Below are 42552 nucleotides of genomic sequence, written 5' to 3'. Positions count from 1 at the left end.
TTTCAGGCCAGGCCGGACTGACCTGAAACTCGCCACAGTCTATCCGGTTCGCCGCGCCGTTGATTGCGGAAACTCCAGCACTCCAGCCTCGGGTCGCCTGTGCTGCGCCTCCGTCACCGCTTCGATCAACAGATCGAGCGCTTCACAGGCCGTGCGACTCGTCTCGTCGTTGCCTTGCAGATAATGATAGGCGCGTTCGAGGTGGATGCGGGCGGCTGAAAAATCGCTGGTCAATGGTCCCTCCATGATCCCGCCCTAGAAGACCTTGCCGGAGACGAGGGAACGCCGGGTAAATATCCACAAGCGGCTTTTATTCAAATGCCGCAGAAACAGGGCGCGGCAGATGCGCTGTCAGGAGTGACGCCACCCAACTCTTTGCGGTGCCTTGCCGCGCGACTAGACTGTCGGCTCCCTTGTCCGAGGTGAGACCGATGATCGTCCAGGCCTGCATCAACGGCGCGCGTCCGCGCGATTTCCATCCCGCGCTACCGCTGACTGCCGAGGCGATGGCCGGCGATGCCGCCGCCTGCGTCGCCGCGGGTGCCTCCGAACTGCACATCCACCCGCGCGGCCTTGACGGGCGCGAAAGCCTCGCGGCCGTCGATGCCACCGTGCTGGCGGTGCGTCAGGCCTGTCCGGGCACGCTTATAGGCGTGTCGACGGGCGCCTGGATCGAGAACGATGTCGAGCGGACCCGTGCGGCGATCTCCGGCTGGCGGGAACTGCCCGACTATGCATCGGTCAATCTGTCGGAGGTGGATGCGCCTCGCGTGATGGAGCTGTTGCGCCAGCGTGGCGTCGGCATCGAGGCCGGGCTTGCCACCGTCGCCGACGCTGAGCGCTTCGTGGCGCTTCCCGACCACGACCGGGTGCTGCGCATCTTGATCGAGATCGACATCCCGGATCTGTCCGTGGCACTCGACGAGGCACACGGCATCGCCACGGTGCTCGATCGCGCAGGGGTGCGGCGGTCGATCCTGCTGCATGGCGTCGACACAACTGTCTGGCCCCTCGTCGAGCTTGCGTATCGCAAGCGCTGGTCGACACGGGTCGGCCTGGAAGACGGCAAGACGCTCGCCGATGGAACTGTGGCGAAGGATAACGCGGCGATCATCGCTGCCGCCGTGGCGATCTTTCGCGGCTAGTTTTCCAGAATGATCTGGATCGCCTTATCCACCACCGGATGCAAGCCGCTGGCCTGGAAGGACAGGCGGTTGCCGGAGCCGACATTGCTGGTCATGGCGATGGTCAGCTCTGAGATCGGGTCATGCAGCATGACGGCGACGTAGCCGGGGATACTGCCCTGGTGGCCGTAAAAGGCGCGGTTGGCGTAGTCGCTCTGGAACATGCCGGCGCCGGTCTCGCGCATGCGGGTGCCCGGAAAACTCGCTGGCACGCGGTGTTCGAACATCTCGGCGAAGAACGGCGGCGACAGCACTCTGCCGGAAAAGAGACCGCGCATGAAGCTCACCATGTCGGACGGCGTCGACACCATGTCGCCGCAGCCATAAGCGGCGCCGAACGGGAAGGAATCGGAAGAATCCTGCAAGTCGTCGGAGTAGGGCAGCACGCCGTCCATGCGCCACATCTCGCCGCCCGATGCGATATCGGCGGGCGCATTCGCCGCCGGCGGCGGCCGGTGGTAATAGCCGCGTACCATCGATTTCTCCGGAAAGGCCTCGGTTGCCGGCGACCAGGTATTCTCCAGGCCGAGCGGCTGCAGCACCGCGCTTCTGACATAGCCGCCCAGCGACTGGCCAGAGACAGCCTCGATCACCATGCCGGCCAGCACATAGCCGGTGTTGTTGTAGACGGCGGGCCCGCCTGGCGCCTTCTGCTTGTCGGAAACGAAGGCTATGTCGACCAGCTGTTGCGGCGTCCATTGCCGGCTCGGATCCATCGGAATGTAATATTCGAACTCCGGCAGGCCGCTGCGGTGGTTGATCAGCTGGCGCACCGAAATGTCTTTTGCTCCCGGGAGGTCTGGAAACCAGGAGGCGATCGGCGCGCCGAGGTCGAGCTTGCCGTCCTGAGCGAGCTTGACCAATGCGGCGGCGACGAAGGTCTTGGTGCAACTGCCGATCTTGAACAGGCGGTCGGGCGAGACGGCAACGCCATGCTCCCGGTCGGCGAGGCCGGCGGTCAGGGCGGTTGGTGCGGCGCCAGTGGAGTATGCGAGTGATGCGCCTACCGCGCCATCGGTGAGATAGGTCTTGAGGAGGGCGTTCAGGTCTTCACGCATGGATTCTGCTTTCGCCGCTAAATTGCTGGTTTCATAGATGTCGGTGCGTCCTCGGGCCGAGCCCGAGGGCAGGGTCGCCAAGCTTCACTCCGCCATATCGACAGCGGCAAAGTTCTGCCGGCCGAAGGGGTCGAGCACGTAGTTGAGCACGCTCTTGCGGATCGGGATCGCCACCACCGAATGGGCGATCGGCGCCACCGGCACCTCGACCTTCACGATCGCTTGCGCCCTGGCATAGATGTCGGCGCGCTGTTTCGGATCGGCGGCGACGCGGCCGTCCTGCAGCAGCTTCTCGAAGGCCGGATCGCACCAGCGCGAGCGGTTGGAGCCGCCCTTCACGCCGTCGCAGGACAGCAGGTAGCTCAGCATGTTGTCGGGGTCGCCATTGTCGCTGCTGCCGCCGAGCAGGTAGGCGTCCTGTTCGCCCGCCGCGGTGCGCTTGAGATATTCGCCCCATTCAAAGCTGACGATCTCGGCCTTGACGCCGACTTTCGCCCAGTCGGCCTGGATCATCTCGGCCATGCGCTTGGCATTGGGATTGTACGGCCGCGATACCGGCATCGCCCACAGGCTGATTTTCAGGTCGCTCTCGTGGCCGGCTTCCTTCAGCAGGGCCTTCGCGCCATCCGGGTCATAGTCGATGCCGGCATCGGTGACGGCGCCGATCTGCGCCGGCGGCACGACGCTGCCGGCGACCGTGCCGGCGCCGACATAGACGGCGTCGACGATCGCCTTGCGGTCGACGGCCTTGGCCAGCGCCATGCGCACGCGCACATCGCCGAGCGGCTGATGTTCGACATTGAAGCCGAGAATGCCGATGTTCTGGCCCTTGAGGTCGAGCACGGTGATGTCGGGATCGGTGCGCAAATCGGCGACGGCGCTTGGCGGGGGCGGGGCGGCGACCTGGCACTCATTGGCCTTGAGACGCTCGACGCGCGTGGTCGGTTCGGGGGTGACGGCGAAGACCAGAGTGTCGATCTTCGGCGGGCCGCGCCAATAATCCTTGTTGGCGGCGTAGCGGATCTGGCTGTCGGGGACATAGGCCTGCAGCACGAACGGGCCGGTGCCGACGGGCTCGCTATCGATCAGTTCCGGCGTGCCGGCGGCGACCATCTTTTCAGTCTGCTCCAACGACAGGATAGAGAGATAGTCGAGCGCAATGCCGGGCAGGAAGGTGACATTGGCAGCCGTCAGCGTGAAGCGCACGGTGTGGTCGTCGACCTTGTCGATCTTGTCGATCAGCGTGCCCATGCCCAGCGCGTTGAAGTACTCGTAAGCGCCGCCGCCGAGCTTGTGGTAGGGATTGCTGGCGTCGCGCTGGCGGTTGAAGGTGTACAGCACGTCGTCGGCATTAAACTCGCGCGACGGTGTAAAGTGGTCGTTCGACTGGAATTTCACGCCGTGGCGTAGGTGGAATGTGTAGATCTTGCCGTCGACTGAGGCCTCCCAGCTTTCGGCCAGCGCCGGCCCGACCTCGGTCGTGCCAGGCTTGAACTCGACCAGCCGGTTGAAGATCGTCTTGGCGGCGGCATCCATGGTGGAGTCCGCCGTGCCGATCGCCGGGTTGAAGGTCTCGGGATTGGCTTCCGAGCAATAGACCAGTGTTTTGGCGTAAGCCTGTCCGCCAAGAAGGACGGACGAGGCCAGCACGGACGAGGTAAGGACTGCGCGCAGAACGGATTTCATCGCAAACGCTCCTGATGACACTTTACGGGTTGAGGTGAAGTTCATGGCGTCGCCGCCGGGGTGATGAAACGGTCGGGCGCAAGCGCGGCGAAGGTGATACCGCGTGCCGTGAGATCGTCCGGCAGCGGCTGGCCGCGCAGCAGCACTGAGCCCAGCCGCGCCAGCGTCAGCGACACCTGGAAACCGTAGCCGCCCTGGCCGCCAAGCCAGAAGAAGCCGGGCAGGCGCGTGTCGAAACCGATGACCGGCGTGCGGTCGGGCGAAAAGGTGCGCAGGCCCGCCCAGGGCGTCGACGGACGGCCGATGCGCAGCGACGTCGCCTGTTCGATGCGGTCGACGGCGATGGCGACGTCGATGTCTTCCGGATAGGCGTCGCAGGGTTCGGAATCGGTCTCGTCGGCCAGCGAGCCGATCAGCCTGCCGGCATCGGGCTTGAAGTAGAATCGTTCATGCAAATCGACCACCAGCGGCCAGGCGCTGATGTCGGTGCCGGCGGGCGGATCGAACAGGAAGGCGGTGCGGCGCTTCGGCCGGAACCCAAGGCCAGCAAGGCCCGCCAGTCCGGCGACGACATCGACCCAGGCGCCAGCGGCGTCGACGACGATGTCGGCTTCGTATGTGCCGGCATTGGTCACGACGCGGAAGCCGTTCCCGACGCGGGAAATCTCCAGCACTTCCTCGCCGGTGCGGATCACGCCGCCGCCGGCCTTGAGCGCGGAGGCTGAAGCCGCAAGCATCTTTCCCGTGTCGACATCGAGCGCGCCGGGTTCATTCACGCCGCCGCAAGTGGTTGCCGTGGCGACGACCGGCACCAGCGCGGTGACTTCCGTGGCCGACAGGCGGCGCACGCTCGGCACCAGCGCCTGCATCTCGGCCGCCATGCGGTCGACGGCTGCGCTGTCTTCGACACCGCCGACGTGCAGCGCGCCGCGCCGGTAGGCGGCGAAGCCGCCATCGATGATCGCCTGCCGGCTGGCCAGCGACAGCGCCCGCACCAGCGCATTGCCATAGGTTTCGGAAAACAGCGCCGCGGAGCGGCCACTGGCGTGGTAGCCGAGATGCGGCTCGCGCTCGAGCACGGTGATCTCGGCCCAGGACTGCACGGCCGCCGCCAGCGAAAGGCCGGCAATGCCGCCGCCGATGACGACGATTTTTTGGAGAGACTTGGACTGCATGTCCTAGGGGTAGAAATAATTTCGTATCCAGTCAATATTTAGCGTATAAGAAAATTGTTGGTGTTGTTGATGGCGGCAGAGAGTTGGACTACCTAGGGTGGACTGGCGGCTCGATGGGCCGCGCAACGGAGCTGACGATGTCGGAGCAACCGAACCTCGGTGATTGTCTGCGCGGCTTGAGGAAAACGCATGGCTGGACCTTGCAGGAGGTCAGCACGCTGACCGGCGTCGCGGTGTCGACGCTGTCCAAAGTCGAGAACGACCAGATGTCGCTGAGCTACGACAAGCTGCTGCAGATCTGCGAGGGGCTGAACATCCATGTCACCGAGCTGCTCAGCGGCGACCGCAAGCAGCCGGCCGCGCGCACCCGGCGTTCGGTGACCTCGCAGTCCAACACGCTGCGCCAGCTGACCCGCAACTACGATTACCGCTATCTGGCCACCGATCTGGTGCGCAAGCGCATGGTGCCGATCCACGCCTATGCACGCGCCCGCACGCCGCAGGAATTCGGCCCGCTGACCAGGCATGCCGGCGAGGAATTTTTGATCGTGCTCAAGGGCGAGATCGAACTGCACACCGACCAGTACGCGCCGGTGCGGCTGAAACAGGGCGACAGCGTCTACATCGATTCCACCATGGGTCATGCCTACCTCTCGGTCGGCGAGGGCGACGCCGAGATGCTGTGCGTCTGCTCCGGCGACGAGCCTGACATGGAAGGCACATTGCTGAGTGTGCTGGAGACGGTGGAGGGGTAGGGGCTAACATTCTCGATGGCTGCGCCGCCCCTCATCTGGCTGCCGCCATCTTCTCCCCGCAAGGGCAGGGCTATCGCATATGGAATTCCTGAGATGTCTGCCCGGCACGGACCCCCACCCCTAACCCCTCCCCACAAGGGGGAGGGAGACTTCCGTTGGCGCTGACCCAGGAGAATCGCCTGTCTTTCGGCGCCAAGAAGAATTAAAGGCACGCGGCAGCGTTCCCTCCCCCTTGTGGGGAGGGTTAGGGTGGGGGTTCTTCTTCGCAAGAATCCATATGCGATAGCCCTGCTGTAAACGGGAGAAGGACGATCCTATTGACGGGCGGCGCTGGCTTCGACAATTGAGCCCCCACTACATCGCAACCACACGCCCCATTCCCCGCCGAACCGCCTCGCGATAGGCGAGATCGGCCGCCACCATGTCCTCCATAGCAACGCCCATGGCCTTGTAGACGGTGACCTGATCGGCGCTAACCCGTCCCGGCCGCCGCCCGAGCAGCATGTCGCCGAGCTCGGTTCCGGTTTGCGGATCGAGGCCAGCGAGTTCGCAGGAGCCGACCGGCGTCGGGGCAAAGGCCTCCCTGGTCTCGACGAACAGGCTGGCCCTGCCGATAAGCTCGACCGGCAGTTCGCCGCCGGGCGGGGCGACGCCGACCGATGAGATGTGAGTGCCGGGCCGCACCCAGTCGGCCGAGATCACCGGCGCATAGGAATGCGTTGCCAGGCAGACGACGTCGGACGAGCGCACCGCGGCCTCGATGTCGGCGACGGCGACGACGCCGGGATGCTGCGCGGCAAGCGCCTCGGCATCCGAAAATTCCTTCGAGACGACGCGGATCTCGGTGAAGTCGCGCACCAGCGGCAGAAGATTGAGATGCTGGCCGGCCTGCACACCGGCGCCGACCACCGTCGCGACCTTGGCCTCGCGGCGGGCGAGTTCACGCACCGAGAGCACGGCCGAGCCCGAGGTGCGCACGGCGGTGATGTAGGTGCCGTCCATGACGCAGACCGGCATGCCCGTCTGCGGGTCGAACAGATGGATGGTGGCGAGGTGGCTGGGGATGCCTTTGGCGACGTTGCCCTCGAAGACGTTGACGATCTTCACCGTCAGATGCATGCCCGCCATCCATGCCGACATCGCCAGCGAATAGCCGGCTTGCGGAATGTCGAGCTGCGGCCGTGCCGGATTGACCACCTTGCCGCCGGACAAGGCCTTGAAGCCGCCGGCGAGCATGTCGAGAAGCTGGCGCAGGTCGATGCAGGTTTTCACCTCGGCCTCGCTCAGGATGAGTACGGGCATGTCACCCTTGGCCTGGGCGCTGCGGGAGGTCGATATCGCTGATGTCATGGGATCCGCTTTCGTTGTCGGTTGCACGACAACGGTATTGCGATCCGGGAGCGTGATGAAATATACTGCTTTTTCTATTTTGGCGTGATTATCACGTTTGTTCTGCTCAAAAAGTGTGAATCCTGAAATGGACGATCTCGACCGCATCGACCGCTCGCTGCTGCGTTTGTTGCAGGAGGACGGTCGCCGCACGACGCTCGATCTGGCGCGGCGGGTCGGCCTGTCGCCCACGGGTGCGGCGCAGCGGGTCAAGCGGCTGTTCGCCGAAGGGTTCATCCGCGCGGTGCGCGCCGTGCTCGATCCGGCCAGGATCGGACAGGCGCAACTCGTCTTCATCGAGGTGCGGCTCGACCACACGGCGCCCCATGTCTTCGACCGCTTCGCCGAGGCGGTGTTGCGGGCGCCCGAGATCATCGAGTGCCACATGGTCGTCGGCGGCTTCGACTATCTGGTCAAGGCGCGCATCGCCGACATGGCGATGTTCCAGGATTTCCTGCAGCGGGTCATCCTGCCGCTGCCCGGGGTGCGGGAGACACACACCTACGCTTCGATCGCCAATGTGAAGCCCGACGCCTTGCTGCCGATCTAGAGCGGCGGCCTTTCTCCCGCATCCAGCAACCATTGCCGCACGGCTTGCGTAGGCTCTGGGTGGCGCTGTTTTCTCGGCATCACGACATAAAAATCCTGCGTGCCGCGCATTTCGCCGCTGACGGGCTGAACCAGGCGGCCCGTGGCGAGATCAGCGGCTACGAGGAAGCGGCTGGCCAGCGCTATGCCCTGGCCGGCGATGGCTGCATCGATGGCGAGGCTGGTCTGGTTGAAGCGCATGCGTTTCAGTTCGGTCGTCATCTTCAGGCCGACCGCCTTTTCCATGAATTCCGGCCACAGATTGTGCGCATCGTGCAGCAGGACGTGGTGCTGGATTTCGGTGGCCGCGATCTGGACCGTGCCGGCCGGCAGCAAGGCAGGGCTGCAGACGGCGATGATCTGCTGGGGAAACAACAGGTCGACGATCAGCCCAGCGCCGAAGGGCGGGCGGCCTTGCCTGACCGCGATGTCGACGCCATCGGCCTGGAAGCTCGACAGGCTCTCGCTGGCCAGAACGCGCAGGTCGACAAGCGGGTTGTGCGCGACGAAGTCGTGCAGCCTCGGGATCAGCCATTTGGTGGCGAAGCTCGGCGTCACGCTGATCGTCAGCCGTGCCGGTTCGGGGCGCAACAGCAGCGTCGCCTCCGAGATCAGGTCGAAGGCGCGGCGGATATTGGGGACATAGGCGCGGCCCTCATCGGTCAGCGCCAGGCCGCGCGGCAGCCGCTCGAACAGCTTTGTGCCGAGATCGGCTTCCAGCCCGCGAATGTGCTGGGCGACCGCCCCTTGCGTGACATTGAGCTCTTCGGCGGCGATGCGGAAGTTGAGATGGCGCGCCGAGGCTTCGAAGGCGCGCAGCGCATTCAATGGCGGCAGGCTGAGGAAGGTTTCGGGCATGCAGGAGTTTTTCTACAGGTTGATTTCAAGCATTCTGGTTCGAACCGGTTTGGAAAACCAGCTATATCGACGCTCAGCTCCCGAAAACACCGCTTGCGGTGCCCGCCAACCCTGAGAGGAAAATCCGATGAGTGTAGAAAAAGTAGCTGTGGTGGTGGCCGGCGGCAGCGGCATGGGTGCGGCGGCGGCCAAGCGGCTGGCGGCGGACGGCTTCAAGGTCGCCATTCTTTCGTCGTCCGGAAAGGGCGAGGCGCTGGCCCGGGAATTGGGCGGGCTCGGCGTCACCGGCTCCAACCAATCCAATGAAGATTTACAGCGCCTCGTCGACCTGACGCTGGAGCGCTTTGGCCGCATAGACGTGCTGGTCAACAGCGGCGGCCACGGGCCGCGCGCGCCGATCCTCGAAATCACCGACGAGCAATGGCACACCGGCATGGATGTCTATCTGCTGAACGTCATCCGTCCGGTGCGCATCGTGGCGCCGCAGATGGTCAAGCAGAAGGGCGGCGCCATCATCAACATCTCGACCGCCTGGGTGGTCGAGCCGAGCCCGATGTTCCCGACGTCCGCCGTGTTCCGCGCCGGGCTTGCCGCCTACACCAAGATCTTCGCCAACACCTATGCCGCTGACAATGTACGCATGAACAATGTGCTGCCCGGCTGGATCGACAGCCTGCCGGCCACCGAGGAGCGCCGCGACAGCGTGCCGATGCAGCGCTACGGCACCTCGGAAGAGATCGCCGCGACCATCGCCTTCCTGGCTTCGGAAGGCGCCGGCTATATCACCGGCCAGAACATCCGGGTCGACGGCGGCATTATCCGCGCTATTTGAGGGCGTCGATCGGGAGGGGGACTCCGGCATCTCACCCCAAGGAGCAAAGAATGCGGCTTTTGATACTCGGCACCGGCTGGATGGCGCAGGAACATGCGCGGCGCTTCATCGCCATCGACGGCGTCGACATTGTCGGCGCGGTCGATGTCGATCCGGCCCGGGTCGGCGAGTTCGCCGACAGCTTTGACATTCCCAACCGCTTTACCGCGCTGGATGAGGCGCTGGCATGGGGCGAGTTCGACGCGGTGGCCAATGTCACGCCCGACCGCATCCATCACCCGACCACCATGACGCTGATCGCCGCCGGCAAGCCGGTGTTGTGCGAGAAGCCGCTGGCCGAAAACTTCGGCAAGGCGACCGAGATGGCCGACGCCGCCGAGGCCGCCGGCATCGTCAACATGGTGAACCTGACCTATCGCAACGTCGCCGCGCTGCAGAAGGCTCGCCAGATGGTGCAGGCGGGCGAGATCGGCATGGTCAGGCATGTCGAGGCGTCCTATCTGCAAAGTTGGCTGGTGTCGAAATTCTGGGGCGACTGGCGCACCGATCCGAAATGGCTGTGGCGCCTGTCGCGCGGCCACGGCTCGAATGGCGTGCTTGGCGATGTCGGCATCCACATCCTCGATTTCGCCAGCTATGGCGCCGCGGTCGACATCGACCATGTCTTCTGCCGGCTGCGCGCCTTCGACAAGGCGCCCGGCAACCGCATCGGCGACTACGGGCTCGACGCCAATGACAGCTTCGCCATGACGCTGGACTTTTCCAACGGCGCCTTCGGCGTGGTGCATGCCAGCCGCTGGGCAACAGGCCATCTCAACGAGCTGCGTCTGCGCATCTATGGCGAGAAGGGGGGCATCGAAGTGGTGCACAATCTCGATGGTTCGACGCTCAAGGCCTGCATCGGCGAAAACGTCGAGAACGCTATATGGGAAGAGCTCGACGCCGGCACGGTGCCGACCAACTACCAGCGTTTCACTGACGCAGTGCGATCCGGCGTGCAAGCCGAACCGTCCTTCCGCCATGCCGCCGAATTGCAGCAGGTGCTGGATCTGGCAGTGGTATCGGACGAGAAGCGCGCGGAGCTGCGGGCGAGTGCGGAAACGCGGTGAGCTGGGGCGAAGCGGCGGAGAGCGCGGGCGCCAGCGGTCGAGATAGCACTGCCGCCAACTTCGGATTGGAGGCTGCGCCAGTCAGGGGCCGGTCACGAGCGAAAAAACCAGTTTCTGCAAATTGCCGCCATCGCCGAATTCGACGCGGTCGAAATCTCGGCTTGCCTGCACACGCGCCTTCGAAATCGCGTCGAGCCGCTTGACCACCTCGGCCCTTGTCTTGCTGCATTTGGGATCGTCGGCGACGGTCAGGCCGTCCGTAGCGGCTTGGATATCGTGGACCATCTGGACCATGCTGGCGCCATGCACCTTCTCATGGGCGGCGACGCCGGCGATGAAGGTTTCCCAGTTCTTCTGGACGGCGGGCGGCAGGGAGCCGGAGGGTTTTGGCAAGGTGTAGGTGACGATCAGCTTCGGCCGCCCGGCCGTCAGCACGCAGTCCTTGCCCCTGGGCCGGTAGTCCCTTAACCCCCAGGTCAGCTTGAAATTGGTGTAGGCGATGGCACGGGCAATGCCGAGCTTTGGCCCTTTCTCGCCGATCGAGCGGTAGAGTTCGGCGCCGGACCGGCCCGAGATCGCGTAGGGCTCGATCTTCTCGACCGGCTTCCACTCGGCATGAGCGGTGAGCGGCGAGGCCAGCAGGGCGGCAAAGGACAGACACAGGCGAACGCAGGCTTTCAATCCAACTCTCCGCGAAACAGGACTGGTTGCCGCAACGGGCATGCCATCGGATCGCTTTTCCTATATGCTGCCGACGGGCGCTGCAAATGCCCTGGAGGCAGTCAATTGGGGGGAGTCATGAGAGCTGGACATCTCGTCGTCGTCGGTGCGGTTGCGGTCCTGCAGGCCGCGCAGCCGGCGTTTGCCGCGTCGTGCGGTGGCTGGAGCGCCAAGATGGAGGAAGACGAGGGCGGCAGCGTGCTGACCGCCTCGGTCTGCGGCGGGCCGAAAGGCGATGCGCATCTGATGCTGACCTGTTTCGACACGCCGGTGCTGAGCTACGATCTCGGTGCCACCGGCCAGCAACTGGAGCCTGGCATCAGCGGTTCGTTCGCGTTCAAGGCCGACGGCAAGACGGTAACGAAGACGCTGCAGCTGGAGGCCATGTACAACTACTTCGTGGTCAATCTGGCGAAAGCCGATCCGCTGCTCGACCTGCTGCGAGGGAAGGGCGATGTGTCGGTCAGTTCAGCCAAATATGGCGAGATCAGCTTTCCGCTGAAGGGCTCCAGTGCGGCCATCGGCAAGGTGCTGGCGCAGTGCGGCAAGGCCGGGCCAGCGGAGGGGGATTGAGGGGCTCTACAGTTCGATGCCGGCGCACCAATGAGGCGGTTCTCGTTGGCTCACCGGGCTTGCTGCCGAACCACCCCACCCAGTCGCACCGTCGCGGCCATCAACTCCTCGTCCGAAAACCCCGAAAAACCCAGCACCAGACCTTGCCGGGGCGCCCCGCCGATGAACATTGAGGACAAGGCCCTGGCGCCGACACCCGCCGCCTTCGCCGCCTCGACGATCGCGGTGTCCGGCCCGGCGTCCTTCAGCGTCGCCATCAAATGCAGCCCCTGTTCGGGCACGGTTACTTCGAGGGCATCGCCGCAATGCGCCTCGAGGCCGGCGACCAGGACGTCGCGCGCGGCCTGGACGCGGCGGCGCACGCGCCGGAGATGCGCGGCGAAATGGCCTTCGTTCAACAGGTCGGTCAGCGCGCCTTCGGCCAGCGTCGAGGGGAAGCGGTCGGAGCGCGCCCTGACCGCCATCACGGCATCGAGCAGCGCTTCGGGCACCACGACATAGCCGATGCGCAGGCCGGGGAAGAGGATTTTCGAGAAGGTGCCGAGATAGGCGACACGGTCTGAACCGTCCATGCCCTGCAGCGAGGTCAGCGGTGGGCCGGCATAGCGGAACTCGCTGTCGTAGTCGTCCTCGATGATCCAGGCATCGTTGCGCCGCGCCCAGTCGAGCAAAGCGAGACGGCGGCGCATCGTCATCGTCACGCCGAGCGGATATTGATGCGAGGGCGTGACATAGGCCGCGCGCGCCTTGGAGCACAGGCTTTCGCCGATCTCGGGATCGAGCCCTTCCGCGTCGACCGGTACCCCAAAAACCCTGGCGCCGCTGCCGGCCAGCACGGCCTGCGCCATCGGGTAACAGGGGTTTTCGATCCAGACGGCATCGCCGGGGCTGAGCGCGGCGCGCACCAGAAGATCCAGCCCCTGCTGCGTGCCCGAAGTCAGCACGATCTGGCCGGCGTCGCAGCGCACGCCGCGTGCGGTCCTGAGATAGGTGGCAATTGCCGTGCGCAGCGGCAGGCCGCCACGGGGATCGCCATAGCGGAAATGCTCCGGCCCGGGGCGAGCGAGGTGGCGCGACAGAAGGATGCGAAACAAATCAAGCGTGCGCGGATCGGACACCGCCACGCCAAGGCCGCAGGGCAGCGAGGTGGCTGCGTCGATCTCCGGCGGACGCGCCTTGACCAGTGTTGTCGGCAGATGCGGCACGTCAGGCGCGACGAAGGTTCCGGCACCGATCCTGGCGACGGCGAAGCCTTCCGAGACCAGGATTTCAAAACAGGCAACCGCCGCCGAACGCGACAGGCCGAAGCGCTGTGCGAGATCCCGGGTGGTCGGCAATTTGGCCCCGGCGGCCAGCGCGCCGGTCTCGATCAGCCGCCTGAGCGCCGCATAAAGCTCGCGGCTGCGCGGGCCGTCGCCCGGCAGGACCGGGATCAGCGCCGACCAATCCGGCAAATTGGTCTGTTTTTTCTTCATCGGATTGGTTCTTTTATCAACCAATGTCATGGCGCATGGTTGGCAGACAACAACCAAGGATGCAAGCCGTGAACGACACGCCAGCCAGCTTTCCGACCACCAGCCGCAACCGCGTCAAGCGCCTGCACGAGCGCGGCAGCTACGACCATGCGGCAGTCTTCGCGGTGCTGGATGCCGGGCTTCTGTGCCATGTCGCCTATACGTTCGACGGCCAGCCCTATTGCACGCCGACCATCCACTGGCGCGAGGACGACATGCTCTACTGGCACGGCTCGTCGGCCAGCCGCATGCTGCGCTATCTGCGCGGCGGCACGCCGGCGTGTCTGACGGTGTCGCATCTCGACGGGCTGGTGCTGGCGCGCTCGGGCTTCAACCATTCCGCCAATTACCGCTCGGCGATGTGTTTCGGCACGGCGCGGATCATCGACGAACCTGATGAGAAACTGAAGGCGCTGGCCGGAGTCGTCGACCGCTTCTATCCCGGCCGGAGCGAGACCTTGCGGCCGATCTCGGTGCAGGAGGCCAAGGCGACGATGGTGATCGGAATGCGCATCGAGGAGGCGTCGGCCAAAGTGCGCGCCAAGGGCGTCGGCGACGACGAGGAGGATTACGGGCATCCGGTGTGGGCCGGCGTCATCCCGGTGCGGATGGTGGTCGGCGCCACCGAGCCGTGTCCGAGGCTGCTGCCCGGTGTGGAGCGGCCGCAGAATCTGGCTAGATATGCCGAGGGTGCGAGACTTGATGACGCGCTGACGCAGGCGCAGCTGGCGTATGAGGGCGAAGTTTAGCCAGCGCCTAGTGGGAGCGTATTCAAATCTTGCCGCTGCCGCCGCCTCGCGATATCTCGACACCATGATCACCTTCCGCCGTGCGCAGGCCTCCGACCTGCCTGATATCGTCGCGATGCTGGCCGACGATCCGCTTGGCGCCGGCCGCGAGGACGCTTCCTTGCCGCTGGCGCAAGGCTATGTCGATGCTTTCAACGCCATCGACGCCGATCCCAGTCAACTGCTGGCGGTGGCTGTCGAGGGCGGCGAGGTGATTGGCACCTTGCAGATTTCTTTCCTTGCCGGGCTCTCGCGCAAGGGCGCGTGGCGCGGGCAGATCGAGGCGGTTCGGGTTGCCGGCCACCGGCGCTCGGGGGGCGTCGGCAGGCTGATGATCGAATGGGCGATCGATGCGTGCCGGGTGCGCGGCTGCGGCCTCGTCCAGTTGACCACCGACAGGTCGCGCGCTGACGCGCACCGCTTCTATGAGAGCCTCGGCTTCACCGGCAGCCATCTCGGCTATAAGAGAACCTTGTAGTTTCCCGCCCCGTCCCGCCCGGACAGCGGCTGGCGCATAGCGGACGGCTTTCAGCCCTATTCAAAGCGCCGGCAAAGACTGATATAGGTCAGCCAAGTTGACCTATATTGCAGCGTCTGGGGAGGCGTGTCGTGACCCTTATGAATCTGTTGGCCTCGCGCTCATCGCGCATGAAAGCGTCCGAAATCCGCGAGCTCCTGAAGCTGCTCGACCAGCCAGACATAATCTCGTTCGCCGGCGGTATTCCCGATCCCGCGCTGTTCCCGGCCGAGGCGATCCGCGACGCCTATGCTTCGGTGCTCGGCGGCGCCGAGGCGGGTGCGGCGCTGCAGTACCAGGTCTCGGAAGGCTATCTGCCGTTGCGGCGCTGGCTCGCCGGGCAGATGGGCAAGCTCGGCGTCGCCTGTGACGAGGCCAACATCTTCATAACCTCCGGCTCGCAGCAGGCGCTGGATTATCTCGGCAAACTGTTCCTGTCGCCGGGCGATACCGCGCTGGTGACGTGGCCGACCTATCTGGGCGCGCTGCAGGCTTTCAACGCCTATGAGCCTCGCTACGATCGGCTGACCCCGGCCGGCGGCAACATGACGCCCGATGCCTATCGCGCGGCGGCGGCTGCAAATGGCGGCAAGGCCAAGTTCGCCTATCTGGTGCCGGATTTCGCCAACCCGACCGGCAACACGCTGAACCGTGAGCAGCGCGAGGCGGTGCTCGACCTTGCCGGCGAACTCGACATCGCCGTCATCGAGGATGCCGCCTATCGCGCGCTGCGCTATGACGGCGAAGGCGAGCCGCCGATCCTGGCGCTCGACTGCATCAGGTCCGGCGGTATCGACAAGGCGCGCACGCTCTATTGCGGCTCGTTCTCGAAGATCCTGTCGCCGGGCATGCGGGTCGGTTGGGTGTGCGCGCCGCGCCAAATCGTCGAGAAGCTGGTGCTGATGAAGCAGGCCTCCGACCTGCATAGCCCGTCGATCAACCAGGTGGTGATGCATCGCGTCGCCGAAGCCGTGTTCGACGGCCAGGTGGAAAAACTTATCGGCGCCTATCGTGAGCGCCGCGACGGGCTGCTCTCGGCACTGGAAGCCCACATGCCGGAAGGCGTGACCTGGAGCCATCCGGAAGGCGGCATGTTCGTCTGGGTGACGCTGCCGGAAGGGGCCGACGCCACCGAGCTTCTGGCGCGGGCGGTCAAGGAGGCGCGCGTCGCCTTCGTGCCGGGCAGCGCGTTTTATGCCGACGGCACCGGGCGCAACACGCTGCGGCTGTCCTTCACGCTCGCCGACCGGCGCGCGGTGAGCGAAGGCATTCCCAGGCTAGCCGCCATCCTGAAGGGATAGGCCGGCGCCGGAAGCCGGCTTTGCCTCCGCCGTTACAGTCACCAGCCGCTCAAGCTTTGAAAGCCTGGTGCGAGCGAGCTTGCGGACCGGCTTTTCGAAACCTTCTTCGCCGTTTTCGACGACGAAGACCAACGTCATGAAATCGAGCATGAACTCATCTATGGCTGCCGCGACCTCGCGCGACCTGCCCTTGAACCGGCGCAGCAGAGCGGTTGCTTCCTCGATATCGTCGACACCGGCGCTGTCGACAAGCGCTTCGAGCCTCTGAAAACAATCCAATCGCAATTCCTCCCACCGCGCCACCAAACCCGGTTGCGAGCGGAAAGTTCCAAACTGAGAGTGGTCTCGCGAAAGAAATCGCCTCCACCGCTCGAATTCCGCGGTTTCGACCGGGCGTTGGCATTTTTCTGTTCGGGTGGAACCTCCGCGGCCAACAAAGGTTCTTACCAGGTCTGATCCCCCTCAGACCTCTGAAGGCTAGAGATGCTTTCCAAAGGCCCGCTGGATCCCCTCCCAGCGGGCCTTTTGTTTGCTGGACGGAAGGAGTATCCGCATTGACGACGCCCTGTCCGAACCTAAATTCGAACCCACACGAGGAGGCGTTTTCATGGAAACCCAGGAATTGCATCGCGGCCGGCTCATCGACCACATCCAACTGGTGGTCAGGGACCTTGCGGCCAGCCGGCGTTTCTACGAGGCGGTCCTGCAGGCGCTCGATGCCCCGATTGGCGGCAGCGGCGCCGACTTTTTCTGGGCCGACGAGCTGTTTGTCTCCACTGCCGACAGCCGGGCCGCACAGGGAAAACTCACCGGCCGCCATCACCTGGCTTTCCAGGCAAAGGACCACGCCATGGTCGACGCCTTCTACAAGGCCGGGCTGGCGGCTGGCGGCACGGACAATGGCGCACCGGGCGAACGGCCCTATCACCCCGGCTATTACGCCGCCTTCCTGCTCGATCCCGACGGCAACAACATCGAGGCCGTCCATCACGGCCCGCATAGTCGCAGCGCCGCTTCGGTGAAGATCACCTTCTAAGCTGCCGATATTCAGCCGGCCGGGATCGCGGCCGCATGGGGCGATGCTGGAGAGAGAGGCTGCTTTGCGTTGCCAGATTGGTGGCCACGATGCTAACCGTGCAAATGGCGAGCGGGAATCGGTATCGAAGCAACGCGCGCTGCAAAATCCTCAATAAAACTCCCCTTACCCCCGTGGAGATATATTTTTTATGCAAAACCCAACAAGGGCGATCTGTGCCGCCACGCTTTTATTTGCGATCGGGGCCGTTGGCCTCACAAGTATATCACCTTTTGCTTATGTTTCATCGGCGCAGGCGCAGGAGGAATATCTTCCGACCGAGAAGGATTTTGTCGGCAAATGGAAACTGAACGGTGGGGCCATCCGGCCGCCGCGCGATATGAAGGATGCGCCGACACCGGAACAGGAAGCGGCCGCCAATGAATTCCAGCAGACGGTGACCGCGTTTTACGGGGCGTTCGACTATCTGGAGATCACGGCGGACGGCCGCTACAATTTTCATCAGCCGGGTGATCCGACGTCGGGGCCTTGCGTCTGGTGCGGAGCCTGGTCCTTCAGCAAGAGTTCGGCGTGGCTCAAGCTGGAGACCGCGCCCCGGCTGGATATCTACGCCAAGGACGGCGACATGCAGATGACCTACACTGTCGAACCCGACGAAAAATCGAAATATGCATGGCTGGTTTTCGGTTGGACGAAGGCCGAGTAGGCGGCGGCGCACGGCTCGCCAAACGGGCCTAAGCGGCTTTTCATCCATCTCGTATCCTCGTATACAAGATGGACCAGCCCCCCGAGGAGTCCGCATGAGCCCATTGCCTGAAACCGTGCCGTTTTTCAGCCAGTGGGAGACGCCCGACCTGACGCTGGACGTGCTCGCCGACGGCGCGGATGTTGCGCTCAGGCGCGATCCGCTGTGGAGGCGATCCGGGGCGGAAACCCTTGATGAGTATGCGGTCTGGGCGGCCAACATCTGCGGCATGGCGTGCCTGAAGATGATCCTGGCAAGCCGCGGCGAGATCGTGCCGACGATCGAGCTTGCCAGGCGCTGCACCTTATATGGCGGCTATGTCGTCAACGGGGGATCGATCAAGGGGCTGGTCTACGCGCCCTTCGTCAGCTTCGTGAAAGAGGTTTTTGGACTCCGGGCCGAGGTGGTGACCAATGTCGCGACGGCGGAGATTCCGGCGATCATGCAGCGGACGCGCTTCTTCATCGCGTCGGTCAGCAGTTCGATCCGCTGGCCCGAGCGCGAGCCGCCCTCGAAGGGCGGTCATCTGGTGCTGGTCACGGCGGCATCCAACCAGGGTTTCCGCTTCCACAACCCGTCCGGCCATGACCCCGCCACACAGGCAGACGCAGTGTTGGCGCCAGCCGATTTCGATCGCTTCTTCGCCAATCGCGGCATTGCCGTCGCCATTTGATTTTTTGACAGTCGAGGGATTTCGATGACCGGTAAGGCAAGAGTGGCCATCCTCTATGGCGGGCGTTCGGCCGAGCATGACGTGTCGCGCCTGTCGGCCGCCAATGTGCTGAAGGCGATCGACCGGACGCGCTACGACATCGTGCCGATCGCTATTTCGCGAAGCGGCAGATGGCTGCTGCAACAACTTGATGACGCGGCAGGGGCGCCGGCATCCGAAGACGGCCCGGAGGTTGCATTGTTGCCCGGCGGCAAGGGCCGGCTGGCTGCCGTGTCGCCGGACGGTACGCGGCCTGACCTGCCCCCCATCGACGTCGTGTTCCCGGTGCTGCACGGGCCGTTCGGCGAGGACGGCTCGGTGCAGGGCTATGCCGAGGTCGCCGATGTCGCCTATGTCGGCTGCGGCATCCTCGCCTCGGCCGCCGCCATGGACAAGGATGTCGCCAAGCGGCTGATGCGCGAGGCGGGATTGGCGGTTGCCCGCTCCGTCACCGTGCATCGAAACGGCAAGCATTCCTTCCAGGAGATTGCCGGGATGCTCGGCCTGCCGTTCTTCGCCAAGCCGGCGCGCCAGGGCTCGTCCTTCGGGGTCAGCAAGGTGAATGACAGGGACGGCTTCGAGCAGGCCATCGACACGGCTTTCCGCTACGACGGCAAAGTGTTGATCGAGGAATTCGTCGAGGGTCGCGAGATCGAGTTCTCGGTGCTGGAGCGCGCCGACGGGTCGCTGACGGTGTCGCTGCCCGGCGAGATCATTCCGGCCGGCAAGCATGGCTTCTACACCTATGAGGCCAAATATCTCGATGCCGACGGCGCGCTGGTCAAGGTGCCCGCCGATATCCCGGCCGATGTGGCCGAGAAGGCCAGGGATATGGCGCGGCGGGCATTCCAGGCGCTTGGCTGCGAAGCCATGGCGCGCGTCGATTTCTTTCTGCGCGCCGATGGCAGCCTGCTCGTCAACGAGGTCAACACCATTCCCGGATTCACCGACATCTCGATGTACGCCAAGGCGCTGGCGGCATCAGGCATCGGCTACAGCCAAACCATCGACGTGCTGATCGAGCACGCGCTGGCCAGGCATGCGGCGCGCTGATCCGAACGAGCGAGCCTGACTTCCATTCCGCGCGTTGAGAGCGGCCGACGCGGGCCGGATCATTGCCTGTTGAGTGAGGTGTATTTCACCGTTGGCTAAAGTTGCACGTCGGCTCTATATGCCCGATCATGGCATTTGGCAGGGAGGCATCACGTGGCCAATCGTCGAAACGGCACGGCGTCACCGGCTGATGGGCCGGGGGACGCCCTTTCAGCGGCCGCGCTTCATCCGCGAACCTCATTGCCAAATGTGGCGGCCATCGTCACGACAGTGGCGGCACTGTATTTCGGGCGCGAGGTTTTCCTGCCGATCGCGATCGCGCTGCTGCTGACCTTCGCCCTGGCGCCGCTTGTCTCAGCTCTTAAAAAGGTCGGTATCCCCCGAATTGCCGCCGTCATTGCCAGCGTGCTCGGCGCTTTCGCGGCCCTTGGCCTGTTCTCCTTCATCGTCGCCACGCAGGTCAGCGAACTGGCGCAGAACATCCCAGTCTACCAGACCAACATCCTGACCAAGATCCGCTCGCTCAAGGAAACCGGGGTGGGGGGCGGGATCCTTGCCAGACTGAGCAAGGTGGTCGAGCGGGTCGGCCAGGAGATCGACAGGCAGGACCCCTCGCTGCCGGCTGCCACCCCGGAAAAGCCTGCGCGCGAGCCGGTGCCTGTCGAGATCGTCGCCCGAGAAAGGCCGCTCCAGGTCCTGCAGAACATCGTTGGACCGCTGATCAGCCCGCTTGGGTCGGCCGGGCTGATCATCGTCGTCGTCATCTTCATGCTGCTCGAGCGGGAGGATTTGCGCGACCGCTTCATCCGGCTTGTCGGCTATGGCGACCTCCACCGCACCACTGAAGCGCTTCAGGATGCCGCCAAGCGGGTGGGCCGCTATCTGTTGATGCAATTGGTCGTCAACATCGTCTACGCCATACCGATCGCGATCGGGCTCTGGGCCCTCGGTATTCCCAATGCGCTGCTGTGGGGGCTGCTGGCACTGGCGCTGCGTTTCGTTCCCTATATCGGCCCCATCATAGGCATGCTGTTGCCGCTGTTCCTGGCGCTGGCCGTTGCGCCGGGCTGGTCGCTCGTGCTGTGGACGGCCGCCCTGTTCGTGGTGATGGAGCTGATCACCGGCAATGTCATCGAACCCTGGCTCTACGGTTCGCGGACAGGACTGTCGCCGCTGGCGATCATCGTCGCGGCGATTTTCTGGACGTGGCTTTGGGGGCCGCTCGGGCTGATCCTGTCGACACCGCTCACCGTCTGCCTGGTGGTGCTGGGCCGGCACGTGCCGCAGTTTGAATTCCTCGACGTGCTGTTCGGCAACGAGCCCGTGCTCGAACCCCATGCGCGCCTGTACCAGCGGCTGCTGGCCGGCGATCCGGAAGAAGCCACCGATCATGCCGAGGAGATGCTGGAGGAGAAATATCTGGTCGAATTCTATGACAAGGTTGCCATTCCGGCGCTTCTGCTGGGCGAACAGGACCGTGTGCGCGGCGTCATGGGCGATTTGCAAAGGCGGCAGGTGGCGGCCAGTGCCCTGATGCTGGTAGCCAATCTCGACGACAGCGCGCAGGAGGAGGCAGGCGAGGAGGAGGAGCCGCCCGTGGCTGCAGAGGCGAGCGACGATGGCGATCCCAACGGGGAAGACGAGACCGACCTGCCCGATGGCACGGATATGTCCGTGCTTTGCGCCGGTGGGCGTGGCGAGCTCGACGACGCCGCCGCCGCGATGCTGGCGCAGGTGCTGGAGGTTCAGGGCGCGACGGTATCGAAAGCCGGCTTTGCAGATATGGAGCCCGCCAGCATTCGCCGCCTTGAGCTCGAAACCGTCGACACCGTCGTGGTCGGATTCCTGAACCGGGATTCCGTCAAGCACGCCCGTTTCCTGGTTCGCCGGCTGAAGCGCGCGAAGGCCGCACTTCGGGTGGGAATCGTGTTCTGGTCGGAGGCCGCTGCTGAGGACAAGGAGACGGCCGACAAACTGGCCCGTGACATGAACGCGGATTTCGTGGCGCATGGCATGGTCGACGCCGTGCTGGGCGCGCTGTCAAACGAGCCGCCGGTCGCGCTCAAGCTTGTCGCCAAACGGCGCATGCGGCGACAGCGGGCCGCGTCCAAGAAGGTCACGGCGGCAGCGGCGGGTTAGGCCCTGCCTTCGCCTTCTTCGGCAGTGTCGGGGTCGACAAGCCAGGCACGAATTGCGGAAAATAGTTCAGACCGATGTCGATTTCCGGGAGGCCCATTCGTCTTCACGATAGGGAGCCGAAGAATTCACCCAATCAGGAACGATGCGATGACAATCACCATCACGGCATTTAAGCGATCGCCCGATCGCGGCAAGGGACTGGCGCGCGATACGCGCGTTCGCTGGGCGCTCGAAGAAGCAGGGCAGCCTTATGAGGTTCGGTTTGTTTCCTTCGCGGAGATGAAGGCGCCTGGCCATCTGGCACTCCAGCCCTTTGGCCAGATCCCCACCTATGAGGAGGGTTCTCTCTCACTGTTCGAGACCGGCTCGATCATCCTTCATCTTGCCGAGCAGCACGCGGGCCTGCTGCCCGGCGATCGCGATGCCCGCGCGCGTGCGATCACCTGGATGTTTGCCGCACTTAACACAGTCGAGCCGCCGATCCTCGAATTAACGACGGCAAAGATATTCGAAGCTGACAAGCCCTGGAGCGAGGAGCGTTTGCCATTGGTGAAGGATCGTGTTCGCGCCTGTCTCAACAGGCTCTCGGCTCGCCTGAGCGCCGCCGAGTGGCTCGACGATGCATTCAGCGCGGGCGATCTGTTGATGGTATCGGTGCTGCTGCGACTAAGAATGTCGGGCATTTTGGACGAATATCAAAACCTTGCTGCCTATGTGGCGCGCGGTGAAGCTCGGCCCGCTTACATCAGGGCTTTCGCTGCGCAATTTGCGGTCAACGCCCCGAGCACGCTGGACAGGCATGGCGCGCGAACGCTCTGAGATGTTCGCAAAGCCAGGGATGATGCAGCGGATTGTAATTCTTGGAAATGCCGGAAGCGGCAAATGACCCTGGCGCGGCAGATCCCAGACTTTTGCAGGCGGTGAGGAATGCTTGAAATTCGCCCAGCCCAAGAAGCCGACCAGCCGGCGATCGTGCAACTATGGCACCAGGGCTGGCATGATGCCCATGCGCATCTGATTCCGGCCGAAATCCTGGCGTACCGAACGCCCGCGCATTTTTCGCTGTGGCTGGAGCAATCCGCCGATGCATTCCATGTGGCGGCAGCCGATGAATTGCTTGGCTTCGTCTCCATCAACGGAGCGGAGCTGGTGAAACTCTATGTAAGCCCGCAAGCACGGGGAAGCGGGACCGCCCGCGATCTGCTGTTACGCGCCGAGCATCTCTTGTCCGAACAAGGCGTGGCGGAGGCCGAGCTTTTCTGCACGGCGGGAAATCTCCGCGCGCAGAGATTTTATGCCCGCGAAGGGTGGCGCTTGAGCCGCACCTTCGAAGACGCACTTTGGCTGCCGGACGATGTCGCCGGCAGGTTCACCGTGGAAACCCACTGCTATCGGAAGCATCTGGGCTTTCGGTAGCCTTGTCTATTCGGAACGACCTTGGCGAGACCGTCGCGGACGCTGGAGCAGGCACCCCTACCGATCGACCATCGCCATGCCCCGCTCGGTGTAGCGCGGGCCGGAGACTTTTCCCGGCGCAAGCGCTGCGTCGAGCGCGGCCATCTCGGCGGCATCGAGTTTGATGGCGGCGGCGGCGACGTTCTCTTCCAGGTATTTTGTGCGCTTAGTGCCGGGGATCGGCACGATGTCGATGCCAAAGCCGTCGCCCTTCGCCAGCAGCCAGGCCAGCGCGACCTGGCCGGGCTTGACGCCGCGGGCAGCGGCGATGTCGCTCACCTTGGCGGCCGCCTCAACATTGGCGTCGTAGTTTTCGCCCTGGTAGCGCGGGTCGTTGCGGCGATAATCGCCGTCGGGATAGTCTTCCGCGCGCTTGACCTGGCCGGTGAGAAAACCGCGGCCGAGCGGCGAGAACGGCACCAGGCCGATGCCGAGTTCGCCAAGCAGCGGGATGATCTCCGGCTCCAGATTGCGCTCCCACAGCGAATACTCGCTCTGCACGGCCGACACCGGATGCACGGCATGCGCCCGGCGGATGTTGGCCGCACCCGCCTCCGACAGGCCGAAGAAGCGCACCTTGCCTTGCGCGACGAGTTCGCCGACGGCGCCCGCGACATCCTCCATGGGCACCGCGGGGTCGACGCGGTGCTGGTAGAGCAGGTCGATATGGTCGGTTCCGAGGCGGCCGAGCGAGGCTTCCACGACCTCTCGAATGTGTTCGGGCCGGCTGTCGGTTCCGACCTGCTTGCCGTTTTCGATGCGAAAGCCGAATTTGGTGGCGATCGTCACCTGGTCGCGCTTGCCCTTCAGCGCCCGGCCAAGCAGGGCTTCGTTGTCGTAAGGGCCATAGACCTCGGCGGTGTCGAGGAAGGTGCAGCCGAGTTCGATGGCACGGTGCAGCGTGGCGATGGATTCGGCCTCGTCGGCCGGGCCGTAGGACTGGCTCATGCCCATGCAGCCGACGCCGATGGCCGAGACCTGCAGCCCCTGGCTGCCGAGCTTGCGTGTGTTCAGGGTCATGGTGGGGTCTCCAAGGAGGGGATGCGCGACTATAGCAGCCGCATCGACGTTGGCCGATTCAATCGACACTCTATTCGATCAGGATGTGGGCTTCACGCGCGGCCTCGACGAGCGCCGCCCTGGCGACGTCGGGGGCGACATCGCCGCTCGTCGCCCGCCGACAGGCGCGCAGCGCGGACTGATGCTTCGGGCTGCCTGCGTCACGCCAATGTGTGGTGAGCAAATCAATGGCCTGCTGTGTGTTGGACAGATGGTGGATGGAACCGGTGACGCCGACCGAAACCGCCACAGGCTTCGAGAACCATGCCGTTTGCATTGGAACCACCTCGATAGGGCTGAAGCGATAAACGCCTATGGCCGCTCAAAGGTTTCGTCGATGCCAATCAATCCGGCGTGAGAGTTGCCGATACCTCCCAATGGCATTGGGCGACCCCATCTTGTCCGCGCGGCTCACATGTTCGAGGAGACGTCGCGGGTGGACGGTGTTTTGGGTTTGTGGGCGGCACGTTGCCGCGGCGCCTGATGGGCGGGGCGGGGTTTGACTGTGTTCACGACAGTGGGCGCCTGCGCCTTGCGGCGCTTGAGCCAGCTGGCTGACAGTTCGGCAAGGAGACTGCCCAAGCCTTTCACGACGTCCTCCTCTTGTAAGGGTGACAAGGTAATTTTCGTCACCCCAACTTGTTCCGCCGGAAATCATTCCGCGAAAAATAAAGGTTCTTGCCGGCGAAAGCGGCCGGGCATCACCTGCCGATATAGGCGGCCAGTTCGTCCGGCGTCCCATTCGGGAAGGCCTGTTTCAGAAAATCCAGGAACGCCGACACGCGCACGCTGAGCAGCCGCCGGGAGGGGTAGAGCGTCCAAAGAGCGATCTCCGGGCCATCGATGTCCCCCCAATTCACCAGGGTGCCGTCAGCCAAATCGTGGCTCACCAGGGAAATTGGGAGACGTCCAACACCGACGCCGGCCCGCACCGCATCCCGCACCATGATCAGCGTCGACAGAGCAAGGACAGGCTCAACCGCAATCGTCGAGCGGCCACCATGGTCCTTCACGTGCCATGTCTGGCGTTCGCCTGTGCCGCGTGCAACGCCAGGAGCGGCCTGCCCACCGGTCGTACGAGGAAGGTCCGGGCTCGCCACAACGACCAGGCGGTCGCGGAGAAACGCCCGTCCGACCAGGCTTTCGTCGAGTTTCGGATTGACCCGGATCACCAGGTCGTAACCTTCCTCGATCATGTCGACAGCCCTGTCCTCCGTCGTGACCTCAAGCCTCACCTCGGGATGCTTGAGGGTAAATCCCGCGGCGATCCTTCCCATCGCGGTTTGAGAAAAATGCAGAGGTGCGCTGATCCGCAGTCTGCCCTTGGGTCTTTGGCCGCCCGAGGCGATCTCGGCGGCCGTCTCGTCCAGCTCGGCGAGCAAGGTCCCCGTCCGCTCGAAGAGTGCTCGCCCTTCCTCGGTGAGCTTCAGGTTGCGCGCACCCCGTTCAAACAGGCGCAGGTCAAGGCTGCTCTCCAAGTCTCCAACCCGCCGGGACAGCGTTGCCTTGGGCCGGCCGGTGGCCCTTGCCGCTTTGCCGAAACCCCCATGGCGGGCAACGAGGTTGAAATCGGTCAGGGCCAGAAGATCCATGAGTGTTCCACCAGTGAGACGGTACGTCTAAAATTTCGGCCTGTTTGACTGTTTGTGAGCCACACATATTGGGCCTGTCAAGCAACCCAACAGGAGAAATTCCATGACCATCCTTGTTACCGGCGCCACAGGCAATGTTGGCCGCCAAGTCGTCGAGCACCTCGTCAAGCGCGGCGCCGATGTCCGTGCTCTCGTCCGCGATCCGTCGAAAGCCAGCTTCCCGGCGGGCGTATCGGTCGCGCAAGGCGACTTTCTCGATGTCGATTCGCTGCGCAAAGCCATGTCCGGCGTTTCCACCCTGTTCCTCTTGAACGCCGTGGTGCCGGACGAATTCACCCAGGCTTTGGTCGCGCTGAACGTCGCCCGATCGGCGGGCATCGAGCGGATCGTCTATCTCTCGGTGATCCATGCGGACGTCTATGTGAACGTGCCGCATTTCGCCGGCAAATTCGGCGTCGAGCGAATGATCGAGCAGATGGGCTTCCAGGCTACGATCCTGCGCCCGGCCTACTTCATCCAGAACGACCTGATGATCGAAGACGTCATCACCGGCTACGGCACCTACACAATGCCGATCGGCACCAAGGGGCTCGCCATGGTCGACGTGCGTGATATCGCCGACATCGCCGCTCTCGAGCTGCTGCGTCGGGAACGATCCGCAGGGCCGCTTGCGCTGGAGCGGATCAATCTCGTCGGTCCGCAGACACTGACCGGGACGGATATCGCGGCCATCTGGTCAGACGTGCTCGCACGCCCGATCAGCTACGGCGGCGACAATACCGAAGGTTTCGAGCAGAATCTCAAGCAGTTCCTGCCTGCCTGGATGGCGTACGACATGCGCTTGATGGGCGAGCGGTTCCTGACCGACGGCATGCTGCCCGAGGCCGGGGACGTCGAGCGGCTGACCGCGCTTCTGGGCCGCCCGCTGCGTCCCTATCGGGACTTCGCCTCACAAATCGCCGGCTCCGCCTGACGGAACAGCTCTCATCATCATCAGGGTACAGAAACAGCAGGGCGGCCTTTTGAGGAGGCCCCCTGACTGGCACGGGACAAATGCGCGTTCAGCCGGAACTGCCCTACTGCAGGGTTGCCGGACCAGGCCTGTCGAGTTGGGCGATCACGTGCTCGCCACCGTCGCCACCGAGCCCATCCACGAACAGACCAGCTACGCCGTCGAAATTGGTGAGCCCGTCGAATTCAATTGCGGCGCCAATCAACTGGGCTGCCTGGAAGACAAGGTATTCGACGTCCTCGAGGGCGACGTTTTCGGCCAGATTCCTGACCCTTACATGCTCCGCCACCGCCGTGATGCTGACGATGCCGGTCTTCCTGAAGGCGATCTGGACCGCTGAACGGACGTCATCGCGCAGTCGCGCCGAGTAATTATACCGCATCGAAACCTCCCGAAGGGAACGGTTTTCTGTTCAGATCGCACAATGCGGCAAAGACTTCGCCTTGGCAAGTCACGAATTAAATAATACCCAAATAAATCAACCAGTTAGCATAGTTATGCAAGTGTGCGCCTTACGCCGAATACCCGTCAGGCTCATCATGAGCACGAGAAGCGGTTCACACATCGCGAGGTCTTGACGCGCTAGGAGCGGTTTCCTAATTATGAGGTAAATGAGTTGAATGCTCATTCGACGTAAACGTGGTCCAGAGCGAGGGAAGCGCGATGACTGAACTGGAACGCCCGGAACGGTTGCAGATCATGCTGACGTCAGACGAACTGGCGGCGCTGGAAAACTGGCGCTTCGACAAGCGCATGCCGAGCCGTTCGGCCGCCGTCAGGGAATTGCTGCGGCGCGGTCTTGCCGCGGATGGCTTCCTGACGGCGGAGCAAGGGGCGAAGTCGCAAGACTTCGGCATCCTGCCAACCGCCGACGGCAACGGCATTTCCGACGGCGGCAAGGAGTAGAGCGGTTCACCGCGCGTGGGCCGCCCTGGTCCCCGCAACGGTCGGCGGTCGCCGCGCGGTGCCGGCCGGCGTAGCGGACGATAACTCTCGATTCAGAGGATGTTTGTCGTCACTTCGACGACGATCGCGGCACCTTCCAGGCTGCCATTGGTGACGTGCACGACGCGCGATACCCGCAGATCCTGCGTGGTTCCGTCGATCGACAGCGCAACGCTTTCGCCAATCCGGGGAACCGCCTGGAAAACGGCGTCCGTGGCCTCCGGCCGGTTGTCGATCGATATGCGGCAGTTGACGGTCATGAGATGTCTCCTGTGTCGGCCCGGTGGTCAACGCGGGGTCCGCGAAATGGTTTCAGGAGGCCGGATGCAACTTAATGGCGCCCGGATCCGTAACGCAGTAATTGCTCCATTGTTCATCGTAACGGAGCAACAGGGCTCGCCGGGGAGGGCGTTGGGGCTGCCTCGGCGAGCTTGATCGCTTTGCCCGGGGGCGCTGCCTCACCGAGGTATGGGGACGAGTTTCGGCGCCCGCAATTCCCCGGCCATCCTTGCCGCCTGGAAAATTGTCATCAAAACCAGGATGGGCTCACCCTCGGTCGGGTTGATGGTCAGGACGACGCGGCCAAGCTCGTCGCTCATGCCGCAAGACCAGTCCTTGACGGCTATCACCTTTCTGGCGGCCATATGCCTTCTCCTGCACAGGAGGTTCTCTGCGGGCTACGCCGTCTGGAGTTGGTCGGCAGAACCTTCGCGCGATATTGCAACCAGCCGAAATGCGGCAAATGCGGCCAATATCGTGAAAACCGCCGTGATGTTCAGGGACATCGCCGATGCAAGGACGCCCCCGTCAAAGCAACTCAGTTCCATGTCGCTGCACCCCTTCGATCCACTGTCGGCCAGGATGATGATCCTGCTTCGAGTGAAATACAAGCGCGCGCTAATACGCTGAAGCCGGCTGGCCAGTCTGCGCGCAGCTTCGAACCAGCCGAACGATTGGTTGCTTGCTGGTTCCCGCTCATGGGCTCGAACCACGATTCACGCCTTCAAAGGGCGCTGTCCTACCATTAGACGAAGCGGGAAAATGCAAGTTGCCCCCACCCCTAGCCGGTTCCCGCGCCGGGATCAACGCAATGCGGCGGCAAAGCGACTTGAGGCGCGGTCTCAGTCCGGAAAGTTGGTGACAGGTTCCTCGCAGCGGTAGACGGGGCAGTTGCCGTCACGGGTCGGGACATAGGCCGACATCGGCACCTCCGGCCAGTCGCATTCGTTGCCGAACTGCCTGACATAGCGGTCATAGGTGTTGGGGCCGGTGGTCAGCACCACGGCATGATGGCTTTGGAGCAGTTGCCGGAGTTGGTCGCAACTCATCGTGCGGGTATCGGGCCTGGCTTCGGCGAGGCCGGTCGCGGCCAGCAAGATCGCTGCCGCCATCAAGGCAATTCGGCGCATCGGCATGGCTGTTCCCTCGAATGGATGTATTGGCCGAAACTCGCATCCCGGCGGGTGGTTCCGCAACCGCCGGCCGGCCGTCGGTGGCGGCGCAACCAAATGGTCCGTCGTGCATTGCTGGGGATGAATGGCAGGAAGCCCTACGAAACCCCGCAATGGCGTCCCGGAAACGGGGATTGCGAGGCCATGTGCTGTTCTTTTTGCGGCGGCCGCGACCACAGCTACGAGGACTGTCCGCAAAGGGATGCCGACGCCGATCCAGCACCGAATGCCCCTGACCCTCCCAAGCCGGACTGATCGGCACCGGTGTGCCGCACCGGCGATATTCGCTGCGCCCCACCGGCATTCGCACATCTGCCTGAGGTCCTCGACGCCGTCCGGCTACATCCTGACCTTGCCGGTGTTACCGATTTCCGGGCGGCTGTCGCTGACCGTTGCCGCCAGCATCTTCACATAGCTGACCACGGTGCCGGGACTGTCCCAATACTGGGCATCTTTCGGCGTCACTTTAAGCACGCGGATCGAAGGGTCATCGGCACTGTCCCACCAGGCCTTGGCCGGGGTCGACCACAACTCCCTGATCTTGGCGCGGTCGTTCGAAACCGCCGCCAGACCGCTGACGGAAACATATTTCTGGCCGCCTGAATCGGCGAAGGCGAGACCGACATTGGGCTCGGCTTCGATCTCGTCGTCCTTATGGCTGTCGACATCGGTGAGGAAGTAGATTGCGTTTTCGTCGCGCACCACATGCGCCGCCATGGGTCGCGAGCGGATGTCATCGCCTTCGCGGGTGGCCAGCATACAGAAACCGATCCTGTCCATCAGCTTCCAGACCCGGTCGAGATCGCCGTCGCTCATCGTGTGCCTCCTTATTGAGCCATCCATGGGGGTGTCGGGTGCAACTCGCGCAAGCGCGCAAGGTTCCAGTGCAAGGTCCAGTCATGAACTGCCTGGACTGTTCCTGGGAGGAATGTTGGGAGGCGATTGCAACCAAAACCCACCGCGGCGCATTGGTGGCCATGCGCGCAATCCGCGCATGAGGGAGAAGGGGTCGACAGTGACAGATTTGGCGGGCTTTGATGCCTTGATCGCCATTACCGCCGATGCGCGGCTGGCGGCGATTGTCGATTCGTCCTTCGACGCCATCGTCAGCAAGGATTTGAACAGCATCATCACCAGTTGGAACGCGGCGGCGCAACGCATGTTCGGCTACACCGTCGAAGAGGCCGTCGGCCGGTCCGTGCTCATGCTCATCCCCGATCATCTCAAGGATGAAGAGACCGACATCATCAGCCGGGTCCGCAAAGGCGAACTGCTGGCAAGCTATGAGACGATCCGCCGACGCAAGGACGGCGGCCTCATCGCCGTGTCGCTGACCATTTCGCCGATCAGGAACGCGTCCGGCGAGATCATCGGCGCCTCGAAGATCGCCCGCGACATCACCGCCAGCAAGGAGAGCGAGCGCCGGATCAGGCTTTTGCTCCGCGAGGTGAACCATCGCGTCAAGAACCAGTTCGCGGTGATCCTCTCGATGATCCGGGAGACCAGCAAACGCTCGACCGATCCGCGCGAGTTCGAGGAGTTGATCCGCTCCCGCATCATGGCGCTGTCGCGGTCGCACGATCTGCTGGTGAACTCGGAATGGGCCGGCGCCAGCCTCTTCGACCTCGCCCAGGAGCAGCTCAAGCCGTTCGGCCACGAGGCGCGGGTATCGCTGTCCGGACCGCTTTTGACCTTGCAGCCGAATGCCGTGCAAAATCTCGGCATGGCATTTCATGAGCTCGGCACCAACTCTTCAAAATATGGCGCGCTGGCGAGCGAGGCCGGGCGGCTCGAGATCACCTGGCGGATCGTTGAAGGCGTTTCGGACAAGCGGGAAATCCATCTGGTTTGGGACGAGACGATGCCGGTGCGTGAAGGAGAGCGGCCCGGGGGGCGGCAAGACGAAAGCACGCGCAAGGGTTTCGGCACCGTCGTCCTGCAACGGGTCGCGCCGCAATCGCTGAACGGCTTGGCGGTGCTGGATCGCAGCCCGGGCCATCTCAAATGGTCCCTGACGGCGCCCCTGGACTCGATCATCGTTCCGGAGCTCGGCGCCGACCTGCCCGAAACCGAGCCTTCCTGAGCCCTTGAGGTCTGGTTCCATCAACCTCCCTTTGGCAGATGCGTTTTCAAAAGCGGCCGCATCCTTGCCGCACCTGGCGGTGGATTCAGGAACCGTGACCCGGTGGCCGCGTTGTGGCGTCACGCTTTCGGAGGGGACATCATGGAACAACTCGTGGAGGAATTCGGCCATTCCACCTACACCTCGTTTCCGGTCATCGCGGCGCGGCTGTTGCTGGCGACGCTCTATGGCGCGGTCATCGGTTTCGAACGCGAATGGCGCAATCGCCCGGCCGGACTTCGCACGCATATTCTCGTCTGCGTCGCCGCCGCAACCTTCGGCATCCTGACGGTCGAGATCGTGCACGCGCCGATGTTCGCGGGGGAATCGGTCAAGGTCGATCCGATCCGGGTGGTCGAGGCGGTGACCGCCGGCGTCGCTTTCCTCGCCGCCGGCTCGATCATGTTTTCGCGCGGCGAGGTGCATGGGCTGACGACCGGCGCCGGCATGTGGCTGGCGGGCGCGATCGGCGTCGCCTGCGGACTGGGTCTTTGGCAAGTGGCCGGGTTCGGCACGCTGATCGTGCTGGTCGTTGCCGGCTTTCTGCGCCGGTTCGAACGCGGACCCGGCCTTGCCGCCGGTGATGAAGGTAGTCAGGCAAAGGCGGAGAAGGAGGGGGCTTCGGCCCGATCAAAGGAAGGGCGAAGGTAATTCCGATCGCCGGGAAATGCCGTGACTGGTTTCACCGAAGAAGCCGGCCAGCAGATCGGCCGTGCGCGCCGGATTCTCCTCGGGAAAGAAGTGCCCGCCCGGCATCGCCTGGCCACGCACATCGTCGGCCCAGCCGCGCCACAGCGCCAGCGGCCCGCCTTCGCCGGCATACCAATCCGCCAAGGCGCCCTGACCGCTCCATAGCGCCAGCAGCGGGCAGCGGATGCGCCGGCCGGCTGCCTTGTCGGCATGGTCGTGCTCGCGGTCGAGCGTGGCTGCCGCCCGATATTCCTCGCAGATGGCATGGGCGTGGGCAGGCGCGCGCAAGGCCTCGATATAGGCCTGACGCACTTCGGCTGGAAACGCCGATGGCGGCGAGCCCCAGCCGTTGAGCGCATTGTCGACGATCGCCTCGGCGGCGCCGGACAGGATCTTTTCCGGCAACGGCTCTGGCTGCGCCAGCAGCGACCATGGCCAATAGCCCAGCGCCAGCCTGGCGTCGGCCCGGTCCCAGGCATCGGCGGTCGGCACGATGTCGAGAACGGCGAGCCTGTCGATGCTGTCGGGATGGTCGAGCGCCATGCGGTAGGCGACACGCCCGCCGCGATCATGACCGGCGACCATGAAGCTGCTGAAACCCAGCTTCTCCATCAGCCTCCTCATATCGGCGGCCATGGCACGCTTGGCATAGGGTGCGTGGTCCGGAGTGGACGTCGGACAGGAACTGCGGCCATAGCCGCGCAGGTCGGCGCAGACGACGCTGAACCGGCTGGCCAGAGCGGGGGCGATGTCGCGCCACATCAGATGCGTTTGCGGAAAGCCGTGCAGCAACAGCAGCGGTGGGCCGCCGCCGGCACGCAGGCAGTATATGCCGGCATCGCCAATGTCGATTTCCGTGTTTTGAAAACCTTCGAACATGACCGCCTCCGGCACGCGCAACGGCCGGCAAACGGGTTTGGTTGCAATGCCGCCCGGCGAGGCGGCCAACCTTTTTCTTCGACAGGCGTTATCCCTGTGAAGGGAAGGTCGCCGCGGGCGGCCGTGAAAGAAAAGAAGGAGGCAGTGATGAGAACTCTCGCCATCATGCCACTAGGCCTCATGCTGGCGCTGGCAGTGCCGGCCGCGGCCCAGCAGCAGAACGACAGCCAGGCGCTGCAGGCCGACAAATGCAGGGCTCAGACCGAGCAAGGGGCAAAACAGCAGCCTGAACAGCAGGCCGATGACGGCAATTTGACCGCGAAGCTCAACGACTGCGGCGGCGTGCTGAAACCACCCCCGACGGGCGACCAGGGCATGGCGGCGCCCGCTCCCGACGAAGGCAAGACGCCGGTGATCAAGCCTGGTGAAGTGCCGCCCCAGCCGCCGAAACAATAAACGCCGGCTCGTTGGTATTATCGCGCAAGCTAATGGAACCTCGTTATCTTGGGAGCGTTTTTCTCACCACTTGAAATTTGGAGAGATTATCGTGAGAGATATTGCAGCCACTGCCACGTTGCTTGCCTCGATAGCGATCGTGATTGCCTTGATTCTGCTGGCGCCAAAGAGTTTTGGCTTCGAAACCTCTCACCCGATCGTACAGGGCGAGCTTCCGGCGGAATAATCGGATCGATTATTCGGATACGGAGTGATCAGGACCGATTTGCACGAAGCAGGCGAGGCACGATGCCCCGCCTGCCTTCTATTGAAAACCGCTATCGCACCAAAACGCCGGAGTGGCTGCAGAGCGCTGCGAACGCTTCCTGTGCCTCGGCAGCACCTATCTTGGTTTCCAGGGCGGCTTCGACCTTCTCGCGCGCCGCCTGGTAGAACGGCCCGCGCTTGGCCTGCGGCCAGTCGATCAGGATTTCGCTGGCATCCTTGAGCGTGGCGACGTCGCGGATCGTATCCGACCCATGCGGCTTGATCCGCATCGGTGTGGGCAAAATGAGATCAGGCATGGCCCCTGTTCCAACTACTGGAGGAGTTTTGCTTCGCGCGCGGCGTCGATCATCGCCCGCATCGCTTTTTCCGCCGGCGTCCAGCCATCCAGCGCATCGCGGCAACTGCGCAACGCCGCTCGGTAGCGCCGTCCCTGGCCAGCCGGCCAGTCGCCGAGGCATTCCAGGCCTTCCCAGGCGCTGCGGATGATGCGCTCGCGCTCCGGCGCGAATTTCAACCTGATGGGGCGGGGAAACATCTTGTCGTTCAACGGTCGTCTCCATGATTGCCGCAAGTCGCTGGACGGCATGCGTGAGAGGCATCCGGTAACGTCGGCGGCAGGGCAGGGTTCCCTTCCCCGGAGATCAAATCTCAGCGTCGATGTCCGACAGCGATCTCGGCGTCGGCGCTTCGGCGTTGTGCGCCGCTGGGCGGTCATGCTCGAACTGTTCGGTGCCGGGCAGAGCGTGCAGCCAGGTCTCGCGCCTGGAGGTCCACAATTCATATTCGGGCACGAGATCGGTCGGCGCGATGTCGAGGCTGCCGATCGCCACCTCGGCCTCGTTGTCGTCGACCCAGGCGACGCGGCCGCCGCAGGTCGGGCAAAAGCTGCGCGTGCCATAGGAACTGACGAGGCCGGTGGTCTCGAAGGCCTCGCGCGGCCAGATGGCAAAGGCCGAATAGACCGAACCGCCGGCCTTGCGGCAATCCTTGCAGTGGCACAGGCCAACGCGCAACGGCGGGCCGCTGACCTGGAACTGCACGCCGCCGCACAGGCAGCTGCCGGTCCTGCGTATGGTGTCGGACATGACAACCTCCCTCAATGCGTGGCGCTGCGGGCCGGGTGGGACAGATGCTCGTCTGCCGTTTCGTTGGCCAGGATGAGAAACCGGGAAAAAGACATCCTGTTCACCGTACCACCAGGCCCGGTTGACACGGCCCGCAGCATCTTCAACGCCGTCCAGGCGAAATGGTTTCGGGCCTAAAGCGCGCCGCGCCCGAACGAGTTCAGACGACCCGCTTCATGCATGTCGTTCTCCCAAAACCGAGATCCACTTTTGGGCGACATGCGCTAGCCGCGGGCCGCCATATGGGCGTCGAGCTTCTTGCGCGAGGGTCCGTAGCGCTTGATGATGGTCTGTGCCTCGCTTGGCGGAATGCCGTATTTGCGGGCAAAGGCGGCAACCTCGTAGGGCTCTTCACTCGAGACCTGCTTGCGGTCCTGCTTCGTCTTCGACTTGTCGTCAGCCATCTCAGGCCTCGCTTTCTGTTGTCGGGACGCGCAGCCTTCGGCGCCCGCGATCAACACGACATAACACAGATTGGCGCCGCCGGTTCCACCAGACGACACGGCCTGGGCTGCGATAGGCATGTATCAGGCCGATGGCCGCATGGGGTCGGCGTCGGCAGTGTGGTCGCCGTCACATTCGGAGCATGCCGCGCTGAGGCCGGGGCAGCCGCGCCGGTGCGTACCGGCAGGGCAGCAATGGCCGTTGGAACTCGTCCAGCGCGGACACTGGAAGACCTGGCCAGCGCCGCCGCAGCCGCTGCATTCCAGCGTCGCCGACCGCACGCTATGAGATATCTCCCCAAACCTGACGCTTGTACGCAAATTTCAGCCCACCCAAAATCGCTGCGCCGGCACGCCGGTGCATTAGCCCCGACTAACGATAGCACTTCCGTGATTACCAACAAGTTTCAATCGCGGGCGGCGCCGGAAGCCGTTCGGGCCTCTCGAGAAAAATTGGCCTGATGTGTCGGACCTGGCGTCCGTCGCGCGTCCTAGGAGCGAGCAACCTGCAAAGCTGGAGAACGAGCATGTCGTCGCAAATCACTCAATCGCCGTGGCAGACCGCGGCCCTTCTCATCGCCCGGCTGATCTTCGCCGGCGTCTTCCTGATGGCCGTGACCTTCAAATTCATGGGCATGGCGGCGACCGCCGGCTATATCGCCGCCGCCGGCTTTCCGTTTCCGTTGTTCCTGGCCTGGTGCGCTGCGATCCTGGAAGTCGCGCTGGTGCTGTGCTTCCTGACCGGCGCCTTCTTCTCGCAGGCGGCCCTTGTCGCCGCCGCCTATGTGCTGTTCCTCGCCCTGGCCTTCCACGGACCCAGCCACTGGGCCGGCAACCAGGCCGAGTTCGGCTTCTTCGTCGACCATTTTTCGTTCCTGGCCGGACTGCTGTTTGCGGCCGTGCATGGACCGGGCAAGGTGCTTTCGCTCAATTTGGGATGGCCGGGCAGGGCTTGAGGCGAGACCGACCGGCACCGCGCGAAGGACGCGCGCCGGGGCCTGCCTTGGCACCCCCTCACAGCTGGTCGTTGTAGGGTTCCTTTATCTTGCCGACCATGCGGGCCAGCTTCGAAAAAGACGGCATCTCCGCCTCCGGCTGGCACTGGTTGGCGAGTTCCAGCAGCCGGATCGGAAAGTTGACGGCGTCGCGGCTGGACGCGGACATGCCTTCGGACCGCTCCTGGTTGGTTTCGCCTGCCTCGGTCTTGCGCAAGGCCAGGTCGATTTCCTCCGCCGTCAGCACCCCCTTTTGAACCAGGAGGCGGTTGATCGAGGCGACGGCCATCAACAGGCCTTCGAGTTGCAGGTTGGCGACATTCATGGCGATTGCTCCCGTGACTGGGGTTGAAACGCGCGAGCGGCATTTCCGCTCCAGAAAGGCTGCGGGCGAACGCCTATTCCTGCGTCAGCCGTTCGCCATATTCGCGCCACAGCGCCTTGACCTCCAGGCTGCCGAGGCTGCCGATCGAAACATCCCCACAGCTGATGGCGACGGCGCCGATGTCGTATTGGGGGTAGGCGTTGGCGACGAAACGGATGGCTTCGCCCAGCGAACGCACGCGGATGACCGGATCCGCCTGACCCTGGCCGGTGCTGCGCACGCCGGAAACCATGGCTGGTGCATGCCGCATCCTGAACACGGATGCCATGGCTGGTCTGTCCATCGTCCTCTCCCACAAGGCCGTGCGACGGGAATCATTCCATGAGCTTCGACGAATGATTTCACACCTGCCGGCTTGTGACCAGCCGCCGGCAAAAGCAGGGTTTTACGCGCTTTGCCAGCGTCGGTCAGGCCGGAATTGCGATCGATCTAGGAATTTTTTCTCAGGAAACGGTTGACGGGGTGAGTGCAGCTATGCTACATTTTTGTCCATGGTGCTGAGTTGCGCCGACGACCCGCCGCCGAGGCGGGTTTTTTGTTTCTGGGCTAGACATGTCGGCAGGACAGAGGGGGGCCCCAAGGAATGCCATCCTTCGCCCGATGACTCATTTCGCAATCCGAGAGACACTCATGACCCGCTACGCCACCATCATCACCGATGCTGACGGCCAGGAAATCGTCAGCGCCATCGGCGAATTCGAAGGTGCTGCGCCGTAGCCAGGCCTGGGGCGTGTCGAGCAGGTCGCGCCCAGCGTAAAGATCGGCATGGTGCGGGATGCGGCCGGCGGGTTTGACCGAATTAGGAATTTTTTCTCAGAAAACGGTTGACGGGGTGAGTGCAGCTATGCTACATTTTTGTCCATGGTGCTGAGTTGCGCCAACGACCCGCCCCTGAGGCGGGTTTTTTGTTGCTGGGCTAGACATGTCGGCAGGACAGAGGGGGCGCCAAGGAATGCCATCCTTCGCCCGATGACTCATTTCGCAATCCGAGAGACACCCATGACCCGCTACGCCACCATCATCACCGATGCTGACGGCCAGGAAATCGTCAGCGCGATCGGCGAATTCGAAGGCATTGCGCCGCAGCCACGCCTGGGGCGTCTCGAGGAGGTCGCGCCCGGCGTAAAGATCGGCATGGTGCGGGACGACGCTGGCGAGTTCGGGTTCTCGCAGGCCGGCATCGCCGGGCACCTTGTCGGTCTGGTCATGGCGCGTCTCAGGGCGCGGGCCGGTCTGGCAAGGCCTGCCCCGGCGGCGAAGCCTGCCGACGCGGCAAAGCCAAAGCGCGTCCAGGGAGCCAAGAAGCGCACCAGGAAGAAATCCGCTCGTTCAAAGAAACCGGCCAGCCGGGCCGGATCGATGCCGAAGGCCGGCATTCCCGCTGCCAACGCCGTGGGTGGTGACGTCCGTGACTGACAAGACCGCCGCCGGGCCAACGCGCCGCAAGCCGGCAAAGCGCAAACCCGCCGCCAAACCGGCCGCGCAAAAGCCGCGCCGCAAGCGCGCCAAGAAGACACTGGGCGACGATTTCCTGGCTGCCGTGCGGGCTGATTTCCGCGCCTATGGCGCCGGCGTGATCGCCCAGGTGCGAGCCGACAAGCCGGACCAGTATCTGAAGATCGTGCTGTCGGTGCTGCCCAAGGATTTCGATGCCACGATCAACCAAATGGACGGCCTGAGCGATGACGAGATCCGTAGCCGTATCCGCGCCCTCGAGACGATCGTCAAACCGTTCCTCGAAGAGCCCGGTGATGTCCGTGAAGATGGAATATCTGGTGCTACTGGCCGAACTGGACAGACGGCGCCGGACCAATCAATTGGCGGCCTATAGACCGTATGAACGCCAGGCCGAGTTTCACGCTGCAGGCGCGCAGAACCGCGAGCGCCTGTTCATGGCCGGCAACCAGCTCGGCAAGACCAGGGCAGGGGGCGCCGAATGGGCCATGCACCTGACCGGCCGTTATCCCCAGTGGTGGCAAGGCAAGGTTTTCGACACGGCCGTTCGGCTGTGGGCGGCCGGCGTCACCGGCGAAGGCACGCGTGACAATCCGCAGCGTGTGCTGGTCGGTCCGCCGCAGCAGCAGGCGGCCTGGGGCACGGGCATGATCCCGGCCGACGCCATTGTGCAGACCTTCATGGGCCGCGGCGCACCGGGCGCGCTGGACAGCGTCGTGGTGCGCTGGGGTGGCGGCGGCGACGTGCAGGCCGATGAATCGGTGCTGTCGTTCAAGAGTTTCGAGAAGGGCCGCGAGAAATGGCAGGGCGAGACTTTGCACGGCGTCTGGTTCGACGAGGAACCGCCGCTCGACATCTATTCCGAAGGCCTGACCCGCACCAATGCGACGGGCGGCATCACCATCGTGACGTTCACGCCGCTGCTTGGGATGTCGGATGTGGTGCTGTTGTTTCTGTCGGCGTCGCAAGTGGAGGGGATGGCCAAAGGCAGCGGATGAAGACGTTCAAGGGTATTTGCTGCCCGCAAGCTGTCTGGCGCGGGCCTTGGGATCGGTTGCTTTCCGGGTTAGCGGTTGGCACCATATCCTTTCATCACCCGTAATCTGGTTGTACCAGACATTGCATACTTTATTTGGTGTGTCCGGGATACAAACTTCGCGTTGGAACCCTGAAGAATTGGCGTACATCTTGCAGGTTTTCTTACTCGTATCATACGGAACGTTCGATTGGCATGCCGACGCGGTCGCGGCAATGGCCACAACGATTGCTATGCGGATCATGTATCTCCCCCAATTGGCCAGCAGCTTTGCATTGATAAACAGTATTATCAATGGCAGTTACTCGTCCCGGCAAATAATTTAGGCAGACTGATATGTCTCGACACGTCACCTTCATGACCATCGACGATGCCGCGCACTACACGCCGCAGGAGCGCGCGGCGATCGTCGCGGCCTATCCGGCGCATGAGCGCGAGGCGCGGGCTCGGGGCATTCCGGTGCTGGGTTCGGGCCGCATCTTTCCGGTGGCCGAGGCGCTGATCGCCTGCGCGCCGTTCCGGCTGCCGCGCTACTGGCCAAGGCTCGGCGCGCTCGATTTCGGCTGGGACCATCCTTCGGCCGCGGTCGAGTTGGCCTGGGATACGGAGGCCGATGTCGTCTATGTCACCAAGTCTGCGCGGGCCTCGCAGCAGACGCCGGCGATGCAGACGCTGACGCTCAAACCATGGGGCGAATGGCTGCCCTTCGCCTGGCCGCGCGACGGCCGCCGCGAAACGCTGGAAGGGGCGGGCGTGGCGCTCGCCCGGCAGTATTCGGCACACGGGCTGAACATGCTGACCCGCCACGCGCAATTCCCCGACGGTTCGGTCTCGGTCGAGGCCGGGCTGATGGAGATGCTCGACCGCATGCAGAGCGGCCGCTTCAAGGTGTTTGCCACGCTCGCCGACTGGTTTGAGGAATTTAGGTTGTTTCATCGCAGGGATGGCCAGGTTGTGAAGCTGCGGGATGATTTGATGGCGGCGACACGCTATGGCGTGATGATGCTGCGCGAGGCGGTGGTGGACCCGGCGGAGTTCAGGTCGGCGAGAAGGCCGGCGGGGCAGAGCGACCCGCTGGGGGCGTTTCGGTAGGGGCAAGGCTCCCCACACTTCGTCATTCTCGGGCTTGACCCGAGAATCCATGCCGTGATGGTCGCCGGGGAACGCGGCACGTCAGAATCCTGCGACGTAGCAGCGCTCCAAGGTCACGGCATGGATCCTATGGTCTGCGCCGCGTCGCTCCGCTCCTTGCTCCGCCATAGGATGACGAAGAGACAGGGCGCGCCGGCCCTGCGCCTGTAGTCCGCAACACCGAATTACGGTGAATTACGGTGACAGTGCACTTTTATCGGTTGCACCATGTGACCGCAGCGAACCTCCGGACTGAAGCACCGGCACCGTAATTCTAGCTTATCGGCTAAACTTGGCAGCCAAAGCCACCAGAAAAAAGAGAGTCGAGACGGCGAGTGCCGCTCCCACGACAGCAAAAAGGCAAAGTATAAGTAAAGCACTGCGAAGGTGGTAACGCCAACCAGGCGTCGGAAAGTCAGAACGTCTGAGCTTCGGAGAACGAGCCCTGTTTTTGATCGAATGGAGCCTGTTCTCCACGCGGACAAAAGTTCACGAACGCAGTAGAGTGTGGCCGAGGCGAGGACAATGAAGACGATACCGCTAGCCACTGTGTCGCTTAGTATCTTTGTGTCTGAAATCACTGGCGTTATCTGAACTGCTTGGTGCTGGAGTTTCATGGAAGATAAGCGCTGTATGCGGGGATGTCAGCAACGAGTCGAGAGCGGGATTGCAAATAGACCCTATCCTGTCTGAACGGCACAAAATCATTCGGCTGCGTGGACGAGAACCTGTCTGTAAGCGAATACGATGACAGTGCACTCTTACCCGTCACACCACCGCAATTCGTATTGACGCCGCAAGCTACTCCACGATCTTCCAATAAGAATCCTTGCGGATCACCTTGCCGTCGCGAAACGTGTAGAAGTCGCAGCCTCGAACTTCCTTTTTCACACCCTCGCGGGTGGTGCCGGTGAGGGTCCATTTCGACATGCCGGTCTCGGCAGCCTCGTCGGCAAAGTGCTCAGCCTTGCCGTAGTGGACATCGGGCAAGCCTTCGAAGCGTGTCGCCAGCGCGTCCCGTACGTTGCGCTTGCCCTCGCAACGGGTTCCCCAGGGCTCGGCTCCCCTCGGCATCTCCAGGACGCAGTCGTCGGCGAAGAACGCCATGATGCGATCGAGATCGTGCGCGTTGAAGGCATCGCATAGCTGCGTCAGTGTCGCTCGAATGTCCATTCGCCCGTCTCCTGGGTAGCCGTCGATGCCCGAAGTAGGTCACTGGCGACGGGGACGGTCAAGTGCGCAGGCCGCCGAGACGCCGCCCGGAAGCGAGAACTGCATTCTATTGCTCAGGCCTGCTCATGCCCCTTCGCATCATACCCGCGACGCTGCGCGACCTGTCCTACATCGCAGCCAATTTGCGCCCTGAGGACCGGGCCGAGATCGACTGCCAGCTCGATCATTGGTCGCCGGCGCTGCTGGCGCTGACAGCGCTGCAGGACTTTGCCTATGTCGCCGAGCTGGACGGCAATCCGGAGGCCGGCTTTGGCGCTGCCGAACAGCGCGGCGGCCTGTGGATCGCCTGGAGCTGGGGCACGCGCCGCATGAAGCGCTGCGTGCCTGGGATCACCGGGTTCTTTCACGCCGTGCTTGGGCCTCAGGTCGCGGCGCGGGACGCCTGGCGGGTCGAGGCGCGGGCGCTGGCCGCCAATGAACTGGCGCTGCGCTGGCTCGGTCGGCTCGGCGCGACGCAACGCTGCCTGTTGCCGGGTTACGGCCGCAACGGCGAAGACTTTTTCCTCTACGACTGGACAAGAACCTCTAATCTTGGAGAAGGCTGGAACCATGTGTCTGTTTCAAAAACCACCGGAACTGAAGCCGTTGCCGCCAACGCCGACGGCGCAGGACAAGGACGTGCAGGCGCGCGAGGTGGCATTGCGGGCTGAACTCGAACAGCGGAACGGCACCGCCGGCACCATCAAGACCGACCTCGCGCCAGGCAGCCTCACCGGCCAGCGCCGCGTGCTGCTGGGGCTATGACCATGACCGCGATGAAGCGCAGTTTCAGGAAGCGCGTGTGGGACTGGTGGGTGTGGCGACGGCATGCAAGGGTGATGAAAAGGCGGGGGTGATTAGCCGATCTCCCCCCTTGCGGGGGAGATGCCCGGCAGGGCAGAGGGGGGTGTGAAGGATCGCTACCCTTCCGCATATCTCACGCCCAGCCGAAGGCGCTTTGTGTTTGGCCGATAGGCCGAGGGACAGCACCCCCCCTCTGTCCTGCCGGACATCTCCCCCGCAAGGGGGTGTTTGGACCGGAGACATCGCGAACAGGTGTGCGAGGACATCGCGAACAGTTTTGTCACTTATCGTCTGCAGAGGTTGAGGT

General features: G+C 63.7%; 54 protein-coding genes and 1 tRNA gene. 28 read left to right on the top strand and 27 right to left on the bottom strand.

Annotated elements, in window-relative coordinates:
- Positions 1 to 39: 39 nt before the first annotated feature.
- Positions 40 to 234: a hypothetical protein gene (locus NKI21_RS30325; RefSeq protein WP_023813860.1), complete on the bottom strand. Its 195-nt coding sequence runs from the start codon at positions 232 to 234 to the stop codon at positions 40 to 42.
- 197 nt (positions 235 to 431) lie between these two features.
- On the opposite strand from NKI21_RS30325, the gene NKI21_RS30320 reads away from it, so the two are divergent.
- Positions 432 to 1145 (top strand): 3-keto-5-aminohexanoate cleavage protein, encoded by a 714-nt coding sequence (locus tag NKI21_RS30320; protein WP_352441261.1) that lies wholly within the window; start codon positions 432 to 434, stop codon positions 1143 to 1145.
- On the opposite strand, the gene NKI21_RS30315 is transcribed toward NKI21_RS30320, so the two are convergent.
- From NKI21_RS30315 to NKI21_RS30305, 3 genes are all read right to left on the bottom strand, one after another.
- The gene (locus NKI21_RS30315; RefSeq protein WP_352868856.1) at positions 1142 to 2242 is read right to left on the bottom strand and encodes a serine hydrolase domain-containing protein; all 1101 of its coding nucleotides are present in this window, start codon (positions 2240 to 2242) and stop codon (positions 1142 to 1144) included. The genes NKI21_RS30320 and NKI21_RS30315 overlap by 4 nt on opposite strands.
- 84 nt (positions 2243 to 2326) lie before the next feature.
- The gene (locus NKI21_RS30310) at positions 2327 to 3928 is read right to left on the bottom strand and encodes an ABC transporter substrate-binding protein (RefSeq protein ID WP_352868853.1); all 1602 of its coding nucleotides are present in this window, start codon (positions 3926 to 3928) and stop codon (positions 2327 to 2329) included.
- A 41-nt stretch (positions 3929 to 3969) separates the two neighbouring features.
- Positions 3970 to 5103: an NAD(P)/FAD-dependent oxidoreductase gene (locus tag NKI21_RS30305; RefSeq protein WP_352868850.1), complete on the bottom strand. Its 1134-nt coding sequence runs from the start codon at positions 5101 to 5103 to the stop codon at positions 3970 to 3972.
- Positions 5104 to 5240: 137 nt separating this feature from the next.
- Here NKI21_RS30305 and NKI21_RS30300 point away from each other — a divergent pair, with 137 nt between their 5' ends.
- Positions 5241 to 5858 carry a helix-turn-helix domain-containing protein gene (locus NKI21_RS30300; protein ID WP_128306018.1) on the top strand — a complete coding sequence of 206 codons (618 nt, stop codon included), beginning with the start codon at positions 5241 to 5243 and terminating at the stop codon, positions 5856 to 5858.
- Positions 5859 to 6212: 354 nt separating this feature from the next.
- On the opposite strand, the gene NKI21_RS30295 is transcribed toward NKI21_RS30300, so the two are convergent.
- Positions 6213 to 7208, bottom strand: coding sequence for an ornithine cyclodeaminase family protein (locus tag NKI21_RS30295; RefSeq protein ID WP_352868847.1), 996 nt, complete (start codon positions 7206 to 7208; stop codon positions 6213 to 6215).
- Between the two features lie 127 nt (positions 7209 to 7335).
- Between NKI21_RS30295 and NKI21_RS30290 the strand changes: the two genes are divergently transcribed.
- Positions 7336 to 7797 carry an Lrp/AsnC ligand binding domain-containing protein gene (locus NKI21_RS30290; protein ID WP_136625508.1) on the top strand — a complete coding sequence of 154 codons (462 nt, stop codon included), beginning with the start codon at positions 7336 to 7338 and terminating at the stop codon, positions 7795 to 7797.
- Here NKI21_RS30290 and gcvA read toward each other — a convergent pair.
- A complete protein-coding gene (gene gcvA / locus NKI21_RS30285) occupies positions 7794 to 8693 on the bottom strand; it encodes a transcriptional regulator GcvA (protein ID WP_352868844.1) in 900 nt (299 codons plus the stop codon). The genes NKI21_RS30290 and gcvA overlap by 4 nt on opposite strands.
- Before the next feature lie 127 nt (positions 8694 to 8820).
- Here gcvA and NKI21_RS30280 point away from each other — a divergent pair, with 127 nt between their 5' ends.
- Both NKI21_RS30280 and NKI21_RS30275 read left to right on the top strand, forming a co-directional pair.
- Positions 8821 to 9525, top strand: coding sequence for an SDR family oxidoreductase (locus NKI21_RS30280; protein WP_352554533.1), 705 nt, complete (start codon positions 8821 to 8823; stop codon positions 9523 to 9525).
- 50 nt (positions 9526 to 9575) lie between these two features.
- The gene (locus tag NKI21_RS30275; RefSeq protein WP_023813850.1) at positions 9576 to 10634 is read left to right on the top strand and encodes a Gfo/Idh/MocA family protein; all 1059 of its coding nucleotides are present in this window, start codon (positions 9576 to 9578) and stop codon (positions 10632 to 10634) included.
- A gap of 81 nt (positions 10635 to 10715) precedes the next feature.
- On the opposite strand, the gene NKI21_RS30270 is transcribed toward NKI21_RS30275, so the two are convergent.
- Complete coding sequence (locus tag NKI21_RS30270) at positions 10716 to 11357, bottom strand: DUF922 domain-containing Zn-dependent protease (protein ID WP_502895812.1); 642 nt, start codon at positions 11355 to 11357, stop codon at positions 10716 to 10718.
- A 75-nt stretch (positions 11358 to 11432) separates the two neighbouring features.
- Between NKI21_RS30270 and NKI21_RS30265 the strand changes: the two genes are divergently transcribed.
- Positions 11433 to 11927, top strand: a complete 495-nt coding sequence (locus NKI21_RS30265; RefSeq protein WP_031213769.1) for a hypothetical protein — start codon at positions 11433 to 11435, stop codon at positions 11925 to 11927.
- Between the two features lie 50 nt (positions 11928 to 11977).
- Here NKI21_RS30265 and pdxR read toward each other — a convergent pair whose 3' ends face one another.
- Positions 11978 to 13402, bottom strand: a complete 1425-nt coding sequence (gene pdxR / locus NKI21_RS30260) for a MocR-like pyridoxine biosynthesis transcription factor PdxR (protein ID WP_023813847.1) — start codon at positions 13400 to 13402, stop codon at positions 11978 to 11980.
- A gap of 35 nt (positions 13403 to 13437) precedes the next feature.
- On the opposite strand from pdxR, the gene NKI21_RS30255 reads away from it, so the two are divergent.
- The 3 genes from NKI21_RS30255 (at position 13438) to NKI21_RS30245 (ending at position 16047) form a co-directional block, all read left to right on the top strand.
- Entirely contained in the window at positions 13438 to 14190 is a 753-nt protein-coding gene (locus NKI21_RS30255; RefSeq protein ID WP_031213766.1) for a pyridoxamine 5'-phosphate oxidase family protein, read from the top strand.
- 64 nt (positions 14191 to 14254) lie between these two features.
- Positions 14255 to 14707, top strand: a complete 453-nt coding sequence (locus tag NKI21_RS30250) for a GNAT family N-acetyltransferase (RefSeq protein WP_023813845.1) — start codon at positions 14255 to 14257, stop codon at positions 14705 to 14707.
- A gap of 140 nt (positions 14708 to 14847) precedes the next feature.
- Positions 14848 to 16047 (top strand): aminotransferase-like domain-containing protein, encoded by a 1200-nt coding sequence (locus tag NKI21_RS30245; protein WP_031213765.1) that lies wholly within the window; start codon positions 14848 to 14850, stop codon positions 16045 to 16047.
- Here the strand turns inward: NKI21_RS30245 and NKI21_RS30240 are convergent.
- Positions 16024 to 16326 (bottom strand): hypothetical protein, encoded by a 303-nt coding sequence (locus NKI21_RS30240; RefSeq protein ID WP_352441257.1) that lies wholly within the window; start codon positions 16324 to 16326, stop codon positions 16024 to 16026. The genes NKI21_RS30245 and NKI21_RS30240 overlap by 24 nt on opposite strands.
- Before the next feature lie 328 nt (positions 16327 to 16654).
- Between NKI21_RS30240 and NKI21_RS30235 the strand changes: the two genes are divergently transcribed.
- The 7 genes from NKI21_RS30235 (at position 16655) to NKI21_RS30205 (ending at position 23148) form a co-directional block, all read left to right on the top strand.
- Complete coding sequence (locus NKI21_RS30235; protein ID WP_352441256.1) at positions 16655 to 17083, top strand: VOC family protein; 429 nt, start codon at positions 16655 to 16657, stop codon at positions 17081 to 17083.
- A 190-nt stretch (positions 17084 to 17273) separates the two neighbouring features.
- Positions 17274 to 17789: a hypothetical protein gene (locus NKI21_RS30230; protein WP_352441255.1), complete on the top strand. Its 516-nt coding sequence runs from the start codon at positions 17274 to 17276 to the stop codon at positions 17787 to 17789.
- A 94-nt stretch (positions 17790 to 17883) separates the two neighbouring features.
- Positions 17884 to 18501, top strand: a complete 618-nt coding sequence (locus NKI21_RS30225) for a cysteine peptidase family C39 domain-containing protein (protein WP_352441254.1) — start codon at positions 17884 to 17886, stop codon at positions 18499 to 18501.
- 24 nt (positions 18502 to 18525) lie between these two features.
- On the top strand, positions 18526 to 19593 hold the full coding sequence (locus tag NKI21_RS30220; protein WP_352441253.1) for a D-alanine--D-alanine ligase family protein: 1068 nt from the start codon (positions 18526 to 18528) through the stop codon (positions 19591 to 19593).
- Positions 19594 to 19746: 153 nt separating this feature from the next.
- Positions 19747 to 21732, top strand: a complete 1986-nt coding sequence (locus NKI21_RS30215; protein WP_352441252.1) for an AI-2E family transporter — start codon at positions 19747 to 19749, stop codon at positions 21730 to 21732.
- Between the two features lie 147 nt (positions 21733 to 21879).
- Complete coding sequence (locus NKI21_RS30210; RefSeq protein ID WP_352441251.1) at positions 21880 to 22551, top strand: glutathione S-transferase family protein; 672 nt, start codon at positions 21880 to 21882, stop codon at positions 22549 to 22551.
- Between the two features lie 108 nt (positions 22552 to 22659).
- A complete protein-coding gene (locus tag NKI21_RS30205) occupies positions 22660 to 23148 on the top strand; it encodes a GNAT family N-acetyltransferase (RefSeq protein ID WP_352441250.1) in 489 nt (162 codons plus the stop codon).
- A 57-nt stretch (positions 23149 to 23205) separates the two neighbouring features.
- Here the strand turns inward: NKI21_RS30205 and NKI21_RS30200 are convergent, their stop codons facing one another.
- The 3 genes from NKI21_RS30200 to NKI21_RS30190 form a co-directional block, all read right to left on the bottom strand.
- Positions 23206 to 24207, bottom strand: coding sequence for an aldo/keto reductase (locus tag NKI21_RS30200; protein WP_352441249.1), 1002 nt, complete (start codon positions 24205 to 24207; stop codon positions 23206 to 23208).
- Positions 24208 to 24277: 70 nt separating this feature from the next.
- The gene (locus tag NKI21_RS30195) at positions 24278 to 24523 is read right to left on the bottom strand and encodes a DUF982 domain-containing protein (protein ID WP_023813833.1); all 246 of its coding nucleotides are present in this window, start codon (positions 24521 to 24523) and stop codon (positions 24278 to 24280) included.
- Between the two features lie 424 nt (positions 24524 to 24947).
- Entirely contained in the window at positions 24948 to 25838 is an 891-nt protein-coding gene (locus NKI21_RS30190; RefSeq protein ID WP_352441248.1) for a LysR family transcriptional regulator, read from the bottom strand.
- A 103-nt stretch (positions 25839 to 25941) separates the two neighbouring features.
- Here NKI21_RS30190 and NKI21_RS30185 point away from each other — a divergent pair, with 103 nt between their 5' ends.
- Positions 25942 to 26811, top strand: coding sequence for an NmrA/HSCARG family protein (locus tag NKI21_RS30185; RefSeq protein ID WP_352868841.1), 870 nt, complete (start codon positions 25942 to 25944; stop codon positions 26809 to 26811).
- 103 nt (positions 26812 to 26914) lie between these two features.
- On the opposite strand, the gene NKI21_RS30180 is transcribed toward NKI21_RS30185, so the two are convergent.
- Entirely contained in the window at positions 26915 to 27232 is a 318-nt protein-coding gene (locus tag NKI21_RS30180) for a hypothetical protein (RefSeq protein WP_023813830.1), read from the bottom strand.
- A 281-nt stretch (positions 27233 to 27513) separates the two neighbouring features.
- Here NKI21_RS30180 and NKI21_RS30175 point away from each other — a divergent pair, with 281 nt between their 5' ends.
- Positions 27514 to 27756, top strand: coding sequence for a hypothetical protein (locus tag NKI21_RS30175; RefSeq protein ID WP_023813828.1), 243 nt, complete (start codon positions 27514 to 27516; stop codon positions 27754 to 27756).
- Between the two features lie 92 nt (positions 27757 to 27848).
- Here the strand turns inward: NKI21_RS30175 and NKI21_RS30170 are convergent, their stop codons facing one another.
- From NKI21_RS30170 to NKI21_RS30145, 6 genes are all read right to left on the bottom strand, one after another.
- Complete coding sequence (locus NKI21_RS30170) at positions 27849 to 28055, bottom strand: hypothetical protein (protein ID WP_013530768.1); 207 nt, start codon at positions 28053 to 28055, stop codon at positions 27849 to 27851.
- 198 nt (positions 28056 to 28253) lie between these two features.
- On the bottom strand, positions 28254 to 28439 hold the full coding sequence (locus NKI21_RS30165; RefSeq protein WP_352441245.1) for a hypothetical protein: 186 nt from the start codon (positions 28437 to 28439) through the stop codon (positions 28254 to 28256).
- Between the two features lie 33 nt (positions 28440 to 28472).
- The gene (locus NKI21_RS30160) at positions 28473 to 28787 is read right to left on the bottom strand and encodes a hypothetical protein (RefSeq protein WP_352868839.1); all 315 of its coding nucleotides are present in this window, start codon (positions 28785 to 28787) and stop codon (positions 28473 to 28475) included.
- Positions 28761 to 28834 (bottom strand) — tRNA-Gln (locus NKI21_RS30155). Before NKI21_RS30155 ends, NKI21_RS30160 begins: the two co-directional genes overlap by 27 nt.
- A gap of 82 nt (positions 28835 to 28916) precedes the next feature.
- Entirely contained in the window at positions 28917 to 29210 is a 294-nt protein-coding gene (locus NKI21_RS30150) for a hypothetical protein (RefSeq protein WP_352441244.1), read from the bottom strand.
- 375 nt (positions 29211 to 29585) lie between these two features.
- Positions 29586 to 30062: a pyridoxamine 5'-phosphate oxidase family protein gene (locus NKI21_RS30145; RefSeq protein ID WP_023813825.1), complete on the bottom strand. Its 477-nt coding sequence runs from the start codon at positions 30060 to 30062 to the stop codon at positions 29586 to 29588.
- Between the two features lie 199 nt (positions 30063 to 30261).
- Here NKI21_RS30145 and NKI21_RS30140 point away from each other — a divergent pair, with 199 nt between their 5' ends.
- Positions 30262 to 31329: a sensor histidine kinase gene (locus tag NKI21_RS30140; protein WP_352868836.1), complete on the top strand. Its 1068-nt coding sequence runs from the start codon at positions 30262 to 30264 to the stop codon at positions 31327 to 31329.
- 141 nt (positions 31330 to 31470) lie between these two features.
- Positions 31471 to 32019 carry an MgtC/SapB family protein gene (locus tag NKI21_RS30135; RefSeq protein ID WP_127297318.1) on the top strand — a complete coding sequence of 183 codons (549 nt, stop codon included), beginning with the start codon at positions 31471 to 31473 and terminating at the stop codon, positions 32017 to 32019.
- Here NKI21_RS30135 and NKI21_RS30130 read toward each other — a convergent pair.
- Positions 31999 to 32937 carry an alpha/beta fold hydrolase gene (locus NKI21_RS30130; protein ID WP_352868834.1) on the bottom strand — a complete coding sequence of 313 codons (939 nt, stop codon included), beginning with the start codon at positions 32935 to 32937 and terminating at the stop codon, positions 31999 to 32001. The genes NKI21_RS30135 and NKI21_RS30130 overlap by 21 nt on opposite strands.
- Positions 32938 to 33084: 147 nt before the next feature.
- Here NKI21_RS30130 and NKI21_RS30125 point away from each other — a divergent pair, with 147 nt between their 5' ends.
- Together NKI21_RS30125 and NKI21_RS30120 are read left to right on the top strand one after the other, a co-directional pair.
- Positions 33085 to 33393: a hypothetical protein gene (locus NKI21_RS30125; RefSeq protein ID WP_023813821.1), complete on the top strand. Its 309-nt coding sequence runs from the start codon at positions 33085 to 33087 to the stop codon at positions 33391 to 33393.
- Positions 33394 to 33484: 91 nt separating this feature from the next.
- Complete coding sequence (locus NKI21_RS30120; RefSeq protein ID WP_023813820.1) at positions 33485 to 33619, top strand: hypothetical protein; 135 nt, start codon at positions 33485 to 33487, stop codon at positions 33617 to 33619.
- 91 nt (positions 33620 to 33710) lie between these two features.
- Here the strand turns inward: NKI21_RS30120 and NKI21_RS30115 are convergent, their stop codons facing one another.
- From NKI21_RS30115 to NKI21_RS30100, 4 genes are all read right to left on the bottom strand, one after another.
- Positions 33711 to 33956 carry a DUF982 domain-containing protein gene (locus NKI21_RS30115; protein ID WP_023813819.1) on the bottom strand — a complete coding sequence of 82 codons (246 nt, stop codon included), beginning with the start codon at positions 33954 to 33956 and terminating at the stop codon, positions 33711 to 33713.
- Positions 33957 to 33970: 14 nt separating this feature from the next.
- Positions 33971 to 34207, bottom strand: a complete 237-nt coding sequence (locus NKI21_RS30110; RefSeq protein ID WP_023813818.1) for a DUF982 domain-containing protein — start codon at positions 34205 to 34207, stop codon at positions 33971 to 33973.
- 94 nt (positions 34208 to 34301) lie between these two features.
- The gene (locus tag NKI21_RS30105; protein ID WP_352868831.1) at positions 34302 to 34745 is read right to left on the bottom strand and encodes a GFA family protein; all 444 of its coding nucleotides are present in this window, start codon (positions 34743 to 34745) and stop codon (positions 34302 to 34304) included.
- A 263-nt stretch (positions 34746 to 35008) separates the two neighbouring features.
- Positions 35009 to 35188 (bottom strand): DUF3606 domain-containing protein, encoded by a 180-nt coding sequence (locus NKI21_RS30100; RefSeq protein WP_023813816.1) that lies wholly within the window; start codon positions 35186 to 35188, stop codon positions 35009 to 35011.
- A gap of 566 nt (positions 35189 to 35754) precedes the next feature.
- Between NKI21_RS30100 and NKI21_RS30095 the strand changes: the two genes are divergently transcribed.
- Positions 35755 to 36183 carry a DoxX family protein gene (locus NKI21_RS30095; RefSeq protein ID WP_352441241.1) on the top strand — a complete coding sequence of 143 codons (429 nt, stop codon included), beginning with the start codon at positions 35755 to 35757 and terminating at the stop codon, positions 36181 to 36183.
- 58 nt (positions 36184 to 36241) lie between these two features.
- Here the strand turns inward: NKI21_RS30095 and NKI21_RS30090 are convergent, their stop codons facing one another.
- A complete protein-coding gene (locus tag NKI21_RS30090; protein ID WP_023813813.1) occupies positions 36242 to 36547 on the bottom strand; it encodes a hypothetical protein in 306 nt (101 codons plus the stop codon).
- Positions 36548 to 36620: 73 nt separating this feature from the next.
- On the bottom strand, positions 36621 to 36890 hold the full coding sequence (locus NKI21_RS30085; RefSeq protein WP_023813812.1) for a hypothetical protein: 270 nt from the start codon (positions 36888 to 36890) through the stop codon (positions 36621 to 36623).
- A gap of 716 nt (positions 36891 to 37606) precedes the next feature.
- On the opposite strand from NKI21_RS30085, the gene NKI21_RS30080 reads away from it, so the two are divergent.
- From NKI21_RS30080 to NKI21_RS30065, 4 genes are all read left to right on the top strand, one after another.
- Positions 37607 to 38023, top strand: a complete 417-nt coding sequence (locus NKI21_RS30080) for a hypothetical protein (RefSeq protein ID WP_352441240.1) — start codon at positions 37607 to 37609, stop codon at positions 38021 to 38023.
- A complete protein-coding gene (locus tag NKI21_RS30075; protein ID WP_352868827.1) occupies positions 38016 to 38438 on the top strand; it encodes a hypothetical protein in 423 nt (140 codons plus the stop codon). Before NKI21_RS30080 ends, NKI21_RS30075 begins: the two co-directional genes overlap by 8 nt.
- A complete protein-coding gene (locus NKI21_RS30070) occupies positions 38359 to 39060 on the top strand; it encodes a terminase large subunit domain-containing protein (protein WP_352868824.1) in 702 nt (233 codons plus the stop codon). The genes NKI21_RS30075 and NKI21_RS30070 overlap by 80 nt, the downstream gene beginning before the upstream one ends.
- 374 nt (positions 39061 to 39434) lie before the next feature.
- The gene (locus NKI21_RS30065; protein WP_023813806.1) at positions 39435 to 40190 is read left to right on the top strand and encodes a phage terminase large subunit family protein; all 756 of its coding nucleotides are present in this window, start codon (positions 39435 to 39437) and stop codon (positions 40188 to 40190) included.
- A gap of 840 nt (positions 40191 to 41030) precedes the next feature.
- Here NKI21_RS30065 and NKI21_RS30060 read toward each other — a convergent pair.
- Positions 41031 to 41402 carry a nuclear transport factor 2 family protein gene (locus tag NKI21_RS30060; RefSeq protein WP_352611220.1) on the bottom strand — a complete coding sequence of 124 codons (372 nt, stop codon included), beginning with the start codon at positions 41400 to 41402 and terminating at the stop codon, positions 41031 to 41033.
- Between the two features lie 125 nt (positions 41403 to 41527).
- Between NKI21_RS30060 and NKI21_RS30055 the strand changes: the two genes are divergently transcribed.
- Positions 41528 to 42112, top strand: a complete 585-nt coding sequence (locus tag NKI21_RS30055) for a hypothetical protein (protein ID WP_352611222.1) — start codon at positions 41528 to 41530, stop codon at positions 42110 to 42112.
- The last annotated feature ends 440 nt before the right edge of the window (positions 42113 to 42552 follow it).

Source organism: Mesorhizobium sp. M0715, from assembly GCF_040320355.1.
In the GTDB taxonomy this organism is placed as follows: domain Bacteria; phylum Pseudomonadota; class Alphaproteobacteria; order Rhizobiales; family Rhizobiaceae; genus Mesorhizobium.
The sequence above is the reverse complement of the archived record's forward strand: the minus strand, read 5'-3'. Positions and strand labels throughout refer to the sequence as shown.

Coding starts and splice junctions, on each gene's coding strand:
- NKI21_RS30320 (WP_352441261.1), top strand. CDS start 432: ATGATCGTCCAGGCCTGCATCAACGGCGCGCGTCCGCGCGATTTCCAT.
- NKI21_RS30315 (WP_352868856.1), bottom strand. CDS start 2,242: ATGCGTGAAGACCTGAACGCCCTCCTCAAGACCTATCTCACCGATGGC.
- NKI21_RS30310 (WP_352868853.1), bottom strand. CDS start 3,928: ATGAAATCCGTTCTGCGCGCAGTCCTTACCTCGTCCGTGCTGGCCTCG.
- NKI21_RS30305 (WP_352868850.1), bottom strand. CDS start 5,103: ATGCAGTCCAAGTCTCTCCAAAAAATCGTCGTCATCGGCGGCGGCATT.
- NKI21_RS30300 (WP_128306018.1), top strand. CDS start 5,241: ATGTCGGAGCAACCGAACCTCGGTGATTGTCTGCGCGGCTTGAGGAAA.
- NKI21_RS30295 (WP_352868847.1), bottom strand. CDS start 7,208: ATGACATCAGCGATATCGACCTCCCGCAGCGCCCAGGCCAAGGGTGAC.
- NKI21_RS30290 (WP_136625508.1), top strand. CDS start 7,336: ATGGACGATCTCGACCGCATCGACCGCTCGCTGCTGCGTTTGTTGCAG.
- gcvA (WP_352868844.1), bottom strand. CDS start 8,693: ATGCCCGAAACCTTCCTCAGCCTGCCGCCATTGAATGCGCTGCGCGCC.
- NKI21_RS30280 (WP_352554533.1), top strand. CDS start 8,821: ATGAGTGTAGAAAAAGTAGCTGTGGTGGTGGCCGGCGGCAGCGGCATG.
- NKI21_RS30275 (WP_023813850.1), top strand. CDS start 9,576: ATGCGGCTTTTGATACTCGGCACCGGCTGGATGGCGCAGGAACATGCG.
- NKI21_RS30270 (WP_502895812.1), bottom strand. CDS start 11,357: ATGCCCGTTGCGGCAACCAGTCCTGTTTCGCGGAGAGTTGGATTGAAA.
- NKI21_RS30265 (WP_031213769.1), top strand. CDS start 11,433: ATGAGAGCTGGACATCTCGTCGTCGTCGGTGCGGTTGCGGTCCTGCAG.
- pdxR (WP_023813847.1), bottom strand. CDS start 13,402: ATGAAGAAAAAACAGACCAATTTGCCGGATTGGTCGGCGCTGATCCCG.
- NKI21_RS30255 (WP_031213766.1), top strand. CDS start 13,438: ATGGTTGGCAGACAACAACCAAGGATGCAAGCCGTGAACGACACGCCA.
- NKI21_RS30250 (WP_023813845.1), top strand. CDS start 14,255: ATGATCACCTTCCGCCGTGCGCAGGCCTCCGACCTGCCTGATATCGTC.
- NKI21_RS30245 (WP_031213765.1), top strand. CDS start 14,848: ATGAATCTGTTGGCCTCGCGCTCATCGCGCATGAAAGCGTCCGAAATC.
- NKI21_RS30235 (WP_352441256.1), top strand. CDS start 16,655: ATGGAAACCCAGGAATTGCATCGCGGCCGGCTCATCGACCACATCCAA.
- NKI21_RS30230 (WP_352441255.1), top strand. CDS start 17,274: ATGCAAAACCCAACAAGGGCGATCTGTGCCGCCACGCTTTTATTTGCG.
- NKI21_RS30225 (WP_352441254.1), top strand. CDS start 17,884: ATGAGCCCATTGCCTGAAACCGTGCCGTTTTTCAGCCAGTGGGAGACG.
- NKI21_RS30220 (WP_352441253.1), top strand. CDS start 18,526: ATGACCGGTAAGGCAAGAGTGGCCATCCTCTATGGCGGGCGTTCGGCC.
- NKI21_RS30210 (WP_352441251.1), top strand. CDS start 21,880: ATGACAATCACCATCACGGCATTTAAGCGATCGCCCGATCGCGGCAAG.
- NKI21_RS30205 (WP_352441250.1), top strand. CDS start 22,660: ATGCTTGAAATTCGCCCAGCCCAAGAAGCCGACCAGCCGGCGATCGTG.
- NKI21_RS30200 (WP_352441249.1), bottom strand. CDS start 24,207: ATGACCCTGAACACACGCAAGCTCGGCAGCCAGGGGCTGCAGGTCTCG.
- NKI21_RS30195 (WP_023813833.1), bottom strand. CDS start 24,523: ATGCAAACGGCATGGTTCTCGAAGCCTGTGGCGGTTTCGGTCGGCGTC.
- NKI21_RS30190 (WP_352441248.1), bottom strand. CDS start 25,838: ATGGATCTTCTGGCCCTGACCGATTTCAACCTCGTTGCCCGCCATGGG.
- NKI21_RS30185 (WP_352868841.1), top strand. CDS start 25,942: ATGACCATCCTTGTTACCGGCGCCACAGGCAATGTTGGCCGCCAAGTC.
- NKI21_RS30180 (WP_023813830.1), bottom strand. CDS start 27,232: ATGCGGTATAATTACTCGGCGCGACTGCGCGATGACGTCCGTTCAGCG.
- NKI21_RS30175 (WP_023813828.1), top strand. CDS start 27,514: ATGACTGAACTGGAACGCCCGGAACGGTTGCAGATCATGCTGACGTCA.
- NKI21_RS30170 (WP_013530768.1), bottom strand. CDS start 28,055: ATGACCGTCAACTGCCGCATATCGATCGACAACCGGCCGGAGGCCACG.
- NKI21_RS30165 (WP_352441245.1), bottom strand. CDS start 28,439: ATGGCCGCCAGAAAGGTGATAGCCGTCAAGGACTGGTCTTGCGGCATG.
- NKI21_RS30150 (WP_352441244.1), bottom strand. CDS start 29,210: ATGCCGATGCGCCGAATTGCCTTGATGGCGGCAGCGATCTTGCTGGCC.
- NKI21_RS30145 (WP_023813825.1), bottom strand. CDS start 30,062: ATGAGCGACGGCGATCTCGACCGGGTCTGGAAGCTGATGGACAGGATC.
- NKI21_RS30135 (WP_127297318.1), top strand. CDS start 31,471: ATGGAACAACTCGTGGAGGAATTCGGCCATTCCACCTACACCTCGTTT.
- NKI21_RS30130 (WP_352868834.1), bottom strand. CDS start 32,937: ATGTTCGAAGGTTTTCAAAACACGGAAATCGACATTGGCGATGCCGGC.
- NKI21_RS30125 (WP_023813821.1), top strand. CDS start 33,085: ATGAGAACTCTCGCCATCATGCCACTAGGCCTCATGCTGGCGCTGGCA.
- NKI21_RS30115 (WP_023813819.1), bottom strand. CDS start 33,956: ATGCCTGATCTCATTTTGCCCACACCGATGCGGATCAAGCCGCATGGG.
- NKI21_RS30105 (WP_352868831.1), bottom strand. CDS start 34,745: ATGTCCGACACCATACGCAGGACCGGCAGCTGCCTGTGCGGCGGCGTG.
- NKI21_RS30100 (WP_023813816.1), bottom strand. CDS start 35,188: ATGGCTGACGACAAGTCGAAGACGAAGCAGGACCGCAAGCAGGTCTCG.
- NKI21_RS30095 (WP_352441241.1), top strand. CDS start 35,755: ATGTCGTCGCAAATCACTCAATCGCCGTGGCAGACCGCGGCCCTTCTC.
- NKI21_RS30090 (WP_023813813.1), bottom strand. CDS start 36,547: ATGAATGTCGCCAACCTGCAACTCGAAGGCCTGTTGATGGCCGTCGCC.
- NKI21_RS30085 (WP_023813812.1), bottom strand. CDS start 36,890: ATGGACAGACCAGCCATGGCATCCGTGTTCAGGATGCGGCATGCACCA.
- NKI21_RS30080 (WP_352441240.1), top strand. CDS start 37,607: ATGACCCGCTACGCCACCATCATCACCGATGCTGACGGCCAGGAAATC.
- NKI21_RS30070 (WP_352868824.1), top strand. CDS start 38,359: ATGTCCGTGAAGATGGAATATCTGGTGCTACTGGCCGAACTGGACAGA.
- NKI21_RS30065 (WP_023813806.1), top strand. CDS start 39,435: ATGTCTCGACACGTCACCTTCATGACCATCGACGATGCCGCGCACTAC.
- NKI21_RS30060 (WP_352611220.1), bottom strand. CDS start 41,402: ATGGACATTCGAGCGACACTGACGCAGCTATGCGATGCCTTCAACGCG.
- NKI21_RS30055 (WP_352611222.1), top strand. CDS start 41,528: ATGCCCCTTCGCATCATACCCGCGACGCTGCGCGACCTGTCCTACATC.